This is a genomic window from Pseudoalteromonas sp. 2CM41L, assembly GCF_023161905.1.
In the GTDB taxonomy this organism is placed as follows: domain Bacteria; phylum Pseudomonadota; class Gammaproteobacteria; order Enterobacterales; family Alteromonadaceae; genus Pseudoalteromonas; species Pseudoalteromonas atlantica.
The window spans coordinates 57,672-115,342 of the sequence record NZ_JALNTN010000009.1 but is presented as its reverse complement, the minus strand read 5'-3'; the positions used below and the strand labels follow the sequence as shown (position 1 = coordinate 115,342).

Below are 57,671 nucleotides of genomic sequence, written 5' to 3'. Positions count from 1 at the left end.
ACCCAGGCTTTGTAGAAAAATACGCAGTTGCAACGGGCACGCCAGAGCTACTAAAGCTTGTAGAAGATAAAGCCGCTATGCGTGAGTACATTGAGCCTCGTCAAATTTTTGATGTAGTGGCACAAAACCCTGCAAAAATAGACGCACAAACCTTAGTAGATTGCCTACGTAAACTACAAGCGCGCTTATACTCAATCGCTTCAAGCCAAAGCGAGGTTGAAGAGGAAGTGCACTTAACGGTAGGTTTAGTTGAGTTTGACGCCTTTGGCAGCGAACATTTAGGTGGCTGCTCTGGTTATTTAGCACGCCGTGCTGAAGAAGGGTGTAAAGTTAAAGTATTTAGTGAGCACAACGACAACTTCCGTTTACCTAGCGATGATAATACCCCCATTATTATGGTTGGCCCAGGTACCGGTATTGCGCCATTCCGTGCATTTTTACAAGAGCGTGACTCGCGAGAAGCACAAGGCAAAAATTGGCTGTTTTTCGGTAACCCACACTTTACACAAGACTTCTTGTATCAAGTAGAAATTCAGGGTTATTTAAAATCAGGCCTATTAAGCAAAGTTGACGTTGCATTTAGCCGTGACCAAGCCGAAAAAGTATACGTACAAGACAAACTACGCAAAAACTCAAAAGAAATTTTTGAGTGGCTAGAAGCAGGAGCGCATTTTTATGTGTGTGGTGATGCAAACCGCATGGCAAAAGATGTACACAACGCCTTAGTTGATATCATCAGCGAAAACACCGGTAAAAGCTACGAAGACGCAGAGCAATATTTAAAAGACTTACGTAGCGCTAACCGCTATCAGAAAGACGTGTATTAATCACGTTTCTTATTTTATTAACAGCTAGCAGCCGTCACTGTAACAAATTTAGGATTTAAAATGAGCGAACAAGATAAAAACGTAAAACTTTCTGATAACGAACGTTTGAAAAGAGAAAGTAACTTTTTACGTGGCACCATAGAGCAAGACTTAAAAGATGAAATTACCGGTGGTTTTACAGCCGATAACTTCCAACTTATACGTTTTCACGGTATGTACCAGCAAGATGACCGCGATATACGCCCTGAGCGCGCAAAGCAAAAGCTAGAGCCGCTGCACAATGTAATGCTACGTGCACGTATGCCTGGCGGTATTATCAAGCCTGAGCAATGGCTAGCAATTGATAAATTTGCCGATGAAAAAACAAGCTACGGCAGTATTCGTTTAACAACACGTCAAACGTTTCAATTTCATGGTGTATTAAAGCCAAATATTAAAGGCATGCACCAAATGCTTAATAGCGTTGGTATTGACTCTATTGCCACCGCAGGCGATGTAAACCGTAACGTACTATGTACGACTAACCCTGTTGAGTCAGAGTTACATCAAGAAGCGTATGAGTGGGCGGCAAAAATTTCTGAGCATTTACTTCCAAAAACGAAAGCATACGCTGAAATTTGGTTAAATGGCGAAAAAGCAGAAACCACAGAAGAGCCAATTTTAGGTTCTAACTACTTACCGCGTAAGTTTAAAACCACGGTTACTATTCCGCCTAACAACGAAGTTGATGTGCATGCGAATGACTTAAACTTTGTTGCTATTGCCGAAGATGGCAAGCTTGTTGGCTTTAACGTACTTGTAGGCGGTGGCCTAGCTATGACCCACGGTGATACGGCTACGTATCCGCGTAAAGCTGACGACTTTGGTTTTATTGCCCTAGAAGACACCTTAAAAATTGCTGAGCATGTTGTATCAGTGCAGCGTGATTGGGGTAACCGTTCTAACCGTAAAAATGCAAAAACTAAATACACACTAGACCGTGTTGGGTCTGACGTATTTAAAGCGGAAGTAGAAAAACGTGCCGGTGTAAGCTTTGCACCAAGCCGCCCTTATGAGTTTACTCACCGTGGCGATCGTATCGGTTGGGTAGAAGGCATTGATGGCAAGCACCACCTTACGCTCTTTATACAAAGTGGCCGTATTTTAGACTACCCAGGTAAGCCATTAAAAACAGGTTGTCGTAAAATTGCAGAAGTGCACCAAGGCGATATGCGCATGACGGCTAACCAAAACTTAATTATTGCCGGTGTGCCTGCCGATCAAAAAGCAGTTATTGAAGAAATTGCCCGTAACCACGGCCTAATTGATGACAAAGACACTGAGCAACGTAAAAACTCAATGGCGTGTGTAGCATTGCCAACGTGTCCGCTTGCTATGGCCGAAGCTGAGCGTTACTTACCAAGCTTAATTGAAAAAACCGAAGCACTACTTGCTAAGCATGGCATACCTGATGACAGTATTATTATGCGTGTTGTAGGTTGTCCTAACGGTTGTGGCCGCGCAATGCTTGCAGAAGCTGGTTTAGTAGGTAAAGGCCCTGGTAAATACAACGTTTACTTAGGCGGTAATTTAGAAGGTACACGCATTCCTAAACTGTACCTAGAAAACGTAGGTGAAGATGTTTACCTAGACGCGTTTGATAAGCTGATTGGCCAGTGGGCAAGTGAGCGAAACGACGGTGAATGTTTTGGTGACTTTGTTATTCGCAAAGGCATTGTTGCTGAAGTAAAAGTATCAGTAACCGATTTTCACGCTTAATTAAATACCCACGCGGAGCGTGGGTGAGGTTTAAAATTGACCATGAGTGAATTTAAAAACATATTACAGCTTGATAAGCAAAGCCAAGCGGCATTGCTTGCAGATGCAAACGGCATACTTGCACCAATGAGTGCGGAGCAGCGTGTTGCATGGGCACTAGAGAACTTACCCGATACAGCTTTTTTATCATCAAGCTTTGGTATTCAAGCGGCGGTCATGCTGCATTTAGTAACATCTCAGCGTCCTGATATTCCTGTGGTATTAACCGATACGGGTTATTTATTTCCAGAAACGTATCAGTTTATTGAGCAAATGACCGCGCGCCTATCACTTAATTTACAGGTGTATAAAGCTGAGCTAAGCCCTGCATGGCAAGAAGCTAAATACGGTAAATTATGGGAACAAGGCGAGGACGGTATTAAGCAATATAATCAGCTTAATAAAGTAGAGCCCATGACCCGCGCATTAAAAGAAATTGGTGCCGGTACTTGGTTTAGTGGCCTGCGCCGTGACCAATCATCGACCCGTGCAGATAAACAGTTTGTTGAGATAAGCCGAGGTACGGTAAAAGTGTACCCGATTATTGAATGGTCAAACCGCGATGTATATCAATACCTTACCAAGCATGATTTACCTTACCACCCATTATGGGAGCAAGGTTATGTGTCGATGGGTGATGTGCATACTACGCGTAAACTTGAGCCAGGTATGAGCGAAGAAGAAACGCGCTTTTTTGGTTTAAACCGCGAATGCGGACTGCATATTGACGGCGATGGTATTTAAAAAAAGCGAATGCTAAACAACTATTTAAACGCAACTTAGGTTGCGTTTTTTATTGCAAAAAAATTGCCTGATTAAGTATTTTTTATTAGACTTGCCTTTCAAGGATTCATTTTTAAGCAGGAACGCTATGAAATACTTCACCTACTTGGCAATATCAGTCATGATCATTGCTGTTATCTCTTTGTTTTACCTAAAAAAGCCAGATGGCCAAACATGGCTTTCTAGTTCATCTATTAGTGCTGAATCTCACAAAATTAAAGAAAAAATGGTCGCGTTATCTACCAATACGCTTAATCAGGCAGTGCAAGGTGCAAAGCAAGCAGGCGATAAAATTGCGCAGAGTGTAAACAATGATGCGGCGACAATTAAACCCGGTAGCAAAATTTATAAGTGGCAAGATAAAAACGGCCAATGGCATTTTTCAGATACGCCTAATGCAGATGGCAAAAGTATTGAGGTAAAACTTGATGCCCGTGATGTCACTGTTGTAGCCGCAGAAGACACCTCAATTTTGAGTAGCAGTGCAAGCACCTCAAAAAAGAGTATTCAACCACCTACACCTACCGTTTACAACGCTGAATCTATTCAAAAACTGTTTGAAGATGCTGAAAAGGCAAAGCAAAAATTAGAGCAGCGCAGTAAAGAGATGCAAAGTATAGGTGGGTACTAAATTTTTATTGTGCGCTTAGCATTAAAGCTTACTCAATATGAGGGGTTTTAATCGTGCGGGGTTTGTAATTAGTGAGCTGAGTTACTGCGCCTTCGTTAGGCTAAGGGCTTACAGCCAGTTAAAAGCAATACCAAGTTGCAATACTCGTTAATTATTTAGCGCATAAAAAAGCCTAGCGACTGCTAGGCTTTTTAGTTTTAAGTATATGATTAGTCAAGCATGTTACGTAAAACGTATTGTAGAATACCGCCGTGCTTGTAGTAATCCCACTCTTTAGGGGTATCTATACGTACATCGGCGCTAAAGCTGACTTTTTTGCCCTCAGCATTAGTGGCAATAATGCTCACTTCATTCGTTTTGTCGTACAAACCTTCAATATCAAACTGCTCTTGGCCAGTTAAATTTAATGATTCGTGGCTCTCACCTTCTTTAAACTGTAAAGGCAGCACACCCATACCAATGAGGTTAGAGCGGTGAATACGCTCATAACTTTGTGCAACCACCGCTTTTACACCTAATAAAAGCGAGCCTTTTGCTGCCCAATCGCGTGATGAACCGGTACCGTATTCTTTGCCAGCTAACACAATTAATGGTGTGTTACTCTTTTCATATTCCATTGCGGCATCGTAAATGCTGGCAAGCTTGTCGTCAGGTTGGGTGCGAGTAACGCCACCTTCTGTACCTGGTGCGAGTAAGTTTTTAAGCCTAACGTTCGCAAATGTGCCTCGCATCATCACTTCGTGGTTACCACGGCGTGAACCGTACGAGTTAAACTGCGCTTTTTCTACGCCTTTTTCCTGTAAGTAAATACCGGCTGGCGCTTCAGCTTTAATGGCCCCCGCAGGAGAAATATGGTCAGTGGTTACTGAGTCGCCAAGTTTAGCTAAACAACGCGCCCCTTCAATTGTTGGCACGCCTGGTGGTTCAACGCTCATGCCCTCAAAGAATGGTGCTCTTTTAATGTAAGTTGACCCATCATCCCAATCATAGAGCTTACCATCAGGAATTTGGATTTTTTGCCAACGGCTGTCGCCTTCGTATACGTTGGCATAGCTTTTTTCGAACATTTCTCTGGTTACCGTTTTTTGTACTAGTTCGCTGACTTCGCTCACGCTTGGCCAAATATTTTTCAGGTAAATATCGTTACCGTTTTCATCTTGCGCTAATGGCTCGTTGTATACATCTATGTCTGTACGCCCTGCAATGGCATACGCTACCACAAGTGGAGGCGAGGCTAAAAAGTTCATTTTAACGTCTTGGTGTATACGCCCTTCAAAATTACGGTTACCCGATAAAATAGAGCTTACAACTAGCTTGTGCTTTTGAATAGCTTCGCTAATTTCATCTGCAAGCGGGCCTGAGTTACCTATACACGTGGTACAACCATAACCGACCAAGTTAAAGCCTAAGCTTTCTAGGTCATCCATTAGGCCTGCTTTTTCAAGGTAGTCGGTTACCACTTGCGAACCGGGTGCAAGCGATGTTTTAACCCACGGTTTTACATTAATACCCAGCTGTTTAGCTTTTTGAGCCACTAAGCCTGCGGCTAAAATAACACTGGGGTTAGAGGTATTTGTACAGCTTGTAATAGCGGCAATAACACAGGCGCCATCGTTTAGTTCAAATTCTTGGCCTTTAAACTTCACTTTGGCTGCACCCATAAACTGCGCTTCGTCTACCGGTTCATCAGGGTTGGTTGTTGGGCCTTCACTTTCAATGCGCGCTTCTTCAATATCGCTTTTATCACGACGAGCCATACGCTCATCTTGGAAACCTTTTAGGTGCTGGCCTATCACATCACCGGCTTTATCAAGTGTAATTCTGTCTTGTGGGCGTTTAGGGCCTGCAAGGCTAGGTACTACGTCGTCTAATTTAAGCTCAAGGGTGTCTGTGTAATGCGCTTCGTCGCCTTCATGGCGCCATAAGCCTTGGTGTTTAGCGTAGTCTTCAATCAGTTTGAGGTGATCTTCATCGCGGTTCGTTAAACGCAGGTAGTTAATTGTTTCATCATCAATTGGGAAAATACCACATGTTGCACCGTACTCTGGCGCCATGTTGGCAATGGTTGCTCTATCGGCGAGCGGTAAATCAGCTAGGCCGTCACCATAAAACTCAACAAATTTACCCACTACGCCGTGGTTACGTAGCATTTCGGTAACGGTGAGCACTAAATCGGTAGCTGTGGTGCCCTCGGGTAAGCGGCCATTTAATTTAAAGCCCACTACCTGAGGAATAAGCAAGCTAATTGGTTGCCCAAGCATGGCTGCTTCGGCTTCAATACCACCTACGCCCCAGCCTAGCACACCTAAACCATTAATCATGGTGGTGTGCGAATCAGTCCCTACAAGGGTGTCTGGGTAGGCTATTGATTTTCCGTTTTCACTGTCGTTAAAAACAACACGCGCTAAAAACTCTAAGTTTACTTGGTGCACAATACCTGTAGCTGGTGGCACTACTTTTAAATTATCAAAAGCAGTTTGCCCCCAGCGTAAAAATTCGTAGCGCTCTTTATTTCGTTCGTATTCTAGCTTGGCATTTAAATCAAACGCACCGTCGTCACCATAGCCATCTACTTGTACTGAGTGGTCAATTACAAGTTCAGCAGGAGAAAGCGGATTTATTTTTGCAGGATCGCCACCTAGTTTTTCCATTGCATCACGCATGGCTGCTAAATCAACAATGGCGGGAACACCTGTAAAGTCTTGCATTACCACACGTGCAGGCGTAAAGGCTACCTCAGCTGAGGGCTTTGCTTTAGGGTCCCAGTCAAGAAGGGCTTGAATGTCTTGTTCTTTAATATTTACGCCATCTTCATTGCGTAATAGGTTTTCTAGTAATACTTTGAGAGAAAAGGGCAATCGCTTTGCTTTGTCGCCTAATCCTTTAAGTGAGTGAATATGGTATTGCTCGCCATTAATCGTTAATTGTTGTTGGGTGTCGAAACTATTCATTTTTTGCCCCTTTGATAGTTAGGATTATGTCCTTGATAAAATAACGTGTTTATTTGCCAATAGTTTGCAAAGTGCATACCAGAGATAATAAATATGACAAATCAGGCTAAAAAGCAGGTAGCGCAATGCATGTTTTTTAGACAGTACTAAGTATAGAAGTGCTACCTAAAATTGTTTTTTCAAGTAGCAAAATAATGAGTTTACAAAAGGGGGGGAAGTTAGTTCAACCAACCTTGTTGTTTGCTTTTTATACTTAAATATAAAAGCAAAAACGCAATAACAATCACTAAAATAGGCATAAACACCGCGCTTATCCCCAGCATTTTAATGCTATTTATCACAATGAAATTATAAAATTGCTGAATAAATATCGCTACCAACGATAACGCAAAGGTAGGCGTTGCAAATGCATTTTTGGCCAATAGTAGTATGCAGCCAAGGGTGCCACCAAATACCGCTACAGCAAATGCAATGGTAGACCACAAAGGCACGTTTGAATATGCAGCTTGTTGATCTAGCGGAAGTTTACTTATCATCTCGGGGGTCATCATAAGGTGCATTATAAATGCAAACACACCTAATAAATTCCAGATAAGTGCTGCCCACAGGGCGGGTTTAAACCAATTGGGTGTGGCTGAGGTTGTCATATTATTACCTTGTTTTTATTGTATTTTACGAGGTAATTAAAGAGCAAAAAGGCTAACTGTTCAAGCTAGCCTATACATATAATAAAAACGGCACAAAGCGCTAAGGGCTAGCCAAATGAGATAGGGCGGCGCCCTGTATTTTCATCAACCTTTGGCTTTTTAGTGCGCTTTCTTTTATTTTTTGCCGGCTTTTGAGCTGTTTCATTAGGTGTTTTTTCTGGCTGCGGCTGGGTTGTTGCCACTGGGCGCTCTACAGGAGTCGCATCTTCACTTAAAGTGAGTTGAAAAAGATCGCCATCAAATTCAAGTACATCGCCACTGTATAATTTTTTCCGTTTTATTGTACATATTTCATGGTTAACCCCAACATAGCCTTGCGCTATTAGGTTTTTAGCTTGGCCGCCACCTTCTACTAAATCGAGTACTTTTAGTAATTTACAAAGCTCTATAGGTTCTTCTTCAAGTTCAATTTCAATGTATTCTTCTGACATGGTTATCTCTGTTGGTGGCGCATAAGCAGCAAGTATAAAGGCTTGCACTGTTTTTTGCACCTAGCAAGCTCGCCCGAGTGGGATAAAAAAGAGTGATAAATATAAAACTTTTTTCAACTTTAAAAAAACTGCAGCATTTGATGCGTATGCTCTAGCAAAAATTTGGTGTGCTATTTGCTATTGCTTTGGCAAATAAAAAATCGTACCTAAAACATGGTAATTATCTCACCGTTTTAATTGTTTAGGTCTGCATATAATTGGAGCAGTAAATGGGCATAAGATTAGCAATGAAAAAAGAGCTAATGGGCTTAGATAATTCAGATATGCTGACAGCAGATGATGTAAGAGCTCACTTAGCTAACTCGGTAAAAACACAAAAAGAGCAAGATGAACGCGGCTTTTCGGTTATTTCTAAGTTTAACGATACGCACAGTCGGCTAATTAGTGGTGATCCACTTAAAAAATCAAAACTGGAATTTGAACGTCATCGCTTATTTAACGAAGTTTTATATACGCGCCAAAGTGTAGATGCCTGGTTAGACAGCCAAACAAATTATACCAACGTACAATAATACTTAATTAAGCACATGAGTATTAAGTTGCTATAGATAGTTTCCTCCAATAGACTACAATTGTAATCATTGGAGGGTCACTATGAAAAATGGCATTTTAATCTGTATGTGGGCGCTATTATTAACTGCGTGCCAACAACCTACCGTTTATGTTTTTAGCGAAAACTTGCAAGATGAGCAGCGCAAGCAGCTCGATGCTGCGCTAAAAGCACAAAATCTTCCTTATGAATACGTAGCGCTGGCAATTCCATCTAACTTTGGTGAGGCTACATTACTCTTATCAAGCGATAAAATTTACCCAAAAGAAACTGAGCAGTTAGCTACTATTATGCAGGGGCTAGGTTACGAGCCACAAGTTAACTATACAACGCGTTCAAATCATTTTTATGGTGATGGCAATATAGGCTTTTATTTAAAGAGCACTGATGGAGAAGACGCTTTTACTATGCCGTCTCGGCTAAGAACAACTCATTGCAGCGAAGACAAGTACAATGATTTACTCGTCACATTTACAGATAAATATGCTGACTTTACCTTACCCAGTGGCGCTGTTGTAAGGTTAGGTTGGGAGTTTTTATATGGTTATGTTGTTATTTATTATAAAACCTACTCGCAAACATATAGCCACTCACAGCCGCTTGTAGCGACGCCCTTTGGCGCTAAGCCATCCGATACGTATACATTTACGGCGCATGTTAATCACCCCAGCTGGCTTGATTGCTCACTACAAATTGTTTATATGGACTGAGGGATAGAGTTAACCGTGGGTTTCTATGTGCTCACTCAGCTTTGCAATGCGCAGACTCATACCTTCTATGATTCTATCTTTAATTTTTTCGCGTATTACATTAGGCAAGCGAGTAAGTGCCTCTGGGGTAATGGCAAGTACTATGGTGTCGGTTTTAGCGCGAGCGCTCGTACTGCGCTCGCGGTTATTAATAAATGCGCCTTCACCGATAAACTCACCGGGCTCTATAGTGCCAAGCTCCAGCAAGTGGTTATGTTTAAAAACAAGTAACGCACCACTTAATACAATGTATAAGCGTTTGTCGTTATCGTATTGTTTAAATAAAAACTGATGCTGGTTAACTAAATACAATAACCCAAACGACTCTAGTAGCACTTGGCGTTCAGCAAGGCTGAAGTCTTTAAAAAAGTGCAATCTATTCACTATTTCCATTTGTTTAAACAATGGAATGTGTTCTATTAATTTCATCCTAGGGCCAACGAGTAACAGTTAGAAACTAGCTAATATTGCGCTCTTTTAATTTGCGGGTCAACGTGTTGCGCCCCCAGCCAATTTTTATGGCTGCATCTTGTTTATGGCCAGAGCAATTAGCCAGTGCTGTTTTTATAAGGCGAGTTTCAAGCTGAGCTTGAATATCAGGCCAAATGTTTTCTTTACCTTGCTTAAGCTCTTGGTTGAGCCATTGCTGAAACGCATCAAGCCAATCACCTTCTTGTTGAACAGGTGCTGCATCAATGATCTCTGGTGGTAGGTCTTGCTCACTTACTAATTCACCAGGGGCCATAACGGTTAACCAGCGACAGGTATTTTCAAGTTGGCGCACATTACCAGGCCAGCTAAATAGCCTAAGCTGCTCTGTGGCTTTTGGGCTTAGCACTTTACTTTCTACTTGTAGGTCTTTTGCGCTTTTGTGTAAAAAGTGCTGCGCTAGGCGCTCAATGTCTTCAGTTCTTTCTCTAAGAGCCGGTAAACGAAGGCGCACAACGTTTAAACGATGAAATAAATCGTCCCTAAATTTACCCTGTTTTACTAAATCTTCTAAATTTTGATGCGTTGCAGCAATAATGCGTACATCAACTTTAATACTTTGGTGCCCGCCCACACGGTAAAATTCACCATCGGCGAGTACACGTAATAAACGTGTTTGCACATCCAGTGGCATATCGCCAATTTCATCTAAAAACAGTGTGCCGCCATTGGCTTGTTCAAAGCGGCCTTTACGAACGCTATCGGCACCAGTAAATGCGCCTTTTTCGTGGCCAAATAGCTCAGACTCCACAAGCTCTTTTGGAATAGCGGCCATGTTTAATGCAATAAACTGGTTTTCTTTACGTGGGCTGTGGTTATGCAAAGCGCTGGCAACAAGCTCTTTACCTGTGCCAGACTCACCATTAATTAGTACGCTCATACTTGAAGCCGACAGTTTACCTATCGCTCTAAACACTTCCTGCATCGCAGGGGCTTCGCCAATAATGTGCGCGCTTTTAGGTGGAACTTGTTTACGCTTAGTTTTTTTAGTTGAATTTGCTCTACAGGCACTTTCGATTAATGCCACGGCTTCGTTTAAATCAAATGGCTTGGCTAAGTACTCAAACGCGCCTTTTTGAAATGCGTTAACCGCTGAGTCTAAATCTGAGTGGGCGGTCATTATAATAACCGGCAGCCCTGGGTTTTGCTCTGCTATGAGTTCAAGCAATGCCATGCCGTCCATGCCTGGCATCCGTACGTCAGATACCAACACGGTTGGCTGGCTAAATTTTAGCGCGCTTAACACGTCTTGCGCATTTGCAAAGCTTTCTGCTTCAAACCCTGCGCGTGTCAGCGCTTTTTCTAATACAAAGCGAATTGATGCGTCATCATCTACAAGCCAAACTGTTTTCATGCCAACTCCAAAACATTAATCTGCAAAAGGCAGATAGATATTAAATTCAGTATGGCCAGGCCAGCTATCGCAGTCTATATAACCGTCGTGCTGATCTATGAGCGTTTGTGCGATTGAAAGCCCTAGCCCTGAGCCACCTTCTTTGTTGGTGATCATCGGGTAAAACAATGTTTCGCGAACGCTTGGGTCTATGCCTGGTCCATTATCAGAAACCTGGATCAACAAGGCTTTTTTAGGGGCTTTTCCGGGGCGGCGATACTGATGATTAATGCGGGTTTTTATTTTTATTTCACCGCCATCAACTAACGCCTGTTGAGCATTGCGTACAATATTAAGTACAACTTGCTGAACCTTGCCTTGGTCAATAAACACATCAGGGATACTTGGGTCGTAATCTTTAACTAGACTAATATTTTTACAATTATCTAATGTGCTTAATTTAACAACCGACTCAAGTGTTTGGTGAATATTGCCATACGACTTTTGCGGAAGCTGATTTGGCCCAAGTAGCCTATCAACTAATTCGCGTAATCGGTCGGCTTGCTCAATTATAAGCTCAGCGCATTCGTCCCTTTCTTGTTGATCTACCTCATACTGCAATAACTGCGCCGCTCCGCGTATTCCCCCTAAAGGATTTTTAATTTCGTGAGCAAGCCCTCTAATTAAATTTCGTGCAGCTTGATATTGATGCATTTGGTTAGAGGCTTTGTCGTGTTTTATTTCTTCATCGGTTTTACGACACTCAAGTAAAATATAGCGTTCGTTTTTAAACTTAACTTGGCGCGATGTAATAGCTATTTTTGCATGGCGAGAATCTATAAAGACCACGTCAGCTCTGTGCTGGCTGCAATCTACACCATCAATAAGTGAGTACTGGGCTATGCGCTCTAAATCCACAGAATGGTAATTAAATAAGCTGTTAAAGGTTTGCCCAATAATGCGCTTTTTACCCAAGCCGAGTAGTTCGCTGGTGCTGGTGTTGGCATAAACAAGGGTAAAACTTTTATCAAGTAACATGACCGATGTAGTTTGATTTTGCCAAATGGCATTGAGAAGTTCAGGGCTAAAATTTTGTTCGTTTGACATCTTTGCACCACTTTAGTGCGTTAATATTTGCAAGCAAGTTTTAATCAGTAAATACTGCTGCGCTAATTTTGCTTCATGAGACATTGTACTTAATTTACAGCCTTTCTTTGCATCACAAAGGTACTGGGCTGACTGATAGCAATGGCTTGATTTTGTTTATTATAAAGTTTGAGATACAAAGTATGAGCTCCGTTTTCTACATCCCGAATGGCAAACGTTGATAAATCGCTTGCGGGCCCATAAGCGTTACCGTTTAAAAATAGCTGTATGGTAAAGCCAGCTTCAAAACGGGGTGTTATGCGGCTTGTTACGTACACCGAGCCGGTGTTTTCGCGTACGGTTTGGTTATGTGTAGGCGACGATATCATAATTTGAAAACGGTTAGGGTGCGTTGGTTGTGGTGAACCAGGGGTGTGTTTATCGGTTTCAGACAGGGTAAGATCTTGGCTGCTTAGTTTTATTTCGTGCGCGCCACTACGTGGTGTATCTGAGAACACTAAAACACCATTTTTATCTTTCCAAGCATAAATTTTCTTATTGCCTGCATAACTATAAATGCTTAATCCTAAAGCAAAAAATAGTAATAATATCCTGTAATTCACATTGCTACCCTGCATATTTTGTAATTACATAACTTTAGTGGAGATAACCCTAATTTACCATAAAAAAAAGCCCGCTAAGCGGGCTTGAGAACACACATTTATTATCTTATCGATAATTTTGTCTACGGCGTATTAAACGCTGTAGTACATTTCAAACTCAACTGGGTGAGTTGTCATGTTAAGTTTTTCAACTTCTTGAGATTTAAGAGCAATGTAAGCATCGATTAAATCATCAGTGAATACGCCACCTTGCGTTAAGAATTCACGGTCAGCACTAAGTGCTTCTAGCGCTTCATCTAGTGAAGATGCAACTTGTGGAATTTCTGCTGCTTCTTCTGCTGGTAGGTCGTATAAATCCTTGTCCATAGCATCGCCAGGGTGGATCTTGTTTTTGATACCGTCAAGGCCAGCCATAAGCATTGCAGAGAAAGCAAGGTATGGGTTAGCAGTTGGATCTGGGAAGCGTACTTCAATACGACGACCTTTTTCAGATGGTACAACTGGAATACGGATTGATGCAGAACGGTTACGTGCAGAGTATGCAAGCATTACCGGTGCTTCAAAACCTGGTACTAAACGTTTGTACGAGTTAGTTGAGGCATTTGCAAACGCATTGATTGCTTTAGCGTGCTTAATAATACCGCCAATGTAGTAAAGTGCATCTTCAGAAAGACCACCGTACTTATCACCAGCAAAAAGGTTAACACCGTCTTTTGCTAAAGATTGGTGACAGTGCATACCAGAACCGTTATCGCCTACAACAGGCTTAGGCATAAATGTGGCCGTTTTTCCGTAAAGGTGAGCCATGTTATGAATAACATATTTCATCTCTTGGATTTCATCCGCTTTTAATACCATTGTATTAAAGCGAGTTGCGATTTCGTTTTGACCCGCTGTTGCAACTTCGTGGTGATGCGCTTCTACTACTTGGCCTAGTTCTTCAAGTACTAAACAAGTAGCTGAACGCCAATCTTGTGAAGAGTCAACTGGTGAACATGGGAAGTAACCACCTTTAACACCTGGGCGATGACCTGTGTTACCACCTTCGTAGTCTTTATCTGAGTTCCATGCTGCTTCAACAGCATCAATTTTGTACATAGAACCTGACATATCTGACTTGTATTTAACATCATCAAATAGGAAGAATTCTGGCTCAGGGCCAAATAAAACTGTATCTGCGATACCGGTAGATTTCATGTACTCTTCAGCGCGTTTAGCAACTGAACGAGGGTCACGCTCGTAACCTTGTAGTGTAGATGGCTCTACAACATCACAACGTACGATTAGCGTAGCTTCTTCTGTGAATGGGTCTAATTTTACTGAATCAGCTACTGGCATAAGTACCATGTCTGATTCGTTAATGCCTTTCCAACCTGCAATTGAAGAGCCGTCGAACATTTTGCCGTCTTCAAAAAAATCTTCATCTACTTGGTGATGAGGAATAGAAACATGTTGTTCTTTACCTCTAGTATCAGTAAAGCGTAAATCAATGAACTTAACGTCATTTTCTTTAATAAAATCTAAAACCGATTGTGACATGTGTCCTCCAACTGTTGGGTTTTATTATTGCTGCATTAAATGCTTTGGTTTTTTAGTAAGCCGATTTTATGCCATTATTTTAACTTGCTGTTTATTAAGTTAAAAATTATGGTTGCACAAAAGTGGTCACGCGCTTTGCACTTTTATGGTGCGTAAAATATCCACATTGGTGCAAAAATTTCACGCTCGATTCTGCACGTATTTTAATCACCTAAATCAGCTTAACTTAAATAGTAAATAGTGCCAAAGCAATCAACAAATTAGCTAAAAAACGACAATTTATGTAATTTGTCGAAATTTATTTCATATAATTGTCATATAAAAAACAGATACTTAGTAAAAGTATTAAGAAAGTTTTTAAAATTGTATTGGATAAACTTTCATCCATGTCATTAATGAGGGATAATATGCGCCCTTTTAAATCCTATGCTGGGACATCTGGTGAAAACGCAGATGAGTGCGTAGATCTTGCAGGATCAATGAGAATAAACTTCTCTGAGTAAAAATATGAGCATCGAACAGTTAAGAAATATAGCGATTATCGCGCACGTTGACCACGGTAAAACGACATTGGTTGACAAACTACTTGAGCAATCAGGTACATTAGAAACACGCGGCGGTAACGAAGAGCGTGTGATGGACTCAAACGACATTGAGAAAGAACGTGGTATTACCATTTTGGCTAAAAACACAGCCATTTCTTGGAAAGACTACCATATCAATATCGTAGATACCCCGGGACACGCCGATTTTGGTGGTGAAGTTGAACGCGTACTTTCGATGGCTGACTCAGTATTATTACTTGTTGATGCTCAAGAAGGTCCAATGCCGCAAACGCGTTTCGTAACGCAAAAAGCATTCGCGCAAGGCTTAAAGCCAATTGTTGTTATCAACAAAATCGACAAGCCAGGTGCACGTCCTGATTGGGTTATGGATCAAATCTTTGATTTATTCGACAACCTTGGTGCAACTGACGAACAGCTAGACTTTAAAGTAATCTACGCTTCAGCAATCAACGGTTGGGCTACACTAGATTTAGACGAGCCGTCTGACAACATGGAACCTATGTTCCAAATGATCGTTGACGAAGTATCACCACCGGATGCAGATCCTGAAGGTGACTTCCAAATGCAGATTTCTCAGCTTGATTACAACTCTTATAAAGGTGTAATCGGTATCGGCCGTATCAAACGTGGTTCTGTTGTGCCTAACCAGCAAGTAACGATTGTTAGTGCTGATGGCTCTACGCGTAACGGCAAAATTGGTTCAGTACAAAGCTACCTAGGTCTTGAGCGTATCGAAACAGATAAAGCTTACGCTGGTAACATTGTAACGGTAACAGGTCTTGGCGAGCTTAAGATTTCAGATACTGTTTGTTGCCCTAACAACGTTGAAGCATTACCACCACTAAGTGTTGATGAGCCAACAGTAACAATGACGTTCTCTGTAAATAACTCTCCTTTCTGTGGTAAAGAAGGTAAGTTTGTAACATCACGTAATATTCGTGAGCGTTTAGACAAAGAATTAGTACATAACGTTGCACTTCGTGTTGCAGATACTGACAACCCAGATAGCTTCCGCGTATCGGGCCGTGGTGAATTACACCTTGGTATCTTAATTGAAAACATGCGCCGTGAAGGTTATGAGCTAGCTGTATCTCGTCCAGAAGTAATCTTGCGTACTGTTGATGGCGTATTAGAAGAACCGTACGAAACACTAACAATTGACTGTGAAGAAGAGCATCAAGGTTCTATCATGGAGCAAATTGGTCTTCGTAAAGGTGAACTTACTGATATGGCACCAGATGGTAAGGGCCGTATGCGTTTAGACTTTATGATCCCAAGCCGTGGCTTAATCGGTTTCCAAACTGAGTTCATGACGTTAACTTCAGGTTCTGGTTTACTTTACCATACATTCGATCACTACGGTCCGCACAAAGGTGGCGAGCTAGGTGTTCGTAAGAACGGCGTAATGATTGCAAATGCTACAGGTAAAGCACTTACTAACGCATTATTTAACTTACAAGAGCGTGGTAAATTATTCATCGGTCACGGTGTTGAAGTTTACGAAGGTATGGTTATCGGTATTCATAGCCGCGATAACGACCTTACAGTTAACGCACTTAAAGGTAAGCAACTTACTAACGTTCGTGCATCTGGTACAGATGAAGCACAAACATTGACGCCACCATTGAACTACACACTTGAGCAAGCGCTTGAGTTCATCGATGATGACGAGTTAGTAGAAGTAACACCTGAGAACATTCGTATTCGTAAGCGTCACTTAACTGAAAGTGAGCGTAAGCGTGCGGGTCGTGCTCCAAAATCATAATCTATTAATTTAGAGTAATGGTTTAAAAGCCGCTGTATTGCAAAATACAGCGGCTTTTTTGTGGGTTAAAACAAGAGTTGTCAGCTATAAGTTATCAGCGGTCAGTTTAGAACGGCGCAGCTAAATAGGCTGGTTTAAGCTGAAAGTCAGTAGGCTATATAAACCTGCAACAATGCATAGTGGTAGTGCGTGTTGGTTGGGGGTTTTTTCGTTGGGTTTCGCTACGCTCAACCCAACCTACTTCTCAACTATTTATTAGTAGTTACTTTTTGGCGGTTGAGTGGTTTTTCCAAATACCTCAGTGTTTATAGTTCGTTCTATAGTGAAACTGCCACAATGTATTTACCTCTCAAAGCGCAGCGCCTCTTATTTTCTTTGTGAATAATTCACTTAAAAAATATTTGCACAAGGAGAAGGGAATGAGAAGTAAAAGAGTCAGATCTTAAACAATCGATAACGCAAAGCATCGTAATTGTTGGTAGGGTATTTTTTCGTTGGGTTTCGCTACGCTCAACCCAACCTACTTCTCAACTATTTATTAGTGATTACTTTTTGGCAGTAGAGTGGCTTTTCCAAATACGTCAGTGTTTATAGCTCGTTTTATAGTGAAATTGCCACAATGTATTTATCTCTAAAAGCGCAGCGCCTCTTATTCTCTTTGTGAATAATTTACTTAAAAAATATTTGCACAAGGAGAAGGGAATGAGAAGTAAAAGAGTCAGAGCTTAAACAATCGATAATGCAAAGCATCTGTCATTGTTGGTAGGGCATTTTTTCGTTGGGTTTCGCTGCGCTCAATCCAACCTACGTCTCAACTATTTATTAGTGGTTACTTTTTGGAAGTAGAGCGGCTTTTCCAAATACGTCTGTGTTTATAGTTCGTTCTATAGTGAAACTGCAGCAATGTATTTATCTCTAAAAGCGCAGCGCCTCTTATCCTCTTTGTGAATAATTCACTTAAAAAATATTTGCACAAAGAGAAGTAAAAGAGTCAAAGCTTAATCAATCGATAATGCAAAGCATCTGTCATTGTTGGTAGGGTATTTTTTCGTTGGGTTTCGCTACGCTCAACCCAACGTTTTCAATTATTTTATTGGTAGTTACTTACTTTTTGGTAGCAGGGTGATTTTGCCAAATACATCTGCGTCTATAAAACCACGGTTTCTGTCGCCATTGACTGGCTGTACTTCGTGCGAACCCATAAAGTGTTCGCGTACTTTGCTGCCATCGTTATCGCAATACGCGAGCATAAAACCAATGACTTGTTTTTCATTAAGCGTAATGGGCGTGTTTACAGCGCCTTCTTGGTAATCGTTAGGGTAGAGCTTTATAGCAACTTCCCAGGTGATGTTATAAGGGGCTTGGGTATTACGCTTCCAGTTACTTGTTAAGTGGTCGGTGTATAAATGGGCTTTTTTATCGGGGCCGTAATCGGCGGCTTGGTTATCAAGGCCAATATGATATGCCAACGCGGTATGGTTAAACTGGTGAATACCACCTGACGCGTCGCTATCGATAAAAATTTCCAGCGCATCGTCATCCCAATATTTTACGGTCGGGTCTGGGTGCGTATCAATAAGTACATCGTCAGTTATATCAGCTTGTAAATACAGGTAGTTTTTATCCCACAGCAGGCGGTAGCGGCCTTTAAAGTCGGCATCTGATGAGGGCAAGGTGCCATCCATTAGATGCGGCATATCATGCCATGTTGCTTTATCCCATGCGCTTTCAGATACGCCATCAATAGTAATAGGGGTCGATGTATGCGCTACATCAATGGCCATTACTGGGGCGCTTAATAAACAGCTTAAAGCTAATGCGTGTTTTTTCATTAATTTCTCAATGTTAATATGTATTTAGATATTACAATCATCCTAAAACAGTTCAGCAATGAGTTACAGTGAAATACTTTCGCCTTCGTTTAAAATATATAAAGGTGTGGTTGAAGCCATTTTATTGTGCATATAAAGCAACCTTAACAGTGCTGAATGGCTTGTCCGGTCGCCCATTTTCCAGCTTGAGTTACCATAGCCCCACGGTATCATTACTTTACAGTTAAGATCGCTAGCTGCATTTACAGCATCCTCTGGTGTGGTGTGTACATAACGATACCAAGTAGGGCTGTCTTCACTGTAATACGAGGCTATAGGCAGTAGGCATATGTCTATATCGCCATACTTTTGCTGAATGTCTTTAAAGTGTTTTGAGTAGCCGGTATCGCCTGCAAAAAACACGGTACTGCCGTTTTGCTCAAGCAACCAGCCATTCCATAGGTCTTTATCGTTATCTTCGTAAATAAAAGGAACCAATACGCGGCTACTAAAGTGGTGCGCTGGTAGGGCATGAATCGTTAAATCATCAAGCTGTGTTTTTGCATACCAGGCCATTTCGCTAATGTTATAGCCACCAGTAGGGAAGTTGTCGGCCATACCTAATGGCGTTAAGTAGCGAGGTTGATTACCAAGCTCTTCTATATCGGCTTTATTAAAGTGATCGTAATGAATATGCGAGTACATCACTGCACTTAGGTTTTTAAGCTCGTTTTGTTTAAGCCAATCGCCGGGTTGCCTGTAAAACCCTGAGGCTAACCTAAAGGCTAAATCAACAGGTGAGTCGAACTGCTCTTTTACAGGATCAAATAGCACGTGTTGTCCGTTAGGTGTGCGGATCATAAACCCAGCGTGCCCTAACCAGCGCACGGTAAAGCCCGTATTTAAATTAATTGGCTTTTGCTCAGCAATAAATTGGCAATCTTCAGCGTCTTGTTTGCATTGTAATTTAGGGCTTGGCGGGTAGCAGCCGGTTTCGCAGGTGGTGGGGTAGGTTTTTTTGCCAGGGTAGAGGTTATAAAAGCGTCCTTTTCGCTCGCCTGTTTGATGCTGCGGGGTAAGCGTGCTTTCCCCTGCAATCACCTCAATGCGATTAGTAGTTTCGCAAGCGCTAAGCAATCCACAAATAAATACAAGGCTGGTGGTTTTTAGTTTCATTGTTGCTATCTATTATTATTTTCATAAAAGTATAACAACATCAAAAGATTAACAAATAGTTCAAAGGTAACAAAACGTAACAACAAAAAAGCCTGCAATGTGCAGGCTTTGTTAGGCAGATTTAATTGATTAGCCAGCGCTATTCATTTGCTCTATAAACTTGTTTGAATCGGCAATTGATTTATTCATGTCGTTCATCAGTACTTGAATATCACGCTTTAAATTAGTGAATTCGCCTTTAATAGCGGCAACCGCTTGTGCGTTTAAGTTATGCTTTAGGTACAGTACGTTATCTTGTAAAGACGATAGCACTGGTTCCATTTTGCTTTCTGCACTGCGCATAGAGCGAAGTAACTGGCTAAATTGGCGTTGTGTAGCCGCTAGCTTTTTACTGCTTTCGCGCTTAAGCGACGCGCTTTTGTATTGCTCAAGCTCATCGCTCCATTCATCAAATAAAGCTTCTGCTACATCTTCAACTTTATTAATATTGCTCGACACTTCATTAGCGGCTGCTAAGCTCGACTCATAATCGTCATTAAGTTGATTGTAGGCATCTTGTAACTCGCCGCCATCAAAATTAATTAAAGTTGTTAGGCGCTCAAGTGCTGATTGAAATTCTTCTTGCGACTCTTCTTGTGAATCTTTGGTTTCTTCTACGCGGTCAATAAGAATGTCGCGCTTATGTACACCTACTTTTTCCATTGCAGAATAATAAGCCGACTGACAGCCCGATAAAGTAAGCGTAATGGCCAGTACCGAGGCGCTAAGTAATGTTTGTTTTTTCATTTGGATCCCTATTTACCAGTAAGTGCTGTAAATTATGGTGCTGATTGCTATCATAATCAAAATTCGATTAGCACAAGTCAATTGTATGAATGATAAGCTCTCCCTTTATAAACAGCAAGCTATCTCCTTTTTAAGGCAACAGCCAAGCTGGTGGATGCAATACGTTAACCGCTGTATAGACGATCAAATTACAGTGAATGCAGGCTACCTTGCCTATGTTACTTTGCTTTCTTTAGTGCCTTTGATAGCGGTAGGCGTGGCAATATTTTCGGCCTTCCCGGGGTTTGAGTCGACCCGCATAGCCATAGAAAGCTTTTTGTTTACTAACTTTGTACCTACCTCATCTGATGTGATTAAAGAGCATATAAGCTCCTTTGCTGGCAATGCGAACCAAATGACCGCGGTGGGTATTGGCTTTTTAGCGGCGATTGCACTGCTGCTTATACGTAATGTTGATGCCACGCTTAATCGTATTTGGCGTATTAAGAAAAAACGCCCCATGATGATCTCTTTTGCGGTTTATTGGATGGTATTGAGCTTAGGCCCCGTACTGCTGGGCGCAAGTATTGGTGTTACATCGTATATTGTTTCGTTAGTGTCGTTTGCCGATCAGGGCATTCCTGGGTTTAGTGGCTTTTTGTTAAAGCTGGTGCCTTATGGCTTTTCGATGATTGGCTTTTTAATGTTATACACTTTAGTGCCTAACACGCCTGTATCTATTCGGGCTGCGCTACCGGGGGCTCTTTTTGCGGCAGTATTATTTGAGCTGACTAAAAAAGGCTTTGCGCTTTATATTAGCCACTTTCCATCGTACGAAGTAATTTATGGCGCTGTTGCGACCATTCCTATTTTATTTGTGTGGGTGTATTTGTCGTGGGTGGTGGTGTTATTAGGGGCCGAATTTACCGCCTGTATAAGCCCTAATCATGTACCACAAACACCAGAAATAGACATTGATGAAGAGCTAAAAACAGAGGAACGCAGTTAAATGCAGGGCTTAATACAACGTGTAAAAAGTGCCAAAGTAGAAGTTAACGACCAAGTTATAGGTGAAATTGGCCAAGGTATTTTATTGTTACTCGGTGTTGAAAAACCAGACGATGAGCAAGCCGCCGACAAACTGTTGCATAAGGTAAGTAATTACCGAATATTTACCGATGAAAACGACAAAATGAACTTAAGCCTAAAAGATATAGGCGGTGAGTTACTCGTGGTGTCGCAATTTACATTAGCGGCTGATACTAAAAAAGGCATGCGCCCAAGCTTTTCATCTGCAGCCACACCTAGCCAAGCTAACGCGCTTTACGAGTATTTTGTAACTCAAGCTAAAGCGCAAGGTATTAGTGTGGCAACGGGAGAGTTTGGCGCCGATATGCAAGTGAGCTTGTGTAACGATGGGCCTGTTACGTTTAACTTATCGGTTTAATTACCAGCTTTAGCAACAATAATAATATGATTCACAAAGCCCGCAATTTTATGCGGGCTTACTTTTACGCCAAACACATTAAATAGTAATTGCTGTAACTGAATTAACTGCGACTCATGTTGCGATAAAAAGTTAATAAATAACGTGCCACCTGCGTTTAGCGCAACGTATATTTTTTGATAAAAAGCGCGTTCAAACAAAAATCGTGGTGCATCTATCTGGCTAAATAAATCAAGAATAATCCAGTCATGGTTATGTGCCTTGCTAAGTACATTTTGCGCGTCATCACACTGCACGTCACTTTGGTTTTTAAGAGCGAAAAAATCTGTATAGCAGGCAATTATATCTGCATTTTTTTCAACTGATGTTACGTGTGCCTGCGGGTAAGTGTATTGTAAGTAATTACGTATAGCGCCACCACCAAGGCCAAGTTCTAACACATAATTTGGTGGTGCTAAGGTTTGCCACTGCTTAGCTAAATAGGTTAAATGTGGAAATAGTAAGCGCTGTGGATTGTTAAGCTCTATCACCGATTGCAATGTATCGTTAATTAGCAGCCAGCGAAGCTGCCCGGATTGGCGAACCTGTATGTGATCGCCTGCATATTTATGCCAGTAAACTAGTTGCCCAATATCTTGGCTGTGACTAATAAAGTGGCTACTCACTACACCCGTTAAAGGGTTTATAAAATCGCTCATAACATTAAGGGCCTGTTGACCTTTCAGGATTAAAGTTTGTTCAATCTAGGGGCGATTTAATCGCGGCGCGAGATTTGTAACCTGGTGGGCTAGGTAACTGCTCCTGCGTTACTCTACTGGCTTACACCCATGTAGGCAACAAAGAGTAAATTTCCCCTAGGCAGAACTCTTCGCTCAGTGCATGTTCAATCTCTAAAGGCCCAGCATAAACTAGCTGATGCTATGGGTAAAACAGTTATTTTTTCGCTTGCTTACCAAAGTCGTATTGGCAGTGTTTAAAAGATGGAGTATGGTATTTGCCATAATAATTCCAACCAACTTAATCTTTAATTTTCTAATGTAAAAACCAATGTGCAGGTTAAAGAGTTATTCAGTTGGATTACATGCCGTAGCCTTTATTTTTTATTTACGGCAAAACAACAGGAGTATATATGTTTCAAGTAACTACACCGCAGAGCAGCGAAGACTGGCAAGCGTACTATCAATTACGTTGGGAAGTACTACGTGCGCCTTGGAATGAGCCTCGTGGCTCTGAACAAGATGATATGGAACAAGACTCAGAGCATCGCTTTATTAAAAATAACAACGGTGATGTGCTTGGTGTGGCCCGTTTACACTTTAACAACCATGAACAAGCGCAAGTACGTTACATGGCCGTAGCCGAAGGCAACCGTAACCAGCATATTGGTAGCCGTTTATTACACGAGCTTGAAAAAATAGCATGGACGCAAAATGCAGGCGAATTAGTGTTATTTGCTCGCGAGCGTGCGCTTGAGTTTTATAAGCGCCACGGCTATGAGCTAAAAGAAAAAGCCCACTTAGCGTACGGCGATGTTCAACATTTCAAAATGATTAAACAAAAGCCTAGTGAGCCGGGTTGGTTTCGCCACCCTGATTGGACGCAAGTACTGCAAAATATTTGGCGTGAATCAATCCCAATTAGTGATGCAATGGGTATAAAAGTAGAAAGCTACACAGATTGGCAGTTTACAACGCGTGCTGATTTAGACGCTAACTTAAACCTACACAACACCATGTTTGCAGGCTCTATATACAGCTTAGCAACCTTAACCGGTTGGGGCGCAACGTACTTAGCGCTTAAAGAGGCAGGGCTTGAGGGCAATATTGTATTAGCCGATGCCACTATAAAATACTTAAAACCACTTAATACCGACCCACGCGGTTGTGTTGATGTGCAAACCTGTAAAGGTAAGCTCAGTGAGCTGGAAACAACAGGCAAAGCAAGCTACGTAGTACCTGTTACTATATTTGATGGCAGCGATGTTGTTGCAGAGTTTGAAGGGGTGTTTGCCGTTAAAAAATAACGAGTAACGCTTTAATAAAAAAGCCAAGCACTTTATAAAAGGGCTTGGCTTTTTTTATGGTGTATTAATAAATTATAGTAAATCGGTAAGTAATATACCTACACCAATACGCTCTACATCAGCGTTATAATCAATTAGGCTCTCACCGTAACCGTTAAAGTATTGCGCGTAGCCACGTAAACGACCCCAAAGCGGGAATGACCAATCTAGTTGAAGTGCACCACGGTTATCTGAATTTAAATTGTTACGAGTCATAAAGCTAAACTCGTGATCGTGATAACGATACGCCCCGCCAAATTCAAAGTAACCCATGTATTTGTAAATATCTGGATTGTCGTCGCCATCGGCTTCTAATATATTGTCTTTTTCATCCTCGGCAATGCGATACCAAGGTTTAAAGCTAAATACAAAACCGCTCTTTTCCCATATAAAATCGGCGTAAATTCGGTTCCATGAACGAGAGTTTGGCTGGCTGCGGCCATTAGATTGGTGCGAAATACCCAGCGCTATGGCCATTTCGTCGCCCCAAAGTACGTTTTCTTGGTCTAGGTAGTTTACCCAAAATATTTCTGGTTCGTAGTTGGTTTCACGAAACGGAGAAGAAATCTCTGAGTTATAAATTTGCCAATACGACTGCAAGGTAAAGCCAAAAAATATGGCTTGGTCGTCATCTGCAAAATCATCATACAGTGGCACTTTAATAGAAAGCTGGTATTTAGCCTCTAGGTTATCAAGGGGTTCGCCATTTTCTTCATCTGTTAGCTCGTCAAAGCCATCAAAGGGGCGATCGTTAGGGTGCGAGACATACGATAAAGGTAAAATGTAGTTACGTTTATGCGGCGTAATTACGTTACGATTTTTTTTGCTTACCTCTTCGCGAGCCTTACGTTTATCAAGTGCGGTAAGTTGTTTGTTTTCTTCAAGGGCGGAGCATTTTGTGCGCAGCTCGTCTAAGGTTTGCTTACCATCGCCACCAATTACTTCATTTAAAATACATTGCTTAACTAGCTCTATGTCGTTGTCTTGTTCATTTTTTTTAACCTCTTGTTGGGCAAAAGAGGGTGTGCTTAGTAAAGCCGTAACTGCAATCCAATAACGCCAGCTCATTGTTTATTCCTTTGAGAGTAAGGTAGATTTATAAATTATAACGTGTTTTTACATTTGTAACGGTGAACTTTCACTGAATTTACACTTATTTGATTACCTTACGTTTACACCGTTATCACAGATCAAAAAAAGCGGCATATAGCCGCTTATATTGTAAGTTAGTTAACTTACTCTCACGCAATGAGAAGGGGGAGTTATAGCGCGGTGCGTTATAACTCAAATACGTTAGTAAAAAACTTATAAAGTTCAGTGCCTTGGTTTACGCTTGCTGAGGCAAAATGCAAAATAGCAATTGCATCGCAATCAAGGCTTAATGTTTGTAGGGGTTGCTCAGTTAAATAGCGCTCCATGCGTAATATATAGGCTATTGGCTCACCTGCCTTTATGTGTGCGCCTAATGGGGCAACATATTCAACCATGCCGCCAATCGGCGCATAATAAGCAAAGTAGTCATCTAAATGGCACGCATAACGCGTCATCTGCTTAGGTTGATGTGCTGCATCTACCAATACATTTTTATGGTTCAAATAGCTTAAAATGCTGTTTGCATCATCAAAGGCGGCTGCTAAATCTATTTTTTCTTGGCTGCCTAGCTCTACTGTAAAGGCCTCAACCTGTACATTAAAGTTCCTGCCTTGCGCACTAAGTGCATCACTTAGATGCCACCATGGGCAAAAGCTAGCTTCATCCATTGCGCCATCAAAGTCGCTTGGAATTAGCAGTACGTGTTCAATATTAAAATAACGTGCGCTGTCGCTGGCATACGTTGGACAGTACAGATGCTTACTTGAAATAGGCCCCGTATGTAAGTCGAGCACGATATCGGCTTGATGCGCAAGCTTTTGCAGGTTAAGCGCAATGCGTTTACCGGTATTGAGCAAGTAAGCTGGGCCGTTAAGTTTGGCATCTATTTCATCAAGCAGGGCTTTTTTAAAATTACTTTTTAAAGCTGCATCGTCGTACTGGCTATGCTCGTGTGCAAACTGGGTAACTAAATCACTATTGTAGTGATACATACGGTTCCAGTTAGTGCCAGTAATAGGGTCGAATCGGCCAAGGGTAAATTCCCCTGATTTTTGATTACAACCTATAGGGTTAGCATAAGGTACTAAGGTAATGTCGCCTTTTAAATTGAGCTGTTTTAACTGCTCTAGCAGCTGAAAAATAACCGCGTTACCTTGTACCTCGGCGCCATGCATATTGGCTTGAATATACACGCTTGGCCCGCTGCCATCGCCTTTTAAGCGATACACCGGAATAGTTAGGGGTAAGCCGTTTGCTACTTCCCCTACTACAATGTTTTCTTGGCTAATGGGTGTTGTTATGCTCATGTTTATTACCTTAAGTAGTGACTGGCATCTTCTGCTTGGCGCACACAGGTGAGCTCGCCATTTTGTAACACGTATTCTGCAGCTAGTTCATGGCATAAAAAATAGGGCATGCTTTCGGTAAAACCATAGGCGCCACATTGGCTAAACACTAGCCAGTCTTGCTCGTTTAAATCGCTTGGTAGGCTATGCTCGCCTAAGCAATCAAGGGCAGTACATAATGGGCCATATAAGCTCATTGCTTGTTCTGGCGCTGTTGATTCGCGCAGTAACGCCGCAGGAAAATCTTGACTTGTAACAGCTGGGCGCAATAAGTGGTTAATACCACCGGTTAAAATAACTTGCTGTTGCCCGTAGTTTTGTTTGCACTCAACGACGGGGTTAGCGTAATGACCGCATTCGCCTACAGCGTAACGGCCAAGCTCCATCCAAAGCTCGTCTACACCCGCATCTTTTTTAATTTTTGCCAGCGCGGTGATTAATCCATCCCACTCAAGTGTTGCATCGTTTGATGTGTAAGGAATACCTAAACCGCCGCCTAAGTCTAAAATTTTCAGGTTTATATTTAAGTTATTAGCCAAGGTGGTAAGCGGTGCAATCATTTGCGACCACAGCTCGCTTAGCTTTTGTGTGCTAAGCATGTTGCCCCACTGAAAAATATGTAGGCCATCAAAATTAAGTGCTGGGTAATCGCCAGTATTGAGTGCTTGCCATTCATCGCAACCAAGCCCAAACGGAGTAAGGCTGTCACCCCCTAATGGGTTTTTTTCACCTTCTGGCCAGCGTAATTGCACACGCAGTAATACTTGCAGCTGCGTATTTTGCAGCTGCGCTTGCTGGTTTAACCAACGTACTTGATTGAGGCTTTCGGCAACAAAAATACGCACGCCGCGCTCAATAAAGTGTTTAATTTGTTTAGGGCTCTTTGCAGGCCCTGTGTTGAGCACGCGCTGTGAACTAATACCTTGTGCAAGGACTTGTTCAAGCTCACCTTTACTTGCTACGTCAAAGTTAAATCCGGCGCTGTCTAGGCATTGAATAACCTTAGAAAGCGGATTGGCTTTTACCGCATACCAAAGCTTTACATCGGTTTGCGCAACTAAACGGGTAAGGTGTGCGTTTAGTTTGTCTAAGTCGTAAACAAAAAAAGGTGTATCAAGTTGCTGAGTAAGTGTATTCACGGCGGCCTTGATAGGCGTGCTCAAAAAGCTCATTATCGTAAAACCTCTTCTAGCAATAACGATGCATCGCTTTGCTCGTCGCGGTATTTAACAATGAGTGCACACGACATGCTTAAGCCTTGCTCACGAGCCCATTCGTTAGACGCAGGGCGAGAGCCTGGTATTACAATAGCGTACTCTGGAATTGGCTCGCCTTTATCTAGCTGGCGCTCGTTAACACAGTCGTAAACCGGAATAGTGGCAGATAAACGCACACCTGGGGCAAGTACAGCGCCTTTTTTAACCACTACGCCTTCAACAATAACACAACCTGCGCCAATAAACGCATCGTCTTCAACCACGACTGGGCTTGCCCCAATTGGCTCAAGTACACCACCAAGTTGAACAGCTGCGCTTAAATGTACATTTTTACCAACTTGTGCACATGAACCCACTAATGCGTGGCTATCAACCATAGTACCTTCGTCGATGTATGCGCCAATATTTACGTACGCTGGTGGCATAATAATAGTGCCTTTAGCTACGTAGGCACCGCGGCGAACACTGGTGCCACCTGGTACCATACGCACGCCATCGTCAGTGCTAAATTCTTGCGGTGCAAGGTTGTGCTTATCAACAAACCCGCCTGCAAACTCGGTGTTAGTGCCATTTTTAAAGGCTTCTAAAATGCCTTGTTTTACTTCTACGTTAGCTTCCCATTGGCCGCTTTCGTTTTGTGATGCTGCGCGTACTGCGCCCGATTCTAAATTATTTAGTAGTTCTAACCAGCTCATTATAAAAACCTGTGTTTAATGCCAAGATAAAATGGTGTCGTTTGCAGTGGTAATGCAATCGGTTTGCGTTAACTCAAGATGCGTTAAAGGTGGACGCAGCAGTGGGCTATTTAAACGCCCTTGCTGGTGCATTAGCACTTTAACGGGAATAGGGTTTGCTACAGCAAATAGGCTATTGATAGCCCGAGTCCACTGAGCAAATAAATTGGGGTGTTGACCGCTTAGGCTGCGCTTTACAAATTCGTGTGTTTGCAAAGGCCATGCATTGGCCGCAACCGAAACTAAGCCTTTTGCACCTGCTTGGGCAAAGTAGGGCATAAGTGCATCGTCGCCACTGTATAGCGCTAAATTAGGCGCGGCTTGTCGGTATGCTTCAAATTGGGTGATGTTGCCACTGGCTTCTTTTAAAGCCCACAGTTTTGGGTGCGCTTTTAAGTTTTCAATGGTTTCGATAGGAATGCTTACACCGCTGCGCCCAGGTACGTTGTACAACATACACGGATGCGCGCTTTCGTTTAATAAGCTTTCGTACCAATGTGTTTGACCTACAGCCCCTGGTTTTGCATAAAGAGGCGAGCCTAATAAGTAGCTGTGAATAGGTAATTGGTTACAGTAGCTAACCCATTCTTTTTGTTGGGCCAAGTTACTACCACCAACAGCAACCATAAGCGGTACACTGGGTTTTAATTGGCACACGTGCTCAACAATGCCTTGCTGCTCTTTAAGCGTAAGGGCTAAGCCTTCACCTGTGCTACCGAGCAGTAAAATACCGTTGCGTGCCGCTTCTTGTTCGCTAACAAGTGTTGTGAGCGTGTCGTAGTCAACATTACCTTGTTGATCAAACGGCGTAACAAGCGCTGTCCACAGTGCGTAGTCGTCTAAATTGAAGTTGTGAATCATCTCTTACGAACCTATAAGGTGTTCGAGATATTAAGGAGGCTGTATGATGTGAGCCGCATTAACGTCGTTCGAACAGTATTCGAAGAGCGAATGGGCTTAAAATAATAGGGCGCACGGCCTTATTATTTAAGACCAGAAGCTCTCCACCAAACTAATAAGCTGCTCTAAAACAGCTATTGGTGACAGTCGCTAGGATTCAACCTAGTCGCCCGAAGTAATTGCTTCGCAAAAGCGTTTACCTCTCGGCGGTATTCCCCTCACATATGCTCACTGGAGTTTGCGCTCCTAACATACGCTACCTGAATAACGCACCTCTTCTAGCCCTTTGTATTTTGTTTAACCGCAAAAGGTTTAACAAAATACAATTTAAATAGGGTAATTGCGGCGATTAAAACATTTTAGCCGTCTAGGTGTCAAGTTGCAGGATACAGATTAGTTCATCGAAAATGTGGGTGGTTACGTATTAGCTGCTTTTCTCGTAAACTAACCCTATGAGCAGTGATGAGGTATTTAATAAGTATGGAAAAATTTAGCGATATTTATCAGCGAGCAGTAGAGCGAAAAGGTTCTGAAAAAATGCTTAAGTTATTACTAGCAAAACCCTTATCTAAAAAAGCATTAAGCGCATTAAGTGACGACGACTGGCTTGAAGAGTTTACCCGTAAAGTATTTCAAAGCGGGTTTTACTGGTCGGTAATAAACAGTAAATGGCCAGGTTTTAGAGAGGTTTTTTGGCAGTTTAGTGTTGATAAATTACTTATGATGCCGCCCGATATGCTCGAGCAAAAAGCAACTGATGAGCGTATTATTCGTAATTATAAAAAGGTAAAAACAATTCCTGAAAATGCCTACATGATCCACGAAATAGCTCAGGAACATGGCAGTTTTAGCAAGTTTGTAGCTAACTGGCCAAGCGATGACATTATTGGTTTATGGACATATTTAAAAAAACACGGCGCCCGTTTGGGTGGAAATACTGGCCCGTATGCCTTGAGAGCGCTTGGTAAAGATACTTTTTTACTTTCGCGAGATGTGGAAAGTTACCTAAGAGCGCACAAAATTATAGATGGCGGTCTGCAAACTAAAAAATCGCTCACTGCCGCACAGGCATTTTTTAACGAAATGCAAAAGCAAAGTGGTTTGAGCCTGCAAGAACTTAGCTTAATTGTGGCTTACGGCGTGGGCGACAATCGCGTAGGCATAAGCCAACAAACAGAGGATTAACCATGAAACTAGTGCCAAGATACACAGACATAGCAGATAACTTTGCAATAGAGGATCAACCTTCAAGCGTTGCTGCCCCGCAATTACTTTTGTGGAACGAAGTCTTAGCACAGCAGTTTAATATAGATGTTGAGCCAGCGCTGCGCGCCAGTACTTTTGCTGGTAACGAGCCACAACCGGTAAGTGCTGTAGCGCTTGGCTATTCTGGGCATCAGTTTGGGCACTTTTCGCCGCGCTTGGGTGATGGGCGAGCGCACTTACTGGGTGCTATCAGCGATGATAAAAATCAGCTGTGGGATATTCAGTTAAAAGGCTCAGGCGCCACGCCTTTTTCAAGAGGAGGCGATGGACGATGCGCATTAGGCCCCGCTATTCGCGAGTATATTATGAGCGAGGCTATGCACAGCTTAGGGATAAAAACCACGCGGTGTTTGGCTGTTGTCGGCACAGGCGAAGCTGTTTATCGTAATCCGCCGCAACCTGGCGCAATTGTTACTCGCTTAGCAAGTAGCCATATTCGCGTTGGCTCGTTTCAGTATTTAGCAACTCAAGGTGATGTAGAGGGATTAAAAAAATTAGCTGATGTAGCCATTGAACGCCATTACCCAAGTATTCAATCAACTGCGGCTCAGCGCTATTTAGACTTTTTAGCAGCCGTTATAAATAGTCAGCTAGCGCTGGTTATTAGCTGGATGCGAGTGGGCTTTATTCATGGCGTTATGAATACTGATAATACCTTGATAAGCGGCGAAACTATCGACTACGGCCCGTGTGCAATGATGAATACCTTTGATTTTGATACCGTGTTTAGCTCAATTGATAAGCAAGGTCGCTATGCCTATGGTAATCAGCCAAATATTGTAAGTTGGAACTGCGCGCGTTTAGCCGAGAGCCTAATCCCGCTAATAGATGAAGATGACGAACAAGCTGTAAGTTTAATGACGCCGCTAATTAATCAGTTTTCTACGTTATTTAACGAGCAATATAATCAAATGTGGGCACAAAAATTAGGCTTAGCAGGTTATAACGAAGACGATGTAGAGCTTGTAAGTAAGTTATTATTGTTATTTCAAGAGCATAAGCTCGATTACACCAACACCTTTGATGCCCTAACCGAGTCACTAAAGGGTGGCAAAGTGCCAGATAAATTAACGCAATGGGCCCAGTTATGGCAAAAAAGATGTGATGAAAACAGCTATAACCTTATGAGAGCGGCTAACCCAAGGGTTATACCGCGTAATCACATCGTCGAAGAAATCCTCGCGCAATATAATCAACACGGCGAGAGTGAGCTGCTAAGCGACTTCTTAGCGGTGATGAGTAACCCATATGATAAAACAGCTAACTTAGCCCGCTTTCAAGAGACAGGTAAAGATGACAAGGGCTATCAAACTTTTTGCGGTACTTAAGTATTGTAATTAATTGTAAGTTACTGATTATAAATAGTCATTTTTAAATGGTTCAGTGTCCAATGATTGAGCAGTTATATACTCGGTGGTATTGTTCGCATTCATAAAAAGTAACTATTTGTAAATTACCATAATTTATTAATTGCCGATTAGGTAAAAATTTTCACTTAACCTACAATTGGTGGTTGGAATGTCTGTATATCGTTGAAAAAATTTATAATCTTTATTTTTTCGTTAAGTATCGATTAACAAAAGCTCAGGTAGTGTGTACAAAACTGGTTGAGCTAGCATTGATTAGCTACAATTTTCTAAGTTGTTAAAATGGGAAGAAAACAATGAAATTAAAATCACTTACAATTGCAATTGCGTTAGCTGCAACTAGCGCGTCTACATTCGCTGCCGATAAAGAAGAAGGCCTTTACCTTGGTGTTTTCGGTGACTACTATGATGCGTCATGGAAAAACATGCGCGCACAAACTGGCCTTGATGTAAACGAGTCAACTGGTTGGGGTGTAGAAGCAGGTTACCGTTTCAGCGATTACTGGAGCGCACGCCTTGAGTATGCAGATATGGACTTTAACGCGTTCGATAAAGTAGCGGGTAATCGTAATAATATCGACGGCGAGCGTTACGGTATTGATGCGCTTTACCACCTTGACGGCGGCCCTTTCTACGGTCTATTCGGTATTAAAGAAATGGACGTAGTAGATGACAACACATTCTTAAACGCAGGTGTTGGTTACCAACACTTTATTACTGATGGCTTTTTCGTAAACGCTGAAACTGCGGTATACCAAGGTCTTGATAAAGGTTACACAGATGTAGGTGCTAAAATTGGTATTAACTACTTATTTGGCCAAAACTCTATGCCTGCACAGCCTGTAGAACCAGCGCCTACAGCAGTAGTAGAAGTACCTGTAGAACCTAAAGACAGCGACAACGACAACATCCTAGATAAAGATGATAAATGTCCTAACACGCCAATGACAGACGCTGTTGATGGCGATGGCTGTACTTTATACGAAGACCGTGAAGTAACAACAAGCTTATTAGTTACTTTCCCACATGATTCTGCACAAGTTGGTCAACGTTACTTTGACGACATTGCATCAGTATCTGAGTTCTTAAAAGAGCACGAAGATACAACTGTACTACTTGAAGGCCACGCGTCAGCGGTAGGTAACGCAAACTACAACAAGATGCTTTCTAAAAAGCGTGCTGATGATGTAGCACAAGAGCTAATTAAAGATGGCATTGCTGAAGATCGCATTACAACTGTTGGTCTAGGTGAAGAACGTCTTAAAAACACAGCTAACACGAAAGAAGCTCACGCTGAAAACCGTCGTGTAGAAGCACATGTAAAATCTATTGAACGTGTAAAAGTTAAGCGTTAATAGTTACTTACTTTATTTTAAAAACCCAGCTTAGTGCTGGGTTTTTTTATGCCTTTAAAACAGCATATGCAGTATTAATTTGATTAAACAAGAATGATTATTACTTAACAAACATTCACGAAAATAGAATTTACGCTTACCACTATTCATAATATTTATAGTCGGTATAATCAGTTGCTTAGCTGGATGGATTTTCATCTATACATAAAAGCTTTATAATCCCGCGTTAGAATACTATAAGTATTGGGTTACTTTTTTTGCGCATGAGGCGCTACCGAATACTTTCACGTCACCAAGAGGGCAATATTGTGCTACAAGAATATCGTAAACACGTAGAAGAACGTGCCGCGTTAGGTATCGTACCAGCGCCATTAGATGCTCAGCAAACGGCTGATCTTATTGAACTAATTAAAAACCCACCAGCGGGTGAAGAAGAGTTCATCTTAGATTTACTAATCAACCGCGTACCACCAGGCGTTGATGATGCAGCATACATCAAAGCAGGCTTTTTAGCGGCAGTTGCTAAAGGCGAAGCACAATCTCCATTAGTATCTAAAGAAAAAGCAGCAGAATTATTAGGTACAATGTTAGGTGGTTACAACATCGCCCCAATGATTGAGCTACTTGATGACGAAACACTTGCGCCTATCGCTGTAAAAGGTCTATCAAACACATTATTAATGTTTGATGCATTTTACGACGTAGAAGAAAAAGCAAAAGCAGGTAACGAGCACGCTAAAAAGATTATTCAATCTTGGGCAGACGCTGAATGGTTTACTAACAAGCCAGCTGTTGCTGAAAAAATCTCTGTTACTGTATTTAAAGTAACCGGCGAGACAAACACTGATGATTTATCACCAGCACCAGATGCATGGTCACGTCCAGATATCCCACTTCATGCTTTAGCAATGCTAAAAAATGAGCGCGACGGTATCACTCCTGACAAAGCGGGTGAAGTAGGTCCAATCACTAAACTTGAAGAATTAAAAACACAAGGTTTACCACTTGCATACGTAGGTGACGTTGTAGGTACTGGTTCTTCTCGTAAATCTGCAACTAACTCTGTGCTTTGGTTTATGGGTGATGATATCCCATACGTACCTAATAAGCGCGTTGGTGGTGTATGTTTAGGTAACAAAATTGCGCCTATCTTCTTCAACACAATGGAAGATTCAGGTGCGTTACCAATCGAGTTAAATGTTGATGAGTTCAACATGGGTGATCAAATTGATATTTACCCATACGAAGGTGTAGTTAAACGCCACGGTACTGATGACGTTATCTCTACTTTTGAACTTAAATCAGACGTAATTTTAGATGAAGTACGTGCCGGCGGCCGTATTCCTCTAATCATTGGTCGTGGTTTAACAGACAAAGCACGTACCTCTTTAGGTTTAGGTGCTACTGACGTATTTAAAGTACCAGCAGTAACAGAAGTGTCTGATAAAGGCTTTACACTAGCGCAAAAAATGGTTGGTAAAGCATGTAACGTAGCAGGTATTCGCCCAGGCCAATACTGTGAGCCAAAAATGACCACTGTAGGTTCGCAAGATACTACAGGTCCTATGACACGTGATGAGCTTAAAGACTTAGCATGTTTAGGTTTCTCTGCAGATTTAACAATGCAGTCATTCTGTCATACCTCTGCTTACCCTAAACCAATTGACGTAAACACTCACCATACGCTTCCTGATTTCATCATGAACCGTGGCGGTGTTTCACTTCGCCCTGGTGATGGTGTAATTCACTCTTGGTTAAACCGTATGTTATTACCAGATACTGTAGGTACTGGTGGTGATTCACATACACGTTTCCCATTAGGTATTTCGTTCCCAGCGGGTTCAGGTGCAGTAGCGTTCGCAGCAGCAACAGGTGTTATGCCACTTGATATGCCTGAGTCTATTTTGGTTCGCTTTAAAGGTGAAATGCAACCAGGTATCACTTTACGTGACCTAGTACACGCAATCCCTTACTACGGTATTAAGCAAGGCTTATTAACAGTAGAGAAAAAAGGTAAAATCAACGAATTCTCTGGTCGCGTACTAGAAATTGAAGGTGTTGAGCACTTAACTGTTGAGCAAGCGTTTGAATTATCAGATGCATCAGCAGAGCGTTCAGCAGCAGGTTGTACTGTTAAGCTTTCTAAAGAGTCTATCAGCGAATACCTTGAGTCTAACATTGTTATGCTTAAGTGGATGATCTCTGAAGGTTACGGCGATGTACGTACAATCGAACGTCGTATTAATGCAATGCAAGAATGGTTAGCTAACCCAGAACTTATGGAAGCTGATGCTGATGCAGAGTACAAGCACATTGTAGAAATCGACCTAGCTGAAATTAAAGAGCCAATCCTTTGTGCTCCAAATGACCCAGATGATGCGCGTTTACTTTCTGATGTTACTGGCGAGAAAATCGACGAAGTATTCATCGGTTCTTGTATGACTAACATTGGTCACTTCCGTGCTGCGGGTAAATTACTAGATGGCTTTACTGGTCGTATCCCAACTCAACTTTGGGTAGCTCCACCAACTAAGATGGATAAAGACCAACTAACTGACGAAGGTTACTACGGTATCTTTGGTCGTGTTGGTGCACGTATCGAAACGCCAGGGTGTTCACTGTGTATGGGTAACCAAGCACGTGTTGCTGATAAAGCAACGGTTGTTTCTACTTCAACACGTAACTTCCCTAACCGTTTAGGTACAGGCGCAAATGTATTCTTAGCATCAGCTGAGCTTGCTGCAGTAGCGGCAATTTTAGGTAAATTACCTACACCAGCTGAGTACCAAGAATACGCAGAGAAAATCAATGCAACGGCTGCAGATACATACCGTTACTTGAACTTCCACCGTATGCCTCAGTACACTAAAAAAGCAGACAACGTAATTATTCAGCAAGCTGTATAATTTAAAGCTGTTTTAAAAAAACCCGCTTAGGCGGGTTTTTTATTGGTTAAAATAAAATTGAATATTTCATGCTGTAATAAGTTTTAATTGAATTAAATATAACCATTACCCACTTTTTATATAAATAATAAAGCAAATATTCCTTTCTACATGCATTAAAATCCCTTTCAATATTCTCATTATTTTAAGCGAGATTTTATGACTGCATTAAACAACCAGAATTTACTGCAACTTCGTTTTATTAACCAAGCAAATATTGATTTGGTTAAGCCTTCTTTTGATAACCTACCTGCTAATCCGTATGCTGATGGTGAATTTCGTAAGCGTCGTTACTCGGTAATTAAATTTCAAAATGGTGAGCTAAAACTACAAGCTGCCAAAGCGTTTGTTCAAGACGATTCTATTAACACCTTTCAGGGTAATGTTGAGCGTACTTATGAAAACTTAGAGCAAAGCTTACTTGAGTCAGAAGGTATGAAAAGCATTGTAAGTGAGTTTTGTGAGCTTACCGGCATTGATGAAGGCCGTGATATTGAAATTCACCAATTTAGAATGCTTGCGATTGATAGCGATACGCCCGCAGCACCTGAAGGTGTGCATCAAGATGGGTTTGACCATGTTTGTGTATGTGGTGTTTCTCACGAAAACTTAGAAGGCGGCGAGCTGCTAGTATACGAAAACAAGCAAGCAGAACCGTGTTTTAAAATGGAAATTAAAGACGGAATGTTTGCACTAATAAACGACCGTCAAGTTTGGCACAATGCAACGCCAATGAACAAAGTAGATACAAGCAAGCCAGGTTACCTGGATTGTTTTGTACTTACCTCTTAAGGAATGCTCATGAACATAGCGCAACTACGTGAGCAGTTTCCTGCATTAATACAAACCGTTGATGGTAAATCGCCAATATTTTTAGATGGCCCAGGTGGCTCTCAAGTGCCGCAGTCTGTACTAAGTGCAATGACTGCTTATTTAGGGCACTACAACTCAAACTTAGGCGGTGCGTTTTTTTCAAGTGATAAAACCGTTGAGTTAATGGCAAATGCGCGCCAAGCAGCAGCCGATTTACTTAATGCGCCAAGTGCACAAAATATAGTGTTTGGCCCTAACATGACCAGCCTTACCTTTAGCTTTAGCCGTGCTATTTCACGCAATTGGCAAGCCGGTGATGAGATTATTGTAACTAACGCTGATCACTTCTCAAATGTATCGTCGTGGCAGCAAGCAGCGCAAGATAAAGGCGTTAAAGTTCAAACCGCTTTAATTAACGAGGCTGATTGCAGCTTAGATATGGCGCAGTTTGAAAGCTTATTAAACAGCAATACTAAACTGGTTGCGGTAACTTACGCTTCAAATACTACGGGTTCTATTAACGATATAAAACGTATTATAGAGCTTGCCCATGCTGTAGGCGCATTAGTGTACGTTGATGCCGTGCATTATGCACCGCACGAGCTTGTTGATGTTCAGGCCCTTGATTGCGACTTTTTGGCCTGTTCTGCCTATAAGTTTTTTGGTCCTCACTTAGGCATGGTGTACGGTAAAACACAGCATCTTGAAGGTTTTACGCCTTACAAAGTAGAACCAGCTAAAGATGTAGCACCAGGTCGATGGGAAACAGGCACGCAAAGCTTCGAAGCCCTAGCGGGTTTTATTGCCGCTGTTGATTACATTGCTGATATTAGCGGGCTTGATGAAGGCCACACGCGCCGCGAAAAGTTAAGCGTGGCTTTTGCTAAAACAAAGCAGCATGAAATGGCGCTTAGTGAATACTTTTTAACGCGTTTAGTTAATTACCCGCGCATTAAGCTATATGGCATTGATGACCTAGAGCGCTTAAACGAGCGTACGCCTACATTTGCTTTAACCTTTGAAGGACTAGAGCCGCGTGAGGTGTCTGAGTTTTTAGGCAAACAGCATATTTGTGTGTGGGATGGACATTTTTATGCACAAGGCTTATGTGAGCAGTTAGGTGTACTTGATAAAGGCGGTGTAGTGCGCATCGGTTGTATGCATTACAACACCACCGAAGAGCTAGATAAGTTATTTGATTTGTTTGAGCAACTTCTTTGAAACTGACAGATTATACCAATCCGCATAATTAAGTATTATCGCGGATTGGTATGAATACAAATCTGCGCTTTTGAATAACTCTTTTTAAAGCTCAAATGCATTAAAGTAGTCAGCGGTTAGTTAGTTTTTGCCCGCTGACTGTTTTAGCTTTTAGGTGTGCCGTATATGTGCTCTGCGCGATTAAATAGCACCCATGAAGTTAAAATATATTTATCGTTCGATACCGGCTTATTACCTCGATGGGTATGCGTAAAGTAGCCAGGGGCAATGACCATAGTGCCTTTTTTAGGCGCAATTTTACGTTTTTGATAATAAAACTCTGTTTCGCCACCTTCCTCTACATCGTTTAAATAAAACATAAATAATAATACACGGTGCAGGGCTTCATTGTGTTGTAGTTGTGGATACACTTCACTATGCCAGTAAGGGTAGCCGCCTTTATTTACCTCGTACTTTTGCGCCTGAATGTTCCCAAGTCTAAATATTTGCTGCACCAACACAGAGAGCTGCGGTTTGCCTACTTCGCCAAAGTTATCCTGTGTTAAATCCACCACATCCCCCGTTTTTGGGTGATAAACTTTTAAGCCAAATGCGCCAATTAGCATAAAAAAGTGTGCTTCTACATAGTTAAAAACATGCTGTGCAGTGGTTTGCTGAATATGCTTTAATTGTTGGGCGTATTCTGGGTAACTGTTTAATTGCAGGTCGTGGCTGTCTTTCTTTTTTAAGTCCACACCACCAGAGGTTACACCTTGTTTTACATGCGGGCTGTTAGAGAATGTGGTAATAAAGTTATCGCAAAAATCATCGCTTAACGCGTTATCAATAACGTGGATAAAGTCCGTCATGATTTACCTTTTTATTTAGTTATTATTTGGATTTTTATGTTTATTGAAAAAGTGATGCCGCGCTTTAGCGAAACAGATGCACTCGGACACATTAACAATACCGTACTCCCAGTATGGTTTGAAGTCGCGCGTGGACCTATTTTTAAGTTTTTTACACCGGACTTAAACCCACATGACTGGAAGTTGATAATTGCCAAAATAGAAGTGTCGTTTGTAGGGGAGTTATTTTATGGCCACGAAGTGACAGTAAAAACCTCTGTAGAGCATATAGGCACTAGTTCTTTTACGCTCAGGCAAGAAGCATGGCAAAACGATAAATGCTGCGCAATAGGCAAAGCCGTGATGGTGAGATACGATTTTATCGCTAAATCAAAGCAAGCGCTTAGCGTTGACGAAAAAGCGGCGCTTAATGAGCATATATGCTCAGCATATTAAAGAGAGCAAATTTGAGCTTCGAATAATGAATACTTTTCAATGAACAACCATTTATTTTGTCATATTTTTAACATAACCGCATGCTAGATTAACCTTTCCAAATATTGCGACCGTTATTTACGGTCGTTTTTACTTTTTGAATTACGGGTTTTTTAAAGTCATTTATATGATCATCAAATCATTTTTCGAAAAATTATATGCTGAACACCATAGTGAACTAAACCGCAAAGTCCGTGATATTTTTGGTTCAGGCCCTCCAGACCCTGAAGATTTAGTACAAGAGGCATTTAGTAACATGTTATCGCATCAGCATATTGATAAAATAGAGTTTCCAAAGGCTTATTTACTGCGCTCAGCTATTAATATTGGTTTAAATTATCGCTCTCGTTTTAAAAACACACAAAGCTTTATAGATGATGCACTCGATAGTATTGATGAGCCACTATGTACACAAGGTAGCCCTGAAGATTTATGTGGTATGAATTTACGAATAGAACATATTTCTAATGCGATGAATACGCTCACTGATAAACAGCGAGATATTGTCGTGCGTAGTCGGATCCATGGTGAAACGTACCAACAAATTAAAGCGGCGACAGGTTGGAGTCTTGGCGATATAAGCCGCCAAATGCAAAATGCGATTGAGCAACTACACAATTATATACATGCGAAGGATGCGTAATTAACATGCACCTAATTGAGAAAAAGCTAACCGGCAGCATTGAGCATCAAGCACAAGTTTGGCTTGTTTATTTATACTCAAACTCCGCAGATAACGAGGGTCGAGAGTTATTTTTGCAATGGTTAAAGCGCTCGCCTTCTCATGTAAAAGCGTATAAAGAAATTGAAAGTATTTGGCGTGACGTGCCCCTTACTCGCAATTTATCACTACGTACTATAGAAAAAAATAAAACTCAACGTAAGAAAAATCAAACTCTCTGGTATGGGTTAAGCTTAGCTGCATCGTTTTTACTATGCGTGTTAGGTTATAATTTTTTGGGGGCGAACACCTCTCAAACACTTTATTTTTCTAGCCAAATAGGTGAAGTAAGAACAATTATACTTCCTGATAAAAGCCGTGTGACGCTTGGTGCTTCAAGTAGCTTAGAGGCTGAGTTTAATAACAAAAAACGTAATGTGAAGCTACAATCAGGTACTGCTTATTTTGATATTAAACACATTAACAATCGTCCCTTTAATGTACTAATTGCGAAAAATAAAGTTACGGTTGTAGGTACGGAATTTGAGGTTCGTCGTTTAAAAAATAATGTAAGGGTATCGGTAACAGAAGGGACTGTAAAAATTTCATCAGTAGGGAGCACAAGTGCGCTTAACGAAGTACTTAGCCTTGGTGAGCGTATAGAGTTAAGTGATAATGCTTTACTAATCAGTAAAGGCGAATTTGATTATAAAAACGCATCGGCTTGGAAAAACGGGCGTTTGGTTTATGTAGATGAGCCTTTAAGTGCAATTATGGAAGATGTAAATCGATATCGTAATATACCGATCATTATTAATAACAATGAACTCTCAAAAATGAGTTTTACAGTATCATTTTCAGCAACAGAAACTGATAAGCTACTCAATGCATTAAAAACGTTAGAGGGCGTTAGTATTACTTATAAAGCAGATGTAGTTGAAGTTTCAAAAAATGACTTATTTAATTTATAAGTATTAAAATGATACGCTTTTTTAGCTATGTGTGCGGGTCTTTATTATTTTTATCCGATTTAAGCTATGCTGCGGCTGCGAGTAAAGGTAGCCTTTATCATTTTTCTATAAATAAACAACCTCTTTCAGAAGCGCTAAGTAAAGTTTCTACGCTTACTGGGCGTACTATATTCTCATCCTCTGAGGATACACACCGAGTTGAAGCATTGCCTGTCAATGGAGAGTTAGACGTTTTAACCGCGCTGGAGCTAATGCTAAAGAGCAGTAATTTAATCGTTACTTTTCAGCACGAAATTATTATTTTAAAACCTAAAATTATTAAAAGTAAAATCGAAAAGAAAATCGTCCAGTCACAAGCGAACAATGATATAGAAGAAGTTATTACTACTGCTCAAAAGTTAAATGCGCTTAGTAGTGATGCAGTAAAACGTGATGCATTTAATATTTCGGAGCATATTTACCTTTCTCAAACACGCAAACTTATTGATACAAATTTAGCTGACACGTTAACAATATTACCCGGTGTGACAATTTCTCGAGATTCAGGAGAGGGTCGCAGGGTTTCTGTAAGGGGGTTAGAGCCTCACTTAACACAAACTCGAATTAATGGTTTAGATGCCTTATTTGCAACGGATTCTGGCGTTGACCAGCGAGGAGGTGCTGATCGTTCCAGAGGTTTTGACTATAGTATTTTTCCTGCCGATTTATTTAATCAAATAGAATTACATAAATCGTATACAGCGAAGATGGGGGAGGGTTCTATATCGGGCACTCTGGATTTAACAACACTTCGTCCTATGGTTTATGATGATAAGCGATGGCATGGTAAATTCAATTTAGAGGCGCAATATAATAATTTAAGTCAGGGTTACAGCCCCAGTATCTCAGCACATATTGCAAAGCGTTGGAACAATATAGCAGCTTTATTTTCTATTAATTACTCGCAATTGGAGACTGTCGAGCAGGGCCATCACACTTGGCATTGGAGTCGCGCTAATTTTGGTATGGATAATGTAGCAGATACCGTTGACATAAACATTGCTGAGCAATTAATTAATGCTAAAGGGTCTAATCGTACTTATGTGCCGGTAGGTAACAGTATTTCGGCGTGGGGTAATATTCGTAACCGATTAGCCATTAACAATACATTACAATGGCAAGCTAATGATGACTTTTTAATTGATTTTGATTTACTGCTAGGTACATTAAAAAACGACAGAACCCACTATCAATTAGCCACTGCTGGCGATAATAGTTTAATTGGGAATGTAGTAGGAAAGCAGTTATTAACTAATGCCGTTATTGAGAATAACTATTTAGTTTTTGCACAGTTTAAGCACTTGGATTTACGCTCAGAGCATCAAAAGCAACAAACACAAACTAATTATTATCAAGCATCAATGCGTGCAAATATAAAGGTAACGGATTCATTAAATAGTCAATTGCTGATTGGTCGCTCTGATGCTGACTTCAGCGTCCCCCTTAATCATAAAATTTTTCTTCAGGCGAGCGACCACAACGTATCTTTAGATTGGCGAAACCGGCAATACGCTAAGTATAACTACGACTTTGATTTAACAAGCCCTGAAGAGTGGCAATTAATGCGAACTGATGTACGTGATGATGCATTTAATAATACCTTTGACAGCATAAAAAATAATTTTACGTATGCGTTGTCGAGTACTCAATATTTAGATTTTGGAGTGCATTATAAACGCTACCTCTCTGCTGGTTGGGAGCGTCGTTCTCGTGTTGACTGGCAAACTAAAACAGTGCAGCCATTAAATGCCTCCACATTAACTCAGCTGCCATTAAGTCAGGCATATAGTGTTGGTCAGCACGACATCACTTTTGCAGATATTATGAGAAAAAAGTTACAGCCATTAACGTTAACTCAAGCACACAATCGCCCTGGGACGGTTTATCAAATTACAGAAAAAACATGGGCTAGCTATTTACAATATCGCACTCAAGGAGAGATGTTTAAGGTGCCATTTAATAGTAGCGTAGGTGTTAGGTGGTTTAAAACAGCACAGGCCTCACAAGGGGGTTTAAATATTATTAACAACGGTATTAATAAGCAAACTTATGAAGGCTGGCTACCCACAAGCAATTTAAACTTAGAGCTTGATGAGCACTGGCAGTTGCGGTTAGCTGCCAGTAAAAATATTGCGCGAGCCGATTTAAATCAATTACGTCCTTATACCGATATAAACGTCGCTGATTTAATAATAAAACAAGGCAACCCTAGGTTAAAGCCCTTTCGTGTTAAAGCGGTTGATTTGTCATTAGAGTACTACTCAAACTCTACTACATGGTCAGCTGCTTCTTTTTATAAAAGTTTAAAAGGCTATATTGTTGAGCAATCAAATAATGCTATTTATGCTGATACAAAATTACCGTTAACGTATTTAGAGCAAGATAGTCGTCGCTCACCACAAAGTGAGTTTACTATTGTTAAGCCAATCAATAGTAATGATGCTTATATTTATGGTCTTGAGCTTGCTCTGAAGCATCAGTTTTCTTCACCATTTGAGAGCGTGAGGATGAATTTTAATATTAGCTTAGGAAATGGAAAAGCTCATTTATTAAAAAATCACAAGAGAACAAATACAATACCGCCGGGATTGTCAAAGCGCGTATTCAATGCGGTGCTACAATACAATGATACAAATTTTGGGGCGGCGCTCTCAAGTACTTATCGAAGTAAATACATTACCAGCATTGGTGAAACTCAAAATACTAGAGAAGGGTTTGACGCGAGTATATTTTATGACTTAGATGGGTATATTCAATTAAACGACCGCAGTAAAATTGTATTCGGCATTAAAAATATAGGCAACGAAGCGCTTCGACAATTTCAAGGTGAGCGTACTTTAGTGCATACGCAAAGCGGAACCCAATTTTCACTGGGCGTGCATTACGCATTAAACTAAATGAGCTATTTTTAGGATTAAATTATTTCTATCGAAGTGGTAAAGCCATTGAGGGTTGCCTCCCGAGGCCGTTTATTGTAATTTGGGTGGGCGAAAATTCAACGGTGCTAAATGCTGTTATGTCGGTGTCAAGCATGGCATGAAAGGTCACAAAGTGAATCCCCTCTTTTTTTGCATAGTTTCCCACATGGTTATGACCATTAAACCATGCTTTTACACTCGTATATTGACTGATAAGCGATAATACCTCTTGGGCATTCCATAAGTTGTGATTGTTTTCAGGAAATACAGGAAAATGACTTAGCAGCACAACAGGTTGTTTTTTTACTTGCGCTACCTTTAATTTTTTTTCTAACCACTTAAGTTGATTTGTACCAATTGCGCCATTCCAATCTTCATGCCCTTTATATTGAGAGTTAAATAAAATCATGTTTTGTTTATGCTTTTTACTATTTTTAGGCCATGCATAAGTACTCACATCGTTGCCATCTAGTGCAATAAAGAGCCAGTTATTTATTTCAAAGCTGTAGTAACGCGAGGGCATATTTAACGTGTCGGTTATACGCATTTTAGACTTATCATCTACCGAGAATTCATGGTTTCCTAATACATGATAAAGGGGAGCGTTAAGCGATGACGATATTGTATTTAGCGGGGTAAAACTTTTAAATTCACGGTCGATAAAATCACCTAAATGCAATACTCCCGATAAAGGCAGTTGATTAAATTGCTCAACCGCAGTGCTTAACTTATTAGGGCACGATGTATAATGTCGCGTTCCTTTATCGTCTTGGTCGGCATATTGGCAATCGGCAATAACACCTAAAGTAAATGAGTCATTCGCTGCAATTGATGGGTAACAAACTAAAAGCAGAAAAAAATTAATTAACAATGAAGCTGAGTATTTTTGCATAGCATTTATCTTTTTATTTAAGTAGCTAGGTCACTAAAATAGTGACCTAGCTGTTAATTTATTTACGTGAACGACATTCACGCAAAGCCGATTTCCAGTTAAAAAGAGACGAATAAGCATATTGCGCACCTAAATACGCAATTAACTGCCCGCTTTCATTTACTCTAAATCCACTCGCACCATCTGCACCAGGGTCTGTAGGCCCAATAGCTCGGCCTAGTATGGCTTGTGCTTTCGGCGCTGATGTAGAGACGCTAAAGGCTGTGTTGTTATTAAAGCTTACCGGGTACGCATTAACATGGTTGTTGCCAATGTTAGCGCCACAAATAGTGCCACCAGTATAAGAATGCACGACAAACCAATTATTGTTACTGTCTTGAACTAATTGCGCATTTTGGCCGACACTATTACAGTCAGTATTTTTGGCTGTGTTATAGCTATTTACTCGCTCAAAAGCAGTTATATCTATAGTGCCTTCTTGTGGCGTGTTGTATTGAAATAAGCGCTCAGAATCAGCTTTATAAGCGACCCCTTTAGCTTCTCCCATATGATGGAGTATTAGCCATGTAGTATTATCGACTTGAGCAAGCCATACATCGGTAATTTTATTTAACTCTGTTTGTTGTAATTCAGCGGCTTGCCCTAAATCAGTTGTCGCATTAAATTTTCTGACACGTACTTTTATTTCGTTTTCAGAGGCAATAAATAAATAGCCTTCGTCTTTATTATTTGGAGCCGGGAGCCACGCAATACCAGATGGGTGTTGCTCAGAAATGCGTATTTTATCACGTAGAGGTAATGTGGTATTGCTGCTGATTTCATCGCTGTTGTTGAACACATTACTGCTTGCATTGAATGTTAATATTTGGCCTAAATCACCACTACTTGTTTCTGAATGTGCAATAAAAGCAGTATGGGAGCCATTACTCCATTTATGAGATAGTTCGAATGCTTGGTGATGATCACTAATTTCAAACGCGTGATCACTTTGTGTATCCGCTTTAAAGTCTTGGCAATTATTACCTAAAGAATTGACCACTTGTGAAATTGGTTTATTTAGCTTGGGTTGCGTATAAAAATCATTTGCTTCACAGTATTTTGCAGTGGTTAAGCTGCATATTAATGATGTTGCTATAATTGTTTTATTCATTGTTATACCTTTCTCTTGTGGAATTATTGGCTGCAAAAGCAGCCAATACAGTGGTTAAACTAGAATTTATACGACACACCCAAAGCAAAATTACGACCACTTTGTGAGTAAGATTGGGTTCTGTGATCGAGAAATTGTTGAATCGCTTCGTCGGTTAAGTTCGTTGCTTCAAAGGTTACTTTTACTTGCTCTGTAATATTCACGAACGATTTGAAATCAACAAACGTTGTTTCATCGTATCCTGCAACAATGTTTTGCTCTGAGCCTTCGCCTGTAATGTACTCATCACGATAAGAGCTCGATACACGCATACCCCAGTGCGGTGTTTCATAATAAAGGGTGAAATTGTGAGACAGCTCAGATAAGCCAGGAGGAGTAACGCTGATGCGCTCACCTTCGTTAAATAAAATAGTTTCGCCATCAGCAATGGTGACATTGCCCAGCATGCCTAAGTAATTAAATGGCTCTGGTAAAAAATCAAAGTCCATTTGAAACGCAACTTCTAAACCAGTGACATCTGTAGAATCACCATTTATAGGTTGTGAAACGGTAAACTCAGATTGCGCATTTACGCGCGGGTCAAAGTCTAAAAACTCTAGAGGGTAACCCGTTTGCTCATACGGTAGGGTCATTGATTGCTGGACAATAAATGACTCCATATCTTTATGAAATAATGCAATAGCCAAGCTTGACGAATCACCATAGAACTCAAATGATGTTTCGAATGAATCAGCAACAAAGCGCTCTAAGTTTGGGTTACCAGCACTAATAAATTGATCTGCAACACCCACTTGCCCAGCCGCTTTTAATTGATTTAAATTTGGTCGAGAAATATTACGATTTGCACCAAAGCGGACTAACCAATTATCAGAAATATCAGCAACAACATTTAAGCTTGGTAGTAAATCGGAATAGGTTTTACTAAATTCAATTTGCTCAAAGCCAGCTCCCGTATTAACTTCCCCGCTCGATGTTTGTTCAGTTTCGTACCAACGCAAACCTAAGTTACCTCTAATTGGGAAGTTACTTATTTCGGTGTTCCATAAATACTGTGCATAAACCCCAATAGTATCTTCTTCAATTTGATATACAGTACCTGGGCGATTATGAGAGGCGTCTAACTCGCGAGAAATTAAACCTGTTGCAACAACACGCTCAAAAGTAGCTTGGTTATCTGCAATAACATAGTCATGTAATATTGGAATGCTTGTTATTTGAAAAACAGCTTCAGGTGAATTAGGGTTATTCTCCCAATCAACACGGTCTCTGCGTTCAAAGCCATCTGATTGATAATTTTTAGACTGCAGACCAAACTTAAATGAATGCACATCATTAAGTTCGTAATTAAAATCGACTTGATAGGTGTTGTATTCATTGCTTATTTCATCTTCGCGGACATCAGTTCGCATTAATGCCCACTGGTCAACGTCGGTAATATCAAAGTCGTAAGTATTTTGACCATATTTAGCATTGCGCCAATCAACAGAAAACGCATGGTCGACAGATTCACTAAACACTTTATCGTTTATAGGTTGCTCAAAAGTAGATTTTGATAAACCAAACATGGTTGTCATGTATAGTTTATCGGTTAGCTCAAAATTACCACTAAGTGATATTTGATGAAAATCAGTTTCGCCAAAACTTACTTTTGACTCAGTACGTAAATCAAGACCTTCAAATGAGGCGTATACTAAATCGTTACCTTCAATGGCTGCATCAACGAGCAACTGGTTTGCCGTTACATCGCCAGTAAATGCGTTTGTGCCCGCTGTTGATAATTGGTTTTCAATGCGATCGTTAGATAGCTTTCCGTATAGAATATCCAAATCAAAAGACATTGCATCAGAAGGTTGCCACTGAAATGCAGCTGTTATACCGGTACGTTTACGTGTATTAGCCCAAGATGCAATGTTATTAGCGCGAGATACAAACACACGGTCATTACCTGTGGCATTAACTAAACGGTCTTTAATATCACCGTCAACTGAGTCTGCAACATTGTCATCACCAAAGCTCGCTTGTTTCCAAGACCACACATGGTAGCCTTCTTCAATTGTATCTACTTCAGAATATGCAACCGATACGAGCGCACCAAAATCCCCCCACGTATTTGATATCAAACCAGCAAAGCGAGGGTCTGAATGCTCTGTTCTATCATTATAAATACCTTTTACACTAACAGCACCTTGTAGCCCTTCTTCCGAATTATCAAAAGGTTTTGCAGTATGTAAATCAACAGTACCGGCAATACCCCCCTCATCTAATGACGCATCATACGATTTATAAACATCTACGCGATTAAATAGTTCTGAGGCAAAAATACTGAAATCAAAATCTCGTGAGCGAGATGCCCCACCACGTTGGTCAATACCTGAATCACTTGTAAAAAGTGCTTCCATGCCATTTAATCTTGTACGTGTAAAATTAGGACCTAAACCGCGTAGCGATATTTGACGACCCTCCCCTGAGTCACGCGAAATAGATACGCCTGGTACACGCTGTAATGACTCTGCTAAATTAGCATCAGGGAATTCGCCAATATCTTCAGCTAGTATGCTGTCTTGTGAGCCAATTGCATTTTTTTTGAGCTCTTTACTGTGGGCTAGGTTAGAACGGTATCCTGTTACCGTAATAGCTTCCATTTCCTGCTGAACTTTATTACTTTGAGCTGCATGAACAGGGCTGCTTGCTAATATGAATGTGCTAGATACAGCGCCAACTAATATGCTCAGTTTATTAAGTTTAAATGGGATCATAATTCCTTTCTTCTCTCAGTTGATGTTTTTATATGCTAAAAATGATGGCACGCTCAGTATTTGAACTGAATTAAATTGTGCAGACATCAACTAAACAAGATAGGGCTAAAAATTTTCCAGATAAAAGAGAGGTTTCATAAAACTTTAATAAAAGAAAGGGAAGGGGTTTGCTGTAAGTTATTGATTGATTAGTGGTTTTAAAGTTGAAAATAAATTTTTGTTTTATTGATACATTTGTAAAAAAGTGAGGGGACTGTGAATATTTGTAGTAATATTTTAACGCATTTTGATTGAGTTACGCTTCTCACTTATATACTATTTATATTATATATTGTTGCACCGCTATGACAGGTACTGTTGAGCTGGTAGTTTATGGAGAATGAATGTGGCATCTACAACTGGCAATAAACCGTTAGAGGTAATAACGCTTAGCGATGGTAAAAGCTTAACTGCAGAAATATTGCCATTTGGCGCTATTATCAAAAGCATAAAGTTTAATAACCAAGAGATGACACTGTGCGTTAACGAACCTGCTTATTATTTAGAAAACCCATTTTATTTAGGGGCAACAGTCGGGCGCTACGCAAATCGTATTGAAAACGGACGTTTTGTATTATCAGGCACAGAGTACCAACTTAAAGCAAATAATGGCCCAAATAGCTTACACGGCGGCGAAAAAGGCTTTAATAAAGTACTGTGGCAAGTCACTAAACAAAGCAATAATGAAGTGGAGCTTTATTATTGCTCGGCAGATGGAGAAGAAGGCTTTCCTGGGCAGTTACAAGTTTGGCAAACAATTACTGCACGCAATGGCGAGCTAATCCTCAGTTACAAAGCCATTACCGATAAAGAAACTCTCGTTAACTTTACCAACCACTGCTATTTTAATCTTGAAAGCAGTGAGAGCATTAATAATCACCTGCTGCAAATAAATACCGCAACGTATTTACCTATCGATAGTAACAGTATACCGCTTGCCCATCATGAAGATGGCTCGGGCAGCTGCTTTGATTTTACTCACCCTAAGCCCATTGGCGATGCACTTTGCGCACAGCATGCGCAACTTGATGCCGGTAGTGGCTTTGATCATTGCTATATTTTTAGTGATGACAATCGTTTAAAAACAATGGCTACATTAACCTCGCCACACACGGGCGTTAATTTAACCCTTAAAAGTACCCAACCTGGTATGCAGCTTTATACGGCAAATTTTGTAGGTTCTCCTTTTAAAGCACGCCAAGCAGTGTGTTTAGAAGCTCAAAACTGGCCCAATGCAGCAAATAGAAGCGATTATCCAAAAGCTAATTTATTGCCGAATGAAGAATATAATCAGCAAATAATTTTTGCGTTTTCGCAATAACGTACTAATTCCACTGTTAAATTAAAGAAAACAAAAAGAAAAATACACGTAACAAAAAGATAGCCATAATTAAGGAAAAGGTTGCACTTTTGCTCAATTTAAAGTATTTATATTATAAATAGTATTTGAAGCTATACACACCACACAACGACAAAATGACTACACACAATCAGGAGTTTTTAAAAAATGATAATTAACAATAAGTTATCGTTCAACAAGAAAACCGCACTCAGTATTGCTATTACAGGCATATTGGCAAGCGGCCACGTTGCAGCTCAAGGCGCTGAAGGCGACACACCGACAGTAGTAGATAAAGATGTTGAGGTTATCGCAGTAACGGGTATTCGCAGCAGCTTACGTTCATCAATGTTAGATAAAAAAGCATCTAATGTTGTAACCGATGGGATTAAAGCAGAAGATCTTGGTAAATTTCCTGATTTAAACGTAGCAGAGTCTCTGCAACGTATTACAGGTGTAGCCATTGACCGTAGTGGCGGTGAAGGGCAAGCAGTAACAATTCGTGGTTTTGGCCCACAATTTAACACGGTACTTGTAAATGGTCGTCAAATTGCGACTGACAGTGCAGGGCGTGAATTTAATTTTGATGTATTAGCGGCAGATCAAATCACCGGCGCTGATATTTATAAAAGTAACAGTGCAACGCTTCAAGAAGGCGGCATTGGTGGTACGGTTAACGTAACCACAGCTCGTCCATTCGATTTTGGTGGCTTACATGTGATTGGTTCAGTAAAAGGCATGTACGAAAGCCTTTCTGAAGAAGTATCGCCATCGGCTTCATTTTTAGTAAGTAATACGTTTAACGACGACAAGCTCGGTGTGCTTTTTGCCATCACTAACCAACAACGTAAGCTGCAAAACAACCAAATTTTAACGGCTGGTTGGCGCGGTGGACAAACTATTTCAAATCCACAAGATGGCGTATTGTACGACAATGCATACATCCCACGTAACTGGGACCAAGTTGTAGATGAGCAAGACCGTGAACGTACTAATGCAAGCTTAGTATTACAATATGCACCGTCTGACGATATTACTATTACCGTAGATGGTTTAATTTCTAAATTTGAAGTGGACTCATCAGTACGCGATTTAGCTTCTTGGTTTGAACCAGACCGTGTAGGTAGCGCAACAATCGATCCAGAAACGGGCACTTTGCTTACCTTTACGCAAGAAGTAGGTTTAGGTAACGCCAGTGGCAACCCTGCAACCGACTTTGTATCACACACACGTAACTCGCGTGATGTAACTAACAAAGCATTTGGTATTAACGTTGACTGGCAAGTAAACGAGTCATTAAAAGCAAAATTTGACGTATCTCGCTCAACAGCTGAAAACGACCGTGCTGGTAATGACCGCTTTAACGTAGTGGGTATTATTAACAGCTACAGCTTTGACGGCACCGGTAGCGTTCCTACCGTACAGCATGATGGTTTTGAAAATGGCTCGCTGCCAGATGCAAGCCTTGCGCGTCTTCACTACAACGAAATTGGTAACCAGTTTACTGATGAAGATGAAATTACCGAAATCAAAGCCGATTTTGAATATGTACCAGATAAAGGCCCTGTTGATCGCATTAACTTTGGTGCTTATCGTCAAGAACGTGAAAAATCAAGCTTCCAAATTTTTGGTAGCCAATGTCAATTTTGTGGTTACGGCACTGAAGCACCACTTGATGAAATTGATTTTGAAGCTTACTCAGCAAGTAACTACTTCCCAGGTTTAATCGATACATTTTATAGCTACGACGGCGATAAAATGCTTGATTACCTTGCTGACCAAGGTTTCCCTGTAGAGCCAACACTACAAAATAACCGTTACACAATTAACGAAGACATCACTAGCCTTTACATGGACTTTACCATTGGGTTTGACCTAGCTGATATGCCAGTTACGGTTAACATGGGTGCACGTTACTCAGAAACTGATATTGAAGTAGCTGCTGTACAAAGCTTTATCAGCGATGTTATTCCTACCTCTGATGCCACTTTATTCCAAAACGTATTTGGCCCGGCAACAGACATTCAAGAAGGGACGAGTTACTCAAACTTACTTCCTTCTTTTAACGTTAAGCTTGAGCTGCAAGACAACATGATTTTACGCTTTGCAGCGTACGACAGTATTACTCGTCCTACTATGTCACAGTTATCACCTGCGACCACGTTTAACGAGCCTCGTCGTCAAAACTTAACAGCAAGTGGTGGTAACCCTGCACTTAAGCCGTTCCAATCTGAAAACTGGGATATCTCTTACGAGTGGTACTACAACGACGCTAACTTATTTAGCTTTGCCGTATTTAGTAAAGAAGTGGATGACTTTATTGTTACCCTAACCGGCGACGAAACATACGACATGACTGACCGTACAGGCCCTGATTTTGCGTGTACAACCTGTACTGATCAAACCGATGCCGAACTTAACGGTAGCTCAGAAGTTTACACTGTAAGCCGCCCGCAAAATGGCGAGTCTGCAACGGTAACGGGTTACGAAATCGGTGTAACTCATATGTTTGAAAACGGCTTTGGTTTTATTGCTAATGCCACGGTAGTAGATAGCGACATTAGTGTTGATGGCGATACAAGCCAAACATTTGCGCTTGAAGGGTTAGGTGATTCACAAAACTTAGTGCTGTTTTACGAGCAAGATAACTGGCAGGCACGTGTTGCATTTAACAACCGTGAGGGCTTTTTACGCTTAGTTGATAACGGCTTTAACGGCGAACCAGTGAATGTAGAAACGTACGGTCAATGGGATATTAGTGCAAGCTACGATATCAACGAAAACTTCACTATTTTTGCCGAAGGCATCAACATTACTGAAGAAGAGCTAGTGCAAACGGGCCGTTTTGCTAATCAAATCTACTCTGTAGAAGATAATGGCTCACGTTACGCGTTTGGTATTCGCGGTACGTTTTAATTGATAGCAGAGGCAGCGATTGCCTCTTAGTTTTCATTGCAGTGCATTATAAGTACTGTTACTAATAAAGTTAGTAGCTAATTTGCACAAAATGAGACTAATTTAAACAAATGCCCGAAAGGGCATTTGTTGTCTAACCGGTTATCAATAAAGTACTCAAAGAGTAGTCCGTTATGAATAAAGCAATAAAAACAATCGCCGTAATTGGTGGCGGCACAGCAGGATGGCTGAGCGCTGCAATTATCGCTTCGTATCACCAAGGTAATAAGGGTGATGGCTTAAAAGTGATGTTGGTAGAATCATCTGATATTCCAACAATTGGTGTAGGTGAAGGTACCTGGCCCACTATGAAAAACACGCTTCAGCAAATTGGTTTGCGGGAAGTGGATGTATTTAAAGCCTGTAATGCCACCTTTAAACAAGGCGGTAAATTTGTAAACTGGACGCATGGCAACAACGATTTTTACTACCATCCCTTTACGGTACCGCTAGGCTACGGCCGTATAGATTTAGCCCCCTATTTAGATAATGTTGAAAACTTTGCTCAGCAAACTAATTTTCAGCACGATATTTGCGAAGCAAACCTAGCACCGAGAGGCATTGCGCAAGGCGAGTATCAAGCAAATTGTAATTACGCATATCATTTAGATGCCGGTGCCTTTGCTGAGCTATTAAAGCAACATTGTAAGAGCAAACTCGGCATTGAGCACATTATTGGCACCGTTGATCAGGTAAAGCTTGATGAAAGCGGGGCTATAGACACCCTTACCTTAACCGATCAAACCCGCACCATAAACGCCGATTTATACATAGACTGCACGGGTTTTTCATCGCTGTTACTAGGCCAAGCCCTTAACGTGCCATTTAAAAAAATGGATCACGTATTATTTAACGACAGCGCCCTAGCTATGCAAGTCCCCTACGATGAAGGTGATGAGTCACTGGCCAGTCATACCATTGCCACCGCACAAAATGCTGGGTGGATTTGGGATATAGGCCTAACGCATCGCCGTGGTGTAGGGCATGTATATTCAAGCAAGTTTTTATCAGATGAAGAAGCCGAGCAAAACTTACGCAACTATTTAGGTGATGCCGCTAAAGGCTTAACTGCCCGAAAAATAAGTTTTGAGTCAGGCTATCGCGAAAAGTTTTGGCACAAAAACTGTGTTGCCGTGGGAATGTCGGCAGGTTTTGTAGAGCCCCTCGAAGCAACCGCCATTATGTTGGTTGAAATTTCGTCTCGCTTTGTTGCAGAGCACATGCCAGCCGATACCCAAGTAATGCCCATTGTTGCAAAGCGCTTTAATGAGCAAATGGATTATCGCTGGCAGCGTATTATCGACTTTTTAAAACTACATTACATGCTAACTAAGCGCCCAGAGCCTTATTGGCAAGCGCACGTACAACCACAAAGCATTCCGCAAAGTTTACAAGAAGATTTACTGCTTTGGGGGACGCGTGGCCCTCTTATTCAAGATTTTCATGGCGCATTAGAGCTATTTCCTGCCGCCAGTTACCAGTATGTTTTATACGGTATGGGCTTTAAGCCCGACTTTACTAAGCAAGCGTATTTGTACTCAAACGATGCGCAAGCAAATCAAATAATTGAACGTAACAGCCAGCTTACACAGCAGATGTTGCAAACGTTGCCGCCTCACCGTGCTTATATTGAGCAGTGGCTTGCGGCTAACCCAGTTTAAGGATGTGTAACTATGGCAATTAGTGAACTATCAAATACTCAGCACCAAGCAATAAAAATTAACCCTAATGCGGGTGTTGAATACGCAAAGACACAGCATTTAGTCAATCTGCGTGCAAACGAAGTAGCAAAAGCGGCCTGCGATTTACCTATTTTTTTAGCGCGTAACGCACACAACGGCAGCTACACCATTTCGGGTTTAACCAGCTTTAGTGCTCAGCAAAGTTTATTTGTGAGTAACAATCAATGGCAAGCGCTGTACATGCCTGTGTGCATGCAAACCCAGCCGCTTTATTTACTCACTCGTGAGGCAAATAGCAGTGATTACTTTATTGCTATTGATGAGCAAAGCTCAGCCGTTAATACCCAGCAAGGCGAGCCGTTATTTGATGCCAAAGGCAACCCAAGCCTGTATTTAAGTGCGCAGCAAAAGCTACTAGAAAGCGATTTAAAAAATGATTACCAAACGTATCAATTTACCCAAGAAATTGCCCGCTTAGGGCTTATTAAAAACATAGATATTGTTTTGCAGTTTGAACAAGGCGAGGCGCAAACTATTCAAGGTTTGAGCACTGTTGATGAAGATAAACTGCAAACTTTAGACAGCGATACCATTGCCAATTTACACAAACAAGGTTACCTGAGCGTACTTAACAGCATGCTTATTTCGTTGTTTCAGTTAAATGCGTTAGTAAAGCGTCACAACCAGCATCCTGAACTTATGCCATTAAAGCAAATTAAGTTAGAACTAAGTCGAGATGCACACGCACTGTAAGGTGCAATTTATTAATTAGCCTTCATAGGTTAATACGTTCACATAGACAGACATTGCGTTTAACGCGCTGGAGACACACACATGTCAGACAACATTTTGCAGTTGGTGGTTTTTTTCTTTGTAACCGCTTTAATTGGTGGACTTACATATTGGAAGTGCCGAGGCCAAAACCGTAATAGTGGTGATAATCAAACAAAAGAGTATTTTTTAGCGGGCGGTGGCCTTACTTGGATGTTTGTAGCAGGCTCAATTACGCTCACAAATTTAAGTACCGACCAGCTGGTGGGCATGAATGGCAATCAAATGGCCTTGCTCGTGTGGTGGGAATTGGCGGCTATTTTAGGGCTTATTATTTTAGCCAAAGTATTTATTCCTGTTTATTACAAGTACAACTGTACAACCACCACGGAACTGTTAGAAAAACGCTACAACAACAAGCACATTCGCGCTGTTATTGGTGGCTTATTCTTTTTAGGTAACGCGCTAATTTACATGCCTGCGGTTATTTATTCTGGAGCGCTATTTATGCAAACCATGTTTAAAGTTGATATTCCGCTAATGTACATAGCGACCGCATTTGCTTTAGTAGGCGCTATTTATGCATTTTTTGGGGGCTTACGTGCGGTTGCCGTATCCGATACCTACAATGGTTTATTAGTGTTAGGTATGGCAATACTGGTCGTATTTTTAGCGCTTAACGCGATTGATTACGACTTTAGCGGTATTCCACAAGAGCGCTTAACATTAATTGGTGACGCTGACTCGCCAATCCCTTGGCCTACGCTTTTAACCGGTATGATCTTTATTCAAATGTATTACTGGGGTACTAACCAAACCATTACCCAGCGTGCAATGGCTGCGCCAAACGTTAAAGAAGCGCAAAAAGGGATATTTGCAGCAGCAGGTATTCGCTTTTTAATTGTACCGGCGATTGTGGTGCTACCGGGTATTATTTCGTACAAACTGTATGGTGACATTGGCGATGCAGCTTATGGCCGAATTGTAGGTGATGTAATGCCTGCATGGTTAACGGGCGTGTTTGCCGCAGCAATGGCGGCGGCAGTGCTTTCTACTTATAACAGCTTATTAAACTCGGCTACGGCACTTTACGTGTGTGATATTCACGAAGCTTACTTTAATAAAGAGCCAAGTGTAGTAAAGCTAAGCGGCTACGTTACGTTGTTACTTACTAGCTTAACGCTTGTGCTTGTGCCAATTTATCAGCAAGCCGACAGCATTATTAACTTACTACAACAGTTAAACGGCTTATTAAGTATGCCTATATTCTCAATTTTTGTAGTGGGCTTATTGTTTAAAAATGTAGATGCGCGTGCAGGTATAGCCGCGGTAATTCTAGGCGTGGTTATGTATGGCATGCTGACGTTTGAAAATTCGCCGCTACATACTGAACTACACTATATTCACTTAATGCCAATTACACTGATTGTATGTGTAGCCTTTGCGTTAATCGTTAATAAAGTAGTGTTTGGTTTAAATGCACAGTGGGCAGGTAAAACACCTGCTATTGAAGATACGCCACCAGTGCACGCACCAAAATAACCAGCAGTAAAAAGTTAAGTCACTTTTTATTAGCCAGTTAACACATTACTAAATCGGCCTAAGGTAACTTAGGCCGATTTTTATTTATTCAATTAACCGACACTGTAGATAACACCCATGGGCAATAATACTTAATCATTTTGAGGGGCTAAACGTGTGACTACCTGCTGGGGTTTTACAGGCTACCCCAGGCTAAAAGCCCACTAAATATAATATTGCTCAAGGTGGTA

The 57,671-nt window shown here is 41.2% G+C and carries 46 protein-coding genes and 1 riboswitch (1 of these 47 only partly in view); of the genes, 25 read left to right on the top strand and 21 right to left on the bottom strand.

Annotated elements, in window-relative coordinates; all coding sequences use genetic code 11:
* The 4 genes from MTF64_RS12210 to MTF64_RS12195 all read left to right on the top strand — a co-directional run.
* On the top strand, positions 1-827 hold the end of the coding sequence (locus MTF64_RS12210) for an assimilatory sulfite reductase (NADPH) flavoprotein subunit (protein ID WP_054983363.1). The gene continues 985 nt to the left of window position 1, outside the view; the window shows 827 of its 1,812 coding nt (coding positions 986-1,812); its start codon lies off the left edge, out of view; it ends in the stop codon at positions 825-827.
* 60 nt (positions 828-887) lie between these two features.
* Positions 888-2,585, top strand: a complete 1,698-nt coding sequence (gene cysI / locus MTF64_RS12205; RefSeq protein WP_024031990.1) for an assimilatory sulfite reductase (NADPH) hemoprotein subunit — start codon at positions 888-890, stop codon at positions 2,583-2,585.
* Positions 2,586-2,627: 42 nt separating this feature from the next.
* On the top strand, positions 2,628-3,368 hold the full coding sequence (locus MTF64_RS12200) for a phosphoadenylyl-sulfate reductase (RefSeq protein ID WP_004589442.1): 741 nt from the start codon (positions 2,628-2,630) through the stop codon (positions 3,366-3,368).
* A 127-nt stretch (positions 3,369-3,495) separates the two neighbouring features.
* Positions 3,496-4,038 (top strand): DUF4124 domain-containing protein, encoded by a 543-nt coding sequence (locus MTF64_RS12195; protein ID WP_004589443.1) that lies wholly within the window; start codon positions 3,496-3,498, stop codon positions 4,036-4,038.
* A gap of 209 nt (positions 4,039-4,247) precedes the next feature.
* Here the strand turns inward: MTF64_RS12195 and acnA are convergent, their stop codons facing one another.
* The 3 genes from acnA to MTF64_RS12180 all read right to left on the bottom strand — a co-directional run bounded on the left by acnA (position 4,248) and on the right by MTF64_RS12180 (position 8,127).
* Positions 4,248-6,989, bottom strand: a complete 2,742-nt coding sequence (acnA, locus tag MTF64_RS12190) for an aconitate hydratase AcnA (RefSeq protein WP_248451549.1) — start codon at positions 6,987-6,989, stop codon at positions 4,248-4,250.
* A gap of 218 nt (positions 6,990-7,207) precedes the next feature.
* Positions 7,208-7,636: a hypothetical protein gene (locus tag MTF64_RS12185; protein ID WP_024031993.1), complete on the bottom strand. Its 429-nt coding sequence runs from the start codon at positions 7,634-7,636 to the stop codon at positions 7,208-7,210.
* A 107-nt stretch (positions 7,637-7,743) separates the two neighbouring features.
* Positions 7,744-8,127 carry an RNA-binding S4 domain-containing protein gene (locus MTF64_RS12180; protein WP_054983404.1) on the bottom strand — a complete coding sequence of 128 codons (384 nt, stop codon included), beginning with the start codon at positions 8,125-8,127 and terminating at the stop codon, positions 7,744-7,746.
* Between the two features lie 269 nt (positions 8,128-8,396).
* On the opposite strand from MTF64_RS12180, the gene MTF64_RS12175 reads away from it, so the two are divergent.
* Together MTF64_RS12175 and MTF64_RS12170 are read left to right on the top strand one after the other, a co-directional pair.
* Entirely contained in the window at positions 8,397-8,699 is a 303-nt protein-coding gene (locus MTF64_RS12175; RefSeq protein ID WP_004589447.1) for a hypothetical protein, read from the top strand.
* Positions 8,700-8,781: 82 nt separating this feature from the next.
* Positions 8,782-9,447 (top strand): hypothetical protein, encoded by a 666-nt coding sequence (locus MTF64_RS12170; protein WP_248451548.1) that lies wholly within the window; start codon positions 8,782-8,784, stop codon positions 9,445-9,447.
* A 9-nt stretch (positions 9,448-9,456) separates the two neighbouring features.
* On the opposite strand, the gene MTF64_RS12165 is transcribed toward MTF64_RS12170, so the two are convergent.
* The 5 genes from MTF64_RS12165 to glnA all read right to left on the bottom strand — a co-directional run bounded on the left by MTF64_RS12165 (position 9,457) and on the right by glnA (position 14,556).
* Positions 9,457-9,915 carry a cyclic nucleotide-binding domain-containing protein gene (locus tag MTF64_RS12165; protein ID WP_054983366.1) on the bottom strand — a complete coding sequence of 153 codons (459 nt, stop codon included), beginning with the start codon at positions 9,913-9,915 and terminating at the stop codon, positions 9,457-9,459.
* 28 nt (positions 9,916-9,943) lie between these two features.
* Positions 9,944-11,329, bottom strand: coding sequence for a nitrogen regulation protein NR(I) (glnG, locus tag MTF64_RS12160; protein ID WP_004589451.1), 1,386 nt, complete (start codon positions 11,327-11,329; stop codon positions 9,944-9,946).
* Positions 11,330-11,344: 15 nt separating this feature from the next.
* A complete protein-coding gene (glnL, locus tag MTF64_RS12155) occupies positions 11,345-12,415 on the bottom strand; it encodes a nitrogen regulation protein NR(II) (protein WP_054983367.1) in 1,071 nt (356 codons plus the stop codon).
* A gap of 89 nt (positions 12,416-12,504) precedes the next feature.
* Positions 12,505-13,017, bottom strand: a complete 513-nt coding sequence (locus tag MTF64_RS12150; RefSeq protein WP_024031997.1) for a DUF4124 domain-containing protein — start codon at positions 13,015-13,017, stop codon at positions 12,505-12,507.
* A 132-nt stretch (positions 13,018-13,149) separates the two neighbouring features.
* The gene (gene glnA, locus MTF64_RS12145; protein ID WP_024031998.1) at positions 13,150-14,556 is read right to left on the bottom strand and encodes a glutamate--ammonia ligase; all 1,407 of its coding nucleotides are present in this window, start codon (positions 14,554-14,556) and stop codon (positions 13,150-13,152) included.
* Positions 14,557-15,063: 507 nt separating this feature from the next.
* Here glnA and typA point away from each other — a divergent pair.
* The gene (typA, locus tag MTF64_RS12140; protein WP_004589455.1) at positions 15,064-16,887 is read left to right on the top strand and encodes a translational GTPase TypA; all 1,824 of its coding nucleotides are present in this window, start codon (positions 15,064-15,066) and stop codon (positions 16,885-16,887) included.
* Positions 16,888-17,987: 1,100 nt separating this feature from the next.
* On the opposite strand, the gene MTF64_RS12135 is transcribed toward typA, so the two are convergent.
* The 3 genes from MTF64_RS12135 to MTF64_RS12125 form a co-directional block, all read right to left on the bottom strand.
* Positions 17,988-18,719, bottom strand: coding sequence for a CBM9 family sugar-binding protein (locus MTF64_RS12135; RefSeq protein ID WP_248451547.1), 732 nt, complete (start codon positions 18,717-18,719; stop codon positions 17,988-17,990).
* A 63-nt stretch (positions 18,720-18,782) separates the two neighbouring features.
* Entirely contained in the window at positions 18,783-19,874 is a 1,092-nt protein-coding gene (locus MTF64_RS12130; protein ID WP_248451546.1) for an MBL fold metallo-hydrolase, read from the bottom strand.
* A 129-nt stretch (positions 19,875-20,003) separates the two neighbouring features.
* Positions 20,004-20,660: a DUF2959 domain-containing protein gene (locus tag MTF64_RS12125; protein ID WP_004588426.1), complete on the bottom strand. Its 657-nt coding sequence runs from the start codon at positions 20,658-20,660 to the stop codon at positions 20,004-20,006.
* 85 nt (positions 20,661-20,745) lie between these two features.
* Between MTF64_RS12125 and MTF64_RS12120 the strand changes: the two genes are divergently transcribed.
* Positions 20,746-21,648 (top strand): virulence factor BrkB family protein, encoded by a 903-nt coding sequence (locus MTF64_RS12120; protein WP_029773504.1) that lies wholly within the window; start codon positions 20,746-20,748, stop codon positions 21,646-21,648.
* The gene (gene dtd / locus MTF64_RS12115) at positions 21,649-22,086 is read left to right on the top strand and encodes a D-aminoacyl-tRNA deacylase (RefSeq protein ID WP_004588424.1); all 438 of its coding nucleotides are present in this window, start codon (positions 21,649-21,651) and stop codon (positions 22,084-22,086) included.
* On the opposite strand, the gene MTF64_RS12110 is transcribed toward dtd, so the two are convergent.
* Positions 22,083-22,784, bottom strand: a complete 702-nt coding sequence (locus tag MTF64_RS12110; protein WP_248451545.1) for an SAM-dependent methyltransferase — start codon at positions 22,782-22,784, stop codon at positions 22,083-22,085. The two genes, dtd and MTF64_RS12110, sit on opposite strands and share 4 nt — an antisense overlap.
* 431 nt (positions 22,785-23,215) lie before the next feature.
* On the opposite strand from MTF64_RS12110, the gene MTF64_RS12105 reads away from it, so the two are divergent.
* A complete protein-coding gene (locus tag MTF64_RS12105) occupies positions 23,216-24,109 on the top strand; it encodes a bifunctional GNAT family N-acetyltransferase/hotdog fold thioesterase (protein ID WP_024032005.1) in 894 nt (297 codons plus the stop codon).
* A gap of 72 nt (positions 24,110-24,181) precedes the next feature.
* On the opposite strand, the gene MTF64_RS12100 is transcribed toward MTF64_RS12105, so the two are convergent.
* The 5 genes from MTF64_RS12100 to dapA all read right to left on the bottom strand — a co-directional run bounded on the left by MTF64_RS12100 (position 24,182) and on the right by dapA (position 29,398).
* Positions 24,182-25,216, bottom strand: coding sequence for a phospholipase A (locus tag MTF64_RS12100; protein ID WP_004588421.1), 1,035 nt, complete (start codon positions 25,214-25,216; stop codon positions 24,182-24,184).
* Between the two features lie 209 nt (positions 25,217-25,425).
* A complete protein-coding gene (locus MTF64_RS12095) occupies positions 25,426-26,547 on the bottom strand; it encodes a succinylglutamate desuccinylase/aspartoacylase family protein (protein ID WP_248451544.1) in 1,122 nt (373 codons plus the stop codon).
* A 5-nt stretch (positions 26,548-26,552) separates the two neighbouring features.
* Positions 26,553-27,758, bottom strand: coding sequence for a PLP-dependent decarboxylase (locus MTF64_RS12090; RefSeq protein ID WP_248451543.1), 1,206 nt, complete (start codon positions 27,756-27,758; stop codon positions 26,553-26,555).
* Positions 27,758-28,498: a 2,3,4,5-tetrahydropyridine-2,6-dicarboxylate N-succinyltransferase gene (locus MTF64_RS12085; RefSeq protein WP_029773501.1), complete on the bottom strand. Its 741-nt coding sequence runs from the start codon at positions 28,496-28,498 to the stop codon at positions 27,758-27,760. The genes MTF64_RS12090 and MTF64_RS12085 overlap by 1 nt, the downstream gene beginning before the upstream one ends.
* A 15-nt stretch (positions 28,499-28,513) precedes the next feature.
* On the bottom strand, positions 28,514-29,398 hold the full coding sequence (dapA, locus tag MTF64_RS12080; RefSeq protein WP_248451541.1) for a 4-hydroxy-tetrahydrodipicolinate synthase: 885 nt from the start codon (positions 29,396-29,398) through the stop codon (positions 28,514-28,516).
* Positions 29,399-29,526: 128 nt separating this feature from the next.
* Positions 29,527-29,723: riboswitch (Lysine riboswitch) on the bottom strand.
* A 194-nt stretch (positions 29,724-29,917) separates the two neighbouring features.
* Between dapA and MTF64_RS12075 the strand changes: the two genes are divergently transcribed.
* From MTF64_RS12075 to MTF64_RS12050, 6 genes are all read left to right on the top strand, one after another.
* Entirely contained in the window at positions 29,918-30,622 is a 705-nt protein-coding gene (locus MTF64_RS12075; protein WP_248451540.1) for a DNA-3-methyladenine glycosylase I, read from the top strand.
* Positions 30,623-30,624: 2 nt separating this feature from the next.
* The gene (locus MTF64_RS12070; protein WP_248451539.1) at positions 30,625-32,031 is read left to right on the top strand and encodes a protein adenylyltransferase SelO family protein; all 1,407 of its coding nucleotides are present in this window, start codon (positions 30,625-30,627) and stop codon (positions 32,029-32,031) included.
* A 335-nt stretch (positions 32,032-32,366) separates the two neighbouring features.
* Entirely contained in the window at positions 32,367-33,425 is a 1,059-nt protein-coding gene (locus MTF64_RS12065; RefSeq protein WP_138578050.1) for an OmpA family protein, read from the top strand.
* 308 nt (positions 33,426-33,733) lie between these two features.
* The gene (gene acnB / locus MTF64_RS12060; RefSeq protein ID WP_064386559.1) at positions 33,734-36,331 is read left to right on the top strand and encodes a bifunctional aconitate hydratase 2/2-methylisocitrate dehydratase; all 2,598 of its coding nucleotides are present in this window, start codon (positions 33,734-33,736) and stop codon (positions 36,329-36,331) included.
* 198 nt (positions 36,332-36,529) lie between these two features.
* Positions 36,530-37,162 carry a 2OG-Fe dioxygenase family protein gene (locus tag MTF64_RS12055; RefSeq protein WP_055255169.1) on the top strand — a complete coding sequence of 211 codons (633 nt, stop codon included), beginning with the start codon at positions 36,530-36,532 and terminating at the stop codon, positions 37,160-37,162.
* Between the two features lie 9 nt (positions 37,163-37,171).
* A complete protein-coding gene (locus MTF64_RS12050; RefSeq protein WP_248451538.1) occupies positions 37,172-38,404 on the top strand; it encodes a cysteine desulfurase-like protein in 1,233 nt (410 codons plus the stop codon).
* A 143-nt stretch (positions 38,405-38,547) separates the two neighbouring features.
* Here MTF64_RS12050 and MTF64_RS12045 read toward each other — a convergent pair whose 3' ends face one another.
* Positions 38,548-39,252, bottom strand: coding sequence for a 2OG-Fe(II) oxygenase (locus MTF64_RS12045; RefSeq protein WP_248451537.1), 705 nt, complete (start codon positions 39,250-39,252; stop codon positions 38,548-38,550).
* A 36-nt stretch (positions 39,253-39,288) separates the two neighbouring features.
* On the opposite strand from MTF64_RS12045, the gene MTF64_RS12040 reads away from it, so the two are divergent.
* From MTF64_RS12040 to MTF64_RS12025, 4 genes are all read left to right on the top strand, one after another.
* Complete coding sequence (locus MTF64_RS12040; RefSeq protein ID WP_248451536.1) at positions 39,289-39,687, top strand: thioesterase family protein; 399 nt, start codon at positions 39,289-39,291, stop codon at positions 39,685-39,687.
* 166 nt (positions 39,688-39,853) lie between these two features.
* Positions 39,854-40,369 carry an RNA polymerase sigma factor gene (locus MTF64_RS12035; RefSeq protein ID WP_248451535.1) on the top strand — a complete coding sequence of 172 codons (516 nt, stop codon included), beginning with the start codon at positions 39,854-39,856 and terminating at the stop codon, positions 40,367-40,369.
* A 5-nt stretch (positions 40,370-40,374) separates the two neighbouring features.
* On the top strand, positions 40,375-41,358 hold the full coding sequence (locus MTF64_RS12030) for a FecR domain-containing protein (protein WP_248451534.1): 984 nt from the start codon (positions 40,375-40,377) through the stop codon (positions 41,356-41,358).
* 8 nt (positions 41,359-41,366) lie between these two features.
* Positions 41,367-44,294 (top strand): TonB-dependent receptor, encoded by a 2,928-nt coding sequence (locus tag MTF64_RS12025; protein WP_248451532.1) that lies wholly within the window; start codon positions 41,367-41,369, stop codon positions 44,292-44,294.
* 28 nt (positions 44,295-44,322) lie between these two features.
* On the opposite strand, the gene MTF64_RS12020 is transcribed toward MTF64_RS12025, so the two are convergent.
* Genes MTF64_RS12020 through MTF64_RS12010 form a run of 3 tightly spaced genes read right to left on the bottom strand, consistent with a single transcriptional unit; the run spans position 44,323 to position 49,113 of the window.
* Positions 44,323-45,207, bottom strand: a complete 885-nt coding sequence (locus tag MTF64_RS12020; RefSeq protein WP_248451531.1) for a metallophosphoesterase — start codon at positions 45,205-45,207, stop codon at positions 44,323-44,325.
* A gap of 58 nt (positions 45,208-45,265) precedes the next feature.
* Positions 45,266-46,357: a hypothetical protein gene (locus MTF64_RS12015; RefSeq protein ID WP_248451529.1), complete on the bottom strand. Its 1,092-nt coding sequence runs from the start codon at positions 46,355-46,357 to the stop codon at positions 45,266-45,268.
* 59 nt (positions 46,358-46,416) lie between these two features.
* Positions 46,417-49,113: a TonB-dependent receptor gene (locus MTF64_RS12010; protein WP_248451528.1), complete on the bottom strand. Its 2,697-nt coding sequence runs from the start codon at positions 49,111-49,113 to the stop codon at positions 46,417-46,419.
* A gap of 385 nt (positions 49,114-49,498) precedes the next feature.
* Between MTF64_RS12010 and MTF64_RS12005 the strand changes: the two genes are divergently transcribed.
* From MTF64_RS12005 to MTF64_RS11985, 5 genes are all read left to right on the top strand, one after another.
* The gene (locus tag MTF64_RS12005; RefSeq protein ID WP_248451527.1) at positions 49,499-50,473 is read left to right on the top strand and encodes an aldose epimerase family protein; all 975 of its coding nucleotides are present in this window, start codon (positions 49,499-49,501) and stop codon (positions 50,471-50,473) included.
* A 186-nt stretch (positions 50,474-50,659) separates the two neighbouring features.
* The gene (locus MTF64_RS12000) at positions 50,660-53,407 is read left to right on the top strand and encodes a TonB-dependent receptor (RefSeq protein WP_024032017.1); all 2,748 of its coding nucleotides are present in this window, start codon (positions 50,660-50,662) and stop codon (positions 53,405-53,407) included.
* Positions 53,408-53,580: 173 nt separating this feature from the next.
* Complete coding sequence (locus tag MTF64_RS11995) at positions 53,581-55,107, top strand: tryptophan halogenase family protein (RefSeq protein ID WP_054983383.1); 1,527 nt, start codon at positions 53,581-53,583, stop codon at positions 55,105-55,107.
* 12 nt (positions 55,108-55,119) lie between these two features.
* On the top strand, positions 55,120-55,881 hold the full coding sequence (locus MTF64_RS11990) for a SapC family protein (RefSeq protein ID WP_096041016.1): 762 nt from the start codon (positions 55,120-55,122) through the stop codon (positions 55,879-55,881).
* Positions 55,882-55,962: 81 nt separating this feature from the next.
* On the top strand, positions 55,963-57,441 hold the full coding sequence (locus MTF64_RS11985; RefSeq protein ID WP_024032020.1) for an SLC5 family protein: 1,479 nt from the start codon (positions 55,963-55,965) through the stop codon (positions 57,439-57,441).
* The last annotated feature ends 230 nt before the right edge of the window (positions 57,442-57,671 follow it).

Bases quoted from the DNA above. Each gene is read 5' to 3' on its own strand.
- MTF64_RS12020 (WP_248451531.1), bottom strand. From the start codon at position 45,207: ATGCAAAAATACTCAGCTTCATTGTTAATTAATTTTTTTCTGCTTTTA.
- glnL (WP_054983367.1), bottom strand. From the start codon at position 12,415: ATGTCAAACGAACAAAATTTTAGCCCTGAACTTCTCAATGCCATTTGG.
- MTF64_RS11995 (WP_054983383.1), top strand. From the start codon at position 53,581: ATGAATAAAGCAATAAAAACAATCGCCGTAATTGGTGGCGGCACAGCA.
- MTF64_RS12175 (WP_004589447.1), top strand. From the start codon at position 8,397: ATGGGCATAAGATTAGCAATGAAAAAAGAGCTAATGGGCTTAGATAAT.
- MTF64_RS12075 (WP_248451540.1), top strand. From the start codon at position 29,918: ATGGAAAAATTTAGCGATATTTATCAGCGAGCAGTAGAGCGAAAAGGT.
- dtd (WP_004588424.1), top strand. From the start codon at position 21,649: ATGCAGGGCTTAATACAACGTGTAAAAAGTGCCAAAGTAGAAGTTAAC.
- MTF64_RS12090 (WP_248451543.1), bottom strand. From the start codon at position 27,758: ATGAGCTTTTTGAGCACGCCTATCAAGGCCGCCGTGAATACACTTACT.
- typA (WP_004589455.1), top strand. From the start codon at position 15,064: ATGAGCATCGAACAGTTAAGAAATATAGCGATTATCGCGCACGTTGAC.
- cysI (WP_024031990.1), top strand. From the start codon at position 888: ATGAGCGAACAAGATAAAAACGTAAAACTTTCTGATAACGAACGTTTG.
- MTF64_RS12030 (WP_248451534.1), top strand. From the start codon at position 40,375: ATGCACCTAATTGAGAAAAAGCTAACCGGCAGCATTGAGCATCAAGCA.
- MTF64_RS11985 (WP_024032020.1), top strand. From the start codon at position 55,963: ATGTCAGACAACATTTTGCAGTTGGTGGTTTTTTTCTTTGTAACCGCT.
- MTF64_RS12015 (WP_248451529.1), bottom strand. From the start codon at position 46,357: ATGAATAAAACAATTATAGCAACATCATTAATATGCAGCTTAACCACT.
- MTF64_RS12100 (WP_004588421.1), bottom strand. From the start codon at position 25,216: ATGAGCTGGCGTTATTGGATTGCAGTTACGGCTTTACTAAGCACACCC.
- MTF64_RS12065 (WP_138578050.1), top strand. From the start codon at position 32,367: ATGAAATTAAAATCACTTACAATTGCAATTGCGTTAGCTGCAACTAGC.
- MTF64_RS12085 (WP_029773501.1), bottom strand. From the start codon at position 28,498: ATGAGCTGGTTAGAACTACTAAATAATTTAGAATCGGGCGCAGTACGC.
- glnG (WP_004589451.1), bottom strand. From the start codon at position 11,329: ATGAAAACAGTTTGGCTTGTAGATGATGACGCATCAATTCGCTTTGTA.
- glnA (WP_024031998.1), bottom strand. From the start codon at position 14,556: ATGTCACAATCGGTTTTAGATTTTATTAAAGAAAATGACGTTAAGTTC.
- MTF64_RS12040 (WP_248451536.1), top strand. From the start codon at position 39,289: ATGTTTATTGAAAAAGTGATGCCGCGCTTTAGCGAAACAGATGCACTC.
- MTF64_RS11990 (WP_096041016.1), top strand. From the start codon at position 55,120: ATGGCAATTAGTGAACTATCAAATACTCAGCACCAAGCAATAAAAATT.
- MTF64_RS12025 (WP_248451532.1), top strand. From the start codon at position 41,367: ATGATACGCTTTTTTAGCTATGTGTGCGGGTCTTTATTATTTTTATCC.
- MTF64_RS12120 (WP_029773504.1), top strand. From the start codon at position 20,746: ATGAATGATAAGCTCTCCCTTTATAAACAGCAAGCTATCTCCTTTTTA.
- MTF64_RS12165 (WP_054983366.1), bottom strand. From the start codon at position 9,915: ATGAAATTAATAGAACACATTCCATTGTTTAAACAAATGGAAATAGTG.
- MTF64_RS12010 (WP_248451528.1), bottom strand. From the start codon at position 49,113: ATGATCCCATTTAAACTTAATAAACTGAGCATATTAGTTGGCGCTGTA.
- MTF64_RS12055 (WP_055255169.1), top strand. From the start codon at position 36,530: ATGACTGCATTAAACAACCAGAATTTACTGCAACTTCGTTTTATTAAC.
- MTF64_RS12095 (WP_248451544.1), bottom strand. From the start codon at position 26,547: ATGAGCATAACAACACCCATTAGCCAAGAAAACATTGTAGTAGGGGAA.
- MTF64_RS12195 (WP_004589443.1), top strand. From the start codon at position 3,496: ATGAAATACTTCACCTACTTGGCAATATCAGTCATGATCATTGCTGTT.
- MTF64_RS12045 (WP_248451537.1), bottom strand. From the start codon at position 39,252: ATGACGGACTTTATCCACGTTATTGATAACGCGTTAAGCGATGATTTT.
- MTF64_RS12200 (WP_004589442.1), top strand. From the start codon at position 2,628: ATGAGTGAATTTAAAAACATATTACAGCTTGATAAGCAAAGCCAAGCG.
- MTF64_RS12000 (WP_024032017.1), top strand. From the start codon at position 50,660: ATGATAATTAACAATAAGTTATCGTTCAACAAGAAAACCGCACTCAGT.
- MTF64_RS12035 (WP_248451535.1), top strand. From the start codon at position 39,854: ATGATCATCAAATCATTTTTCGAAAAATTATATGCTGAACACCATAGT.
- MTF64_RS12170 (WP_248451548.1), top strand. From the start codon at position 8,782: ATGAAAAATGGCATTTTAATCTGTATGTGGGCGCTATTATTAACTGCG.
- MTF64_RS12180 (WP_054983404.1), bottom strand. From the start codon at position 8,127: ATGTCAGAAGAATACATTGAAATTGAACTTGAAGAAGAACCTATAGAG.
- acnA (WP_248451549.1), bottom strand. From the start codon at position 6,989: ATGAATAGTTTCGACACCCAACAACAATTAACGATTAATGGCGAGCAA.
- MTF64_RS12185 (WP_024031993.1), bottom strand. From the start codon at position 7,636: ATGACAACCTCAGCCACACCCAATTGGTTTAAACCCGCCCTGTGGGCA.
- MTF64_RS12050 (WP_248451538.1), top strand. From the start codon at position 37,172: ATGAACATAGCGCAACTACGTGAGCAGTTTCCTGCATTAATACAAACC.
- MTF64_RS12110 (WP_248451545.1), bottom strand. From the start codon at position 22,784: ATGAGCGATTTTATAAACCCTTTAACGGGTGTAGTGAGTAGCCACTTT.
- dapA (WP_248451541.1), bottom strand. From the start codon at position 29,398: ATGATTCACAACTTCAATTTAGACGACTACGCACTGTGGACAGCGCTT.
- MTF64_RS12125 (WP_004588426.1), bottom strand. From the start codon at position 20,660: ATGAAAAAACAAACATTACTTAGCGCCTCGGTACTGGCCATTACGCTT.
- MTF64_RS12135 (WP_248451547.1), bottom strand. From the start codon at position 18,719: ATGAAAAAACACGCATTAGCTTTAAGCTGTTTATTAAGCGCCCCAGTA.
- MTF64_RS12070 (WP_248451539.1), top strand. From the start codon at position 30,625: ATGAAACTAGTGCCAAGATACACAGACATAGCAGATAACTTTGCAATA.
- MTF64_RS12105 (WP_024032005.1), top strand. From the start codon at position 23,216: ATGTTTCAAGTAACTACACCGCAGAGCAGCGAAGACTGGCAAGCGTAC.
- MTF64_RS12130 (WP_248451546.1), bottom strand. From the start codon at position 19,874: ATGAAACTAAAAACCACCAGCCTTGTATTTATTTGTGGATTGCTTAGC.